Annotated in this window: 42 protein-coding genes, 1 other RNA gene and 1 pseudogene (2 of these 44 only partly in view); 32 read left to right on the top strand and 12 right to left on the bottom strand. The window is 35.3% G+C overall.

Translation table 11 applies throughout. The features are described from left to right. From aceF to acnB, 3 genes are all read left to right on the top strand, one after another. On the top strand, window positions 1-812 hold the 3' portion of the coding sequence (gene aceF / locus ArsFIN_RS14845) for a pyruvate dehydrogenase complex dihydrolipoyllysine-residue acetyltransferase (RefSeq protein ID WP_026821788.1). Its footprint begins 808 nt before the window's first position; only the last 812 of its 1,620 coding nucleotides appear in the window; its start codon lies beyond the left edge, outside the window; the stop codon is at window positions 810-812. Window positions 813-1,015: 203 nt separating this feature from the next. Next, the gene (gene lpdA, locus ArsFIN_RS14840) at window positions 1,016-2,440 is read left to right on the top strand and encodes a dihydrolipoyl dehydrogenase (protein WP_026821789.1); all 1,425 of its coding nucleotides are present in this window, start codon (window positions 1,016-1,018) and stop codon (window positions 2,438-2,440) included. Window positions 2,441-2,897: 457 nt separating this feature from the next. Continuing rightward, window positions 2,898-5,495: a bifunctional aconitate hydratase 2/2-methylisocitrate dehydratase gene (gene acnB / locus ArsFIN_RS14835; RefSeq protein WP_026821790.1), complete on the top strand. Its 2,598-nt coding sequence runs from the start codon at window positions 2,898-2,900 to the stop codon at window positions 5,493-5,495. 172 nt (window positions 5,496-5,667) lie between these two features. Here acnB and ArsFIN_RS14830 read toward each other — a convergent pair whose 3' ends face one another. Beyond that, the gene (locus tag ArsFIN_RS14830) at window positions 5,668-6,018 is read right to left on the bottom strand and encodes a hypothetical protein (protein ID WP_026821791.1); all 351 of its coding nucleotides are present in this window, start codon (window positions 6,016-6,018) and stop codon (window positions 5,668-5,670) included. Window positions 6,019-6,380: 362 nt separating this feature from the next. Here ArsFIN_RS14830 and ArsFIN_RS14825 point away from each other — a divergent pair, with 362 nt between their 5' ends. The 7 genes from ArsFIN_RS14825 to ArsFIN_RS14800 all read left to right on the top strand — a co-directional run bounded on the left by ArsFIN_RS14825 (window position 6,381) and on the right by ArsFIN_RS14800 (window position 17,827). Further along, window positions 6,381-6,758: a YacL family protein gene (locus tag ArsFIN_RS14825; protein ID WP_026821792.1), complete on the top strand. Its 378-nt coding sequence runs from the start codon at window positions 6,381-6,383 to the stop codon at window positions 6,756-6,758. A gap of 96 nt (window positions 6,759-6,854) precedes the next feature. Further along, window positions 6,855-7,706, top strand: coding sequence for a small-conductance mechanosensitive channel MscS (gene mscS, locus ArsFIN_RS14820; RefSeq protein ID WP_026821793.1), 852 nt, complete (start codon window positions 6,855-6,857; stop codon window positions 7,704-7,706). Between the two features lie 220 nt (window positions 7,707-7,926). Further along, entirely contained in the window at window positions 7,927-8,655 is a 729-nt protein-coding gene (locus ArsFIN_RS14815; protein WP_026821794.1) for an oxidative stress defense protein, read from the top strand. A 183-nt stretch (window positions 8,656-8,838) separates the two neighbouring features. Further along, window positions 8,839-8,982, top strand: a complete 144-nt coding sequence (locus ArsFIN_RS26485; protein ID WP_155846968.1) for a hypothetical protein — start codon at window positions 8,839-8,841, stop codon at window positions 8,980-8,982. Window positions 8,983-9,478: 496 nt separating this feature from the next. Further along, on the top strand, window positions 9,479-10,477 hold the full coding sequence (locus tag ArsFIN_RS14810; protein ID WP_135677940.1) for a hypothetical protein: 999 nt from the start codon (window positions 9,479-9,481) through the stop codon (window positions 10,475-10,477). Beyond that, the gene (locus ArsFIN_RS14805; RefSeq protein WP_135677939.1) at window positions 10,438-13,731 is read left to right on the top strand and encodes a C80 family cysteine peptidase; all 3,294 of its coding nucleotides are present in this window, start codon (window positions 10,438-10,440) and stop codon (window positions 13,729-13,731) included. Before ArsFIN_RS14810 ends, ArsFIN_RS14805 begins: the two co-directional genes overlap by 40 nt. Before the next feature lie 139 nt (window positions 13,732-13,870). Continuing rightward, window positions 13,871-17,827 (top strand): calcium-binding protein, encoded by a 3,957-nt coding sequence (locus tag ArsFIN_RS14800; RefSeq protein ID WP_135677937.1) that lies wholly within the window; start codon window positions 13,871-13,873, stop codon window positions 17,825-17,827. A 600-nt stretch (window positions 17,828-18,427) separates the two neighbouring features. Here the strand turns inward: ArsFIN_RS14800 and ArsFIN_RS14795 are convergent. Then, window positions 18,428-19,345 (bottom strand): LysR family transcriptional regulator ArgP, encoded by a 918-nt coding sequence (locus ArsFIN_RS14795; RefSeq protein WP_026821797.1) that lies wholly within the window; start codon window positions 19,343-19,345, stop codon window positions 18,428-18,430. Window positions 19,346-19,488: 143 nt separating this feature from the next. On the opposite strand from ArsFIN_RS14795, the gene rpiA reads away from it, so the two are divergent. The 3 genes from rpiA to ArsFIN_RS14780 all read left to right on the top strand — a co-directional run bounded on the left by rpiA (window position 19,489) and on the right by ArsFIN_RS14780 (window position 23,439). Further along, entirely contained in the window at window positions 19,489-20,157 is a 669-nt protein-coding gene (gene rpiA, locus ArsFIN_RS14790) for a ribose-5-phosphate isomerase RpiA (RefSeq protein WP_026821798.1), read from the top strand. 284 nt (window positions 20,158-20,441) lie between these two features. After that, complete coding sequence (gene serA / locus ArsFIN_RS14785; RefSeq protein ID WP_026821799.1) at window positions 20,442-21,683, top strand: phosphoglycerate dehydrogenase; 1,242 nt, start codon at window positions 20,442-20,444, stop codon at window positions 21,681-21,683. A gap of 274 nt (window positions 21,684-21,957) precedes the next feature. Further along, window positions 21,958-23,439, top strand: coding sequence for a hypothetical protein (locus ArsFIN_RS14780; RefSeq protein WP_026821800.1), 1,482 nt, complete (start codon window positions 21,958-21,960; stop codon window positions 23,437-23,439). A 47-nt stretch (window positions 23,440-23,486) separates the two neighbouring features. Here the strand turns inward: ArsFIN_RS14780 and ArsFIN_RS14775 are convergent, their stop codons facing one another. The 3 genes from ArsFIN_RS14775 to zapA all read right to left on the bottom strand — a co-directional run bounded on the left by ArsFIN_RS14775 (window position 23,487) and on the right by zapA (window position 24,837). Continuing rightward, window positions 23,487-24,080 carry a 5-formyltetrahydrofolate cyclo-ligase gene (locus ArsFIN_RS14775; RefSeq protein ID WP_026821801.1) on the bottom strand — a complete coding sequence of 198 codons (594 nt, stop codon included), beginning with the start codon at window positions 24,078-24,080 and terminating at the stop codon, window positions 23,487-23,489. Between the two features lie 130 nt (window positions 24,081-24,210). Then, window positions 24,211-24,412, bottom strand: a non-coding RNA gene (gene ssrS / locus ArsFIN_RS14770) — 6S RNA. A gap of 95 nt (window positions 24,413-24,507) precedes the next feature. Further along, a complete protein-coding gene (gene zapA / locus ArsFIN_RS14765) occupies window positions 24,508-24,837 on the bottom strand; it encodes a cell division protein ZapA (RefSeq protein WP_026821802.1) in 330 nt (109 codons plus the stop codon). Between the two features lie 183 nt (window positions 24,838-25,020). On the opposite strand from zapA, the gene ArsFIN_RS14760 reads away from it, so the two are divergent. The 8 genes from ArsFIN_RS14760 to ArsFIN_RS14725 all read left to right on the top strand — a co-directional run bounded on the left by ArsFIN_RS14760 (window position 25,021) and on the right by ArsFIN_RS14725 (window position 33,427). Beyond that, entirely contained in the window at window positions 25,021-25,596 is a 576-nt protein-coding gene (locus tag ArsFIN_RS14760; protein ID WP_026821803.1) for a YecA/YgfB family protein, read from the top strand. Window positions 25,597-25,648: 52 nt separating this feature from the next. Continuing rightward, window positions 25,649-26,959: a Xaa-Pro aminopeptidase gene (gene pepP / locus ArsFIN_RS14755; RefSeq protein ID WP_026821804.1), complete on the top strand. Its 1,311-nt coding sequence runs from the start codon at window positions 25,649-25,651 to the stop codon at window positions 26,957-26,959. A gap of 18 nt (window positions 26,960-26,977) precedes the next feature. Continuing rightward, entirely contained in the window at window positions 26,978-28,156 is a 1,179-nt protein-coding gene (gene ubiH / locus ArsFIN_RS14750) for a 2-octaprenyl-6-methoxyphenyl hydroxylase (protein WP_026821805.1), read from the top strand. A 25-nt stretch (window positions 28,157-28,181) separates the two neighbouring features. Beyond that, window positions 28,182-29,417, top strand: coding sequence for an FAD-dependent 2-octaprenylphenol hydroxylase (gene ubiI / locus ArsFIN_RS14745; RefSeq protein WP_026821806.1), 1,236 nt, complete (start codon window positions 28,182-28,184; stop codon window positions 29,415-29,417). A gap of 203 nt (window positions 29,418-29,620) precedes the next feature. Continuing rightward, window positions 29,621-30,721 (top strand): glycine cleavage system aminomethyltransferase GcvT, encoded by a 1,101-nt coding sequence (gcvT, locus tag ArsFIN_RS14740; protein WP_034249222.1) that lies wholly within the window; start codon window positions 29,621-29,623, stop codon window positions 30,719-30,721. A 353-nt stretch (window positions 30,722-31,074) separates the two neighbouring features. Further along, on the top strand, window positions 31,075-31,932 hold the full coding sequence (locus ArsFIN_RS14735; protein WP_026821808.1) for a hypothetical protein: 858 nt from the start codon (window positions 31,075-31,077) through the stop codon (window positions 31,930-31,932). A 91-nt stretch (window positions 31,933-32,023) separates the two neighbouring features. Then, a complete protein-coding gene (locus ArsFIN_RS14730) occupies window positions 32,024-32,860 on the top strand; it encodes a hypothetical protein (protein WP_026821809.1) in 837 nt (278 codons plus the stop codon). 327 nt (window positions 32,861-33,187) lie between these two features. Continuing rightward, a complete protein-coding gene (locus tag ArsFIN_RS14725) occupies window positions 33,188-33,427 on the top strand; it encodes a hypothetical protein (RefSeq protein WP_026821810.1) in 240 nt (79 codons plus the stop codon). Between the two features lie 854 nt (window positions 33,428-34,281). Here ArsFIN_RS14725 and ygfZ read toward each other — a convergent pair. Beyond that, entirely contained in the window at window positions 34,282-35,268 is a 987-nt protein-coding gene (gene ygfZ / locus ArsFIN_RS14720; protein ID WP_051296925.1) for a tRNA-modifying protein YgfZ, read from the bottom strand. 259 nt (window positions 35,269-35,527) lie between these two features. On the opposite strand from ygfZ, the gene sdhE reads away from it, so the two are divergent. Further along, window positions 35,528-35,794 carry an FAD assembly factor SdhE gene (gene sdhE, locus ArsFIN_RS14715; protein ID WP_026821812.1) on the top strand — a complete coding sequence of 89 codons (267 nt, stop codon included), beginning with the start codon at window positions 35,528-35,530 and terminating at the stop codon, window positions 35,792-35,794. Beyond that, window positions 35,775-36,182 (top strand): protein YgfX, encoded by a 408-nt coding sequence (locus ArsFIN_RS14710; protein ID WP_026821813.1) that lies wholly within the window; start codon window positions 35,775-35,777, stop codon window positions 36,180-36,182. The genes sdhE and ArsFIN_RS14710 overlap by 20 nt, the downstream gene beginning before the upstream one ends. A 15-nt stretch (window positions 36,183-36,197) precedes the next feature. On the opposite strand, the gene fldB is transcribed toward ArsFIN_RS14710, so the two are convergent. From fldB to ArsFIN_RS14690, 4 genes are all read right to left on the bottom strand, one after another. Then, window positions 36,198-36,716, bottom strand: coding sequence for a flavodoxin FldB (gene fldB / locus ArsFIN_RS14705; protein WP_026821814.1), 519 nt, complete (start codon window positions 36,714-36,716; stop codon window positions 36,198-36,200). A gap of 486 nt (window positions 36,717-37,202) precedes the next feature. Next, window positions 37,203-38,516, bottom strand: a complete 1,314-nt coding sequence (locus ArsFIN_RS14700; protein WP_051296926.1) for a S8 family serine peptidase — start codon at window positions 38,514-38,516, stop codon at window positions 37,203-37,205. 784 nt (window positions 38,517-39,300) lie between these two features. After that, complete coding sequence (locus tag ArsFIN_RS14695) at window positions 39,301-40,500, bottom strand: IS91 family transposase (protein ID WP_135677934.1); 1,200 nt, start codon at window positions 40,498-40,500, stop codon at window positions 39,301-39,303. Window positions 40,501-40,533: 33 nt separating this feature from the next. Beyond that, a complete protein-coding gene (locus ArsFIN_RS14690) occupies window positions 40,534-42,243 on the bottom strand; it encodes a GH39 family glycosyl hydrolase (RefSeq protein ID WP_026822898.1) in 1,710 nt (569 codons plus the stop codon). Between the two features lie 554 nt (window positions 42,244-42,797). Here ArsFIN_RS14690 and xerD point away from each other — a divergent pair. The 5 genes from xerD to lysS all read left to right on the top strand — a co-directional run bounded on the left by xerD (window position 42,798) and on the right by lysS (window position 49,092). After that, complete coding sequence (gene xerD / locus ArsFIN_RS14685) at window positions 42,798-43,709, top strand: site-specific tyrosine recombinase XerD (RefSeq protein WP_026822899.1); 912 nt, start codon at window positions 42,798-42,800, stop codon at window positions 43,707-43,709. Between the two features lie 22 nt (window positions 43,710-43,731). Then, the gene (gene dsbC / locus ArsFIN_RS14680) at window positions 43,732-44,451 is read left to right on the top strand and encodes a bifunctional protein-disulfide isomerase/oxidoreductase DsbC (RefSeq protein ID WP_026822900.1); all 720 of its coding nucleotides are present in this window, start codon (window positions 43,732-43,734) and stop codon (window positions 44,449-44,451) included. Between the two features lie 2 nt (window positions 44,452-44,453). Next, the gene (gene recJ / locus ArsFIN_RS14675) at window positions 44,454-46,190 is read left to right on the top strand and encodes a single-stranded-DNA-specific exonuclease RecJ (protein WP_026822901.1); all 1,737 of its coding nucleotides are present in this window, start codon (window positions 44,454-44,456) and stop codon (window positions 46,188-46,190) included. 279 nt (window positions 46,191-46,469) lie between these two features. Next, a protein-coding gene (gene prfB, locus ArsFIN_RS14670) for a peptide chain release factor 2 (RefSeq protein WP_135677932.1) occupies window positions 46,470-47,568 on the top strand; the annotation gives its coding sequence in 2 pieces (ribosomal slippage) (window positions 46,470-46,544 and window positions 46,546-47,568; 1,098 coding nt in all). A 9-nt stretch (window positions 47,569-47,577) separates the two neighbouring features. Next, window positions 47,578-49,092 carry a lysine--tRNA ligase gene (lysS, locus tag ArsFIN_RS14665; RefSeq protein ID WP_026822903.1) on the top strand — a complete coding sequence of 505 codons (1,515 nt, stop codon included), beginning with the start codon at window positions 47,578-47,580 and terminating at the stop codon, window positions 49,090-49,092. A gap of 62 nt (window positions 49,093-49,154) precedes the next feature. On the opposite strand, the gene ArsFIN_RS14660 is transcribed toward lysS, so the two are convergent. After that, a complete protein-coding gene (locus tag ArsFIN_RS14660) occupies window positions 49,155-49,808 on the bottom strand; it encodes an epoxyqueuosine reductase QueH (RefSeq protein ID WP_026822904.1) in 654 nt (217 codons plus the stop codon). Between the two features lie 723 nt (window positions 49,809-50,531). Between ArsFIN_RS14660 and ArsFIN_RS14655 the strand changes: the two genes are divergently transcribed. Further along, window positions 50,532-52,445, top strand: coding sequence for an enterotoxin (locus tag ArsFIN_RS14655; protein ID WP_081700648.1), 1,914 nt, complete (start codon window positions 50,532-50,534; stop codon window positions 52,443-52,445). 113 nt (window positions 52,446-52,558) lie between these two features. On the opposite strand, the gene ArsFIN_RS14650 is transcribed toward ArsFIN_RS14655, so the two are convergent. Further along, window positions 52,559-52,828, bottom strand: coding sequence for a hypothetical protein (locus ArsFIN_RS14650; protein WP_051297019.1), 270 nt, complete (start codon window positions 52,826-52,828; stop codon window positions 52,559-52,561). A gap of 675 nt (window positions 52,829-53,503) precedes the next feature. Here ArsFIN_RS14650 and ArsFIN_RS14645 point away from each other — a divergent pair. From ArsFIN_RS14645 to ArsFIN_RS27580, 3 genes and pseudogenes are all read left to right on the top strand, one after another. Further along, window positions 53,504-54,934 carry an SH3 domain-containing protein gene (locus tag ArsFIN_RS14645; RefSeq protein ID WP_026822906.1) on the top strand — a complete coding sequence of 477 codons (1,431 nt, stop codon included), beginning with the start codon at window positions 53,504-53,506 and terminating at the stop codon, window positions 54,932-54,934. A gap of 263 nt (window positions 54,935-55,197) precedes the next feature. Beyond that, complete coding sequence (locus ArsFIN_RS14640; RefSeq protein ID WP_051297020.1) at window positions 55,198-57,237, top strand: leucine-rich repeat domain-containing protein; 2,040 nt, start codon at window positions 55,198-55,200, stop codon at window positions 57,235-57,237. A gap of 303 nt (window positions 57,238-57,540) precedes the next feature. Then, a pseudogene (locus ArsFIN_RS27580) lies at window positions 57,541-57,671 on the top strand (TcdA/TcdB pore-forming domain-containing protein); it runs 4,993 nt beyond the window's last position.

The following is a 57,671-nucleotide window of genomic DNA, read 5'->3' as shown; positions in this document are numbered from 1 at the left end:
ACGTTCAGGCTTATGTGAAAGAAGCGATAAAACGTTCTGAAGCTGGAGCGGCAACAGCGGGTGGCTTGCCAGGCATGCTACCATGGCCAAAAGTTGATTTTAGTAAATTTGGTGAAGTTGAAGAAGTTGAACTCGGTCGCATTCAAAAGATATCTAGTGCTAATTTGAGTCGTAACTGGGTAATGATCCCGCATGTGACCGTAATGGAAGATGCTGATATTACCGAAGTAGAAGCTTTCCGTAAGCAGCAAAATAAAGAGATGGAAAAGTTGCAAACGGGGATAAAAATTACACCGTTAGTTTTTGTCATGAAAGCGGTGGCTCGAGCATTAGAGGAAATGCCTCGTTTCAATAGTTCGATTTCTGAGGATGCTCAGCGTTTAACATTAAAAAAATATGTTCATATTGGTATCGCCGTTGATACACCAAATGGTTTAGTGGTGCCTGTTATTCGTGATGTTAATAAGAAAGGCATTATCGAGCTTTCAAAAGAATTGATGGAAGTATCGAAAAAAGCGCGTGCCGGCAAGTTGACTGCGTCTGATATGCAAGGTGGCAGCTTTACCATTTCTAGCTTAGGTGGTATTGGTACAACGAGTTTTACACCCATTATTAATGCGCCAGAAGTGGCTATTATGGGGCTATCTCGCTCATCAATAAAACCAGTATGGAATGGTAGTGAATTTATTTCTCGTCTGATGTTACCTATGTCACTTTCCTTTGATCATCGTGTTATTGATGGAGCAGATGGAGCGCGTTTCGTCACTCGTATTGCACAGTTAATGAGTGATATTCGCCGTTTGGTTATGTGATTTATAGACCGGCAGAATGTCGGTCTATTTTATTATTAGTAGTTACAGAATTTTTTCTATTTCATCCTATAGGTTGAGAGTTCTATCACGTTCGAGTGCTTTCAAGAATGTTAACAATTCTGTAAACTGCCTGTAGTACACACGTCTCGGTGGTTATAAATTTTTTCGTCTGACCCGCCGGACAACAAAAGTAAGAGGTCATGATGAGTACTGAAATTAAAACCCAAGTAGTGGTTCTAGGTGCGGGCCCTGCGGGTTATTCAGCAGCTTTTCGCTGTGCAGATCTGGGTTTAGAAACAGTTTTAGTCGAGCGTTATGCAACATTAGGCGGTGTTTGTCTCAATGTTGGTTGTATTCCTTCCAAAGCATTATTACATGTTGCAAAAGTTATTGAGGAAGCCAAGGCCTTGGCGGCACATGGGATCGTATTTGGTGAACCGAAAACCGATATCGATAAAGTAAGGTTGTGGAAAGAAAAAGTGATTGGTCAATTGACAACGGGTCTAGCAGGAATGGCAAAAGCCCGTAAAGTTAAAGTTGTTAATGGCTTAGGTAAATTTACCGGCGCTAATACACTGGTCGTTGAAGGAGAAAAAGAAGTAACGACGATAAACTTTGACAATGCCATTATTGCAGCAGGTTCACGTCCGATCCAACTTCCATTTATTCCACATGATGATCCGCGTGTGTGGGATTCTACTGATGCTCTACAACTAAAAAAAGTTCCCAAACGTATGTTAGTTATGGGCGGAGGTATCATCGGTTTAGAAATGGGTACGGTTTATCATGCATTAGGATCGGAAATTGATGTTGTGGAAATGTTCGACCAGGTTATCCCGGCAGCCGATAAGGATATTGTTAAACTTTTTACTAAACAGATAAGTAAGAAGTTTAATTTAATGCTTGAGACTAAAGTGACTGCGGTTGAAGCTAAAAAAGATGGCATCTATGTCACAATGGAAGGCAAAAAGGCGCCGGCAAAACCACAGCGCTATGATGCAGTTTTAGTGGCAATTGGTCGTGTACCCAATGGTAAATTGATTGATGCGGGTAGAGCGGGAGTAGAAGTGGATGAGCGCGGTTTTATCCACACAGACAAACAAATGCGTACCAATGTGCCCCATATTTATGCGATTGGTGACATTGTTGGTCAACCCATGTTGGCCCATAAAGGTGTCCATGAAGGTCATGTGGCAGCTGAAGTGATTTCTGGTTTGAAACACTATTTTGATCCAAAAGTTATCCCTTCAATTGCTTATACTGAGCCTGAGGTTGCCTGGGTTGGTTTGACGGAAAAAGAAGCTAAAGAAAAAGGTATTAGTTATGAAGTGGCCACTTTCCCATGGGCTGCTTCTGGTCGTGCTATCGCATCTGATTGTTCAGAGGGTATGACTAAGCTTATTTTTGATAAAGAAACTCATCGTGTTATTGGTGGAGCGGTCGTTGGTGTTAATGGTGGTGAATTACTCGGTGAAATTGGTTTAGCGATTGAAATGGGCTGTGATGCAGAAGATATTGCATTGACCATTCATGCTCACCCTACATTATACGAGTCAATTGGTATGGCTGCTGAAGTATTTGAAGGAAGTATTACTGATTTACCTAATCCTAAGGCGAAGAAAAAATAATTTATTTTTATTTCAATAAAATAAATTTGTTGTGAAGATTATTTGATTTTTTACTAGCTCCTTTATTTGATTTAAATAAGGGAGCTATTTTTTTGATTGAAAAGTAAGATTAATCGTTTATTCAATTGAAAAGTTTGTGATTTAATAAAATTAACTAGTTATTACAAATTATTATAAAAAACAAACTATTTTTGCTATTAATAGATAAATTTTTTTACGTAAAATAGGAATAAGATAGGATAAAGAATGTATCAATATATATTGATCTTGATGAATGTTGGAGGTATGTAAATAAATTAACAGTATAATTAAATTCTGTTATTCTGGATGTTCCATACTGGGCATAATTGATAAATGTAAAATTATGTTAAGCCAATTCCTCTGACCAGGCACTTTATTTTCTATTTGAGATATTGATAGCCAGGTATATAAATTAAAATCAATTGAGGAGAACGTCGTGCTAAAAGAGTACCGTGAGCACGTAGCTGAACGTGCGGCACAAGGAATAATACCTAAGCCACTGAATGCTACCCAAGTTGCTAAGTTAGTTGAATTAATAAAAAACCCGCCTGAAACTGAAGAAAATTTTCTATTGGATCTGTTAAGTAATCGTATTCCTCCTGGTGTTGATGAAGCCGCTTATGTAAAAGCTGACTTCTTGGCTGCTATCGCAAAAGGAAAAACATATTCCCCCTTACTTACCCCAACAAAAGCGATAGAGTTATTAGGTACTATGCAGGGTGGTTATAATATCTATCCATTAATTGATGTGTTGGATGATGAACAATTGGCACCAATAGCAGCCAAAGCCTTATCCCATACTTTATTAATGTTTGATAACTTCTATGATGTAGAACAAAAAGCAAACATGGGCAACCCATATGCGCGTCAAGTGTTATGCTCATGGGCAAATGCCGAATGGTTTCTTGAGCGACCTGCATTAGCAGAAAAACTAACTATAACTGTCTTTAAGGTAACAGGGGAAACGAATACTGATGATTTATCACCAGCACCCGATGCTTGGTCACGACCCGATATTCCGCTACATGCACAAGCAATGCTTAAAAATGCCCGTGATGGCATTATACCCGATGAGCTTGGTGTTATTGGGCCCATCAAGCAGATTGAAACATTGAATAAAAAAAGTTTTCCCTTAGCTTATGTGGGTGATGTTGTCGGTACAGGCTCTTCACGAAAATCAGCAGCCAATTCAGTAATATGGTTTATGGGCAAAGACATTCCTTTTGTACCTAATAAACGTAATGGTGGCGTTGTGTTGGGCGGAAAAATTGCGCCAATATTTTTTAATACCATGCAAGATGCGGGCGCCCTGCCGATTGAAGTTGATGTGACTTCACTTAATATGGGAGATGTAATTGATATTTATCCCTATAAAGGAGAAATCCGCAGTCATGCCACTAATGCTTTATTAGCAACCTTTGCGTTAAAAACTGAAGTTTTACTTGATGAAGTTCGAGCAGGCGGGCGGATTGCGTTGATTATCGGTCGCGGACTGACAGCAAAAGCGCGAGAGTCTTTGGGCTTGCCTAACAGCGAAGTATTTCGTCAGGCAAAATCAGTTATACAAAGTGATCGAGGTTTTACCCTAGCACAAAAAATGGTTGGTCGTGCTTGTAATAAGCTTGGAATTCGCCCTGGCGAATATTGTGAACCTAAGATGACATCGGTTGGCTCGCAGGATACTACTGGGCCAATGACACGAGATGAACTTAAAGATTTAGCTTGTTTAGGTTTTTCAGCCGATTTGGTTATGCAGTCATTTTGTCATACCGCTGCTTATCCAAAGCCTATCGATGTGACAACTCATGATACTTTACCTGATTTTGTTATGGATCGAGGCGGAGTTTCTTTGCGTCCCGGTGATGGCATTATTCATTCTTGGTTAAATCGCATGTTGCTGCCAGATACAGTAGGAACGGGAGGGGATTCACACACGCGTTTTCCTATCGGTATTTCATTCCCGGCAGGCTCCGGTTTAGTTGCTTTTGCTGCGGCGACGGGAGTTATGCCTTTAGATATGCCTGAATCGGTATTAGTCCGCTTTAAAGGTCAGATGCAGCCGGGTATCACATTACGCGATTTAGTTCATGCGATCCCATACTATGCTATTGAGCAGGGATTATTAACAGTCGAAAAGCAAGGTAAAAAAAATATTTTTTCCGGTCGAATATTGGAAATTGAAGGTTTACCACAATTAAAAGTTGAACAAGCGTTTGAATTAGCAGATGCCTCGGCGGAACGATCAGCAGCGGGCTGTACTATCAAGTTAGATAAACAACCGATTATCGAATATTTACAATCTAATATTGTATTATTGAAATGGATGATTGCTGAGGGATATGGTGATCGCCGTACTCTCGAACGTCGCATTAATTCAATGAATAAATGGTTGGCTGATCCGCAATTATTAACGGCAGATACCGATGCAGATTATGCAGCTATCATTGAAATTAATTTAAATGAAATAATCGAACCCATTTTATGTGCGCCGAATGATCCTGATGATGCGCGTTTATTATCTTCAGTGGCACATGAAAAAATTGATGAAGTTTTCATTGGCTCTTGTATGACAAATATTGGCCATTTCCGTGCAGCAGGTGAGCTTTTAGAGCAATATAAAGGGCAAATTCCCACTCGCTTATGGATTGCTCCGCCGACGAAAATGGATGCGACCAAGTTAATCGAAGAAGGTTATTATAATATTTTTGGTAAAAGTGGTGCACGAATTGAAATTCCTGGTTGTTCACTCTGTATGGGTAATCAGGCACGTGTGATGGATGGCGCAACCGTGGTTTCGACCTCTACCCGTAATTTTCCTAATCGATTAGGAACAGGCGCCAAAGTTTTTCTTGCATCAGCAGAGCTTGCAGCGGTAGCTTCATTATTGGGCTATTTACCAACAGTGGAGGAGTATTTGCAATTTATAAATGGCATGGGTAATAATAGCCAAAATATTTATCAATACTTAAATTTTGACTTACTACCTCAATATACCGATAAAGCAGATACAATAATTTTTCAGTCTGCAGTTTAAAACAATGACTTTTCTTATACCCTATTTCTTACTATAAGTAATCAGAAATAAGGTATAAGATTTAGATTATTCTATTTTGCTATCTAAAGTTTTATGCCCGCTTTAACAGTTATATCTATTACTTATTACTTATGTAGTTGCTAATTTTCCAGGCAATGTCAGGTTAGATAGCTTAAAGTGAATTAAAAAAGCGATCAAAATTTGCTTTTATATAAGTAAGTTGTGCATTAAATGCAGTTTTAACCAGATCTTTTTGACAGCTATTAAGATTTTCTTTTTTCAATTTAAAAAAAGAATCTTGCATTAATTGAACTGTTACATCACATGATTTTTGGAATGCTGTTATAGCGTTATTTTTACCAGTGTTAGCCGCTTCAATGACGAGTTTTTCAAAAATAAGATCGGCTATGTCACGAATATTCTGAATCTCTTCATTATTAATTTTACCATCCTTATAGGCTTCGTTTATATATACTTCATTTATAACTTTATATAATCTATTATTAATTTCTTTTGTATCCATAATTTAGATCCTTTTATAAAATGATATATTCCATATAGTAAATAATAGTCATTTAGCCATTTCACGAAAAAATAGTTTTTCACACACTTAATTAAAGCTTACACATTAAGAAGTATAGCTACAACAAAACATGGTTATAAATTCTCTTAAATATGGCACTGTGGTATAGAATAAGCTAAGCTGGGCCCAGTTATTGGTAACAGGTCATTGCTTACTAATCTTCACTTTTCAGTGAATACTTCTATAAATAACTTCGCATTTATATTATTGCAAAAATAAAGTATTTTATTTTAATTATTAATATCTTGAGCTGTTAAATGACGAATAAAAGTTGCACAAGAGTAAAAGGATGAGGATGCGATATGGATTATGAATTTCAGCAGGATGTCACTGGCCATGTCATTGCTCGATTTTCAATGGATCATGAAGCAATTGGTTACTGGTTAAACGAGGAAATTAAAGGAGATTTATGTCAGTTAGAACAGATACAGGCAGGTTATCATTCTATTAAAGGTAGTGGTCGTCAATGGAAAAAAATTGGGCGTGAATACACATTGTTCATGGATGATGAGGAAATCATGATCCGAGCTAACCAGTTACATTTTCAGACGGAAGATTTAGAAGAAGGGATGTGTTATTACGATAGTGAGAGTATTGCATTTTGTGGTTTAGATGATTTTATTAACATGCTGGAAAACTATCGTAACTTTTTTTATCAAATAGCATCAAGTAAAGGGTGACAAAATGGCTATTTTATTTTGTCAATTTCATATCTAAGATTAGACAGTTTTTGATTTATGATTAGTTATTGATTAATTCCTAAAGGAGGGATTGAGATGGATGAAAATGGTGTAGTTGAAACAATTGATCAGGCAAAGAGTTGGTTTATTAATCATCAAGATCTATTAATTCAGTATGCAGTAAATATCGTTTCTGCATTAGTTATTTTATTTGCTGGTTTGATCGTTGCCAGATGGATCAGTCATATCACTAATCGATTAATGTCATTACGCGGTATTGACAAGACGGTCAGAGATTTTTTATCGGCAATTGTGCGTTATGGCATTATTGCATTTACCTTAATTGCAGTATTAAGTAAGTTAGGCGTGCAAACGGCCTCTGTCATCGCCGTTTTAGGTGCTGCCGGTTTGGCGATTGGTTTAGCCTTACAGGGATCTTTATCTAATTTTGCTGCTGGCGTGTTATTGGTTATTTTTAGACCATTACGGTCAGGGGAATATGTTATTTTAGGCTCGGTAGAAGGAACAGTTGAGCATGTCCAGATTTTCTCAACCTCATTACGCACTGCCGATGATCGCATCGTTGTCATCCCCAATAGTAAAGTCATCAATGACAATATTATTAACACCTCTCGTGAACCTAATAGGCGTACGCAAATTATGGTTGGTGTAGCTTATAATGCGGATATTGACAGTGTTAAAAAAGTGTTAGGCGATGTTATTGCGGCAGATGAACGTATTCAGCAGGATAAAGGGGTTACTATCCGTTTACATGAAATGGCGCCTTCTTCTCTTAATTTTGTCGTACGTGTTTGGACGACTAACGCTGATGCATGGAATGTTTATTGGGACTTAATGGAAAATTTTAAAAAACAGCTAGATGCACATAATATTGGCATACCTTTCCCACAAATGGATGTTCATTTATATCAAACCCAAAATGGCTAACCAATCACATTGGTGTGGATTAGGCTTCACACCAATATTTTTATTGGTTAGTAAACTATTTCTCAATTTATTGACTTGCATTAGTTAGCGTTAATTAAAATTATTCATTATGATTAATCTTTCCTATTATGTTTTTTAATATTCTATCATGTTAAGAATAAACAATTATTGGCTAGAAAATAGTCTATCTAGAGTTGATTAATTATGTGCAGGAGGTCTCGTGAAGCTTAGTTCGATTATATTTTTAGCGATGATGTCAGTGAGTTCATTCCCTTTACTTGCTCAAGCTAACTCCTTACCTAATGGGCCACATATTGTGACATCAGGCAATGCAACCATTAAAGCCACACCAGACATGGTAACTTTATTAATTAATGTTGCTGTGACTGAAAAAAATGCTGCATCAGCTAAAGCGGCAGTTGATAAACGTGTTAAAGAATATTTTGATTTTCTCAATAATAAAGGGATAGCGAGTAGCGATATTAATGCAGCAAATATCACCACTCAGCCAAAATATGAATATGATAAAGCAGCAGAGAAATCTAAAATAATTGGTTATACCGCAGAACGTTCAGTAGAAGTTAAAGTATATAAACTGGATCAGCTAAATACGTTATTGGATGGTGCGTTAGCGGCAGGTTTAAATGAAATCAATGCGGTGCAATTTGGCGTTAAGGATCCTAAACATTATCGTGATGAAGCACGCAATAGAGCAATTGATAATGCTAAAGCGCAAGCAGAGGCGCTAGCGGCAGGATTTAATGTTAAATTAGGTAAAGTTTATAGTGTTAATTATCGAGCACCTGATGCAACCCCTTACCCAATGCCAAGAATGAAGGCGATGACGCAAATGGTAGCTGCCGCTGCCAGTGATAGCAATCAAACTTATGTACAACAGAGTATTGATTTTACCGATCAAATTGACGTTGTTTTTGAGTTGAAACGTTAATTTTTGTTTTCTACATTATTATTTTCTTGTCTTAATATCTGGCGTCCGGTTTTTACTAGGGCGTCAGTCATTCGATTGAAATATGAATGATAAAGATAGTCGTATTTTATTTACCCAGACTATAATGAGTTCATCATCTCAGAGTGCCACACTGAGCTTATTGTCATAAGGATTAAATTTTTTATGGCAAGCAGACAGGGATATCGACTAGCAGAGAAATGGATTGTAAAAATTGAGGAGCAGGAATTAGTGCTTATATTTCTGATCTTAAAATTATTTGCTAATGAAATTAGTTTCATTATCGATATTGATTATACTTTTTTCTGATTGTTATAAAACAATATGTGAACCAAAAGCTAAATCAGTTATTATGTGTTGATTAAATATTAATAATATTATTAAAGAATTATAAGTAAATATTACAAATATAGTAGTGTATAAGATTAATGTAATTATATTTTATATCATTAATATGCTAATAATAATATAATTTATATTTATTTATATAACTCTTTTTTATCCTTTTATTTATTTACCATCCCTTAATTTATACGTTTGTTATGGCATGGAGTTTTATTTATCTATTAATTAATAAAATGAATATTCGCTGATATTAAAATAATTGGGTAATATTTATAATTATTATTTAAATTTTATTGAATACAGATAAAGAACCCTTTAATATTTTATATAATTTAAGATAAATTAATTGTTGTAAATAATAAAGCTTTTTTTACTAAAAAAATTAAAATATGATTTATATATTATTAATATCAAGTGTGAATCTATATTAAAAATAATTATTGATAACAGGTTGTTTATTATGCGGGTAAATGAAATAAAACGTATGGATATTGATTTCAACCAAAAAGGAATAATTTTTAAATTTGCGGAAAAATGGTTAGATTATAATAGTAATAAATTCTTTATTCGCAGTAGTGATGAAAGGAAAAAAATGATATACGGTGGTCTATGTTGGGGATTAACACGTTACTATATGACACATATCGCTCAAAATGGACAACAAAATTCAGCGGTGTTTTTTATTAAATTTAAACGTTTAATTGGATTGGCGAATAGAGAAATTCCTATTAATGCCAGCATTATTGAACGTTATCAAATAGAAGCGGAAAGGCGATATGCAAATACTATTTTAGATAAAGTGCTTTTTGATATACTTAATGAACATACTTATGCAAATAGCATAAATTTATTGCAGAGTTATCGTATTCCACAAGTAAAAAGCTACTTACGTACTAAAGAGGATCCTACTGCTGTCAATGCACATAAAATAATTAAGCGGATTTATAGAAATGAATTCATTAAAAATCATGATTTAGTTAAAGAGAGATGGTTTGTTGATATTTTCTTAATAGCAGAAAAAAATTTTACAGCCTTCGATAAAAAATCTATTATGGAAATACAATCAGCAATTGAAGCCGCTAAGATTAAAATTTATAAGATTTATGTAGATGATGAAATTAATTATCTGAAAAATCGAGGTGTTCTTTATCTAAAAAAAAGTGTATCTGATATCAATAATAATTATTATATAGATATTGATAATTTATTTTCACATATGACAAACAAACATCAGAATGCATTTTATGAAATTTATACTGGTAATCATGTTGTGGTATTAACGGTTACCGTAAATCCGAGTAATAATGAGAAAAATATAACATTCTTTGATTCTAATAAAGGGTTATATCTTTTTAATGATCTTGCTGAGGCAAAGAATTTTATTATTGAATTTAGTAAATATACTAGCGAAAAATATCAATGGAATTTAGAAAAATTGATAATCCAGAAATACATATAGGTTTTTTTGCTAAAGCTAGCGATTTTAGTGATAAATTAATTGATTTGACGCCACCAAAATATCAAATTAGCTCGATGGTTATTAATAAAATGATCACTCACGGTGATATTATTCAAACTAATGAGGATGTAGAAATAAAATTTTTGCAGTTGAATCAACATAATAATATCGTCACATTTTCGATAGAAGAAAAATCAAATATTGATCATGGAAATAAAAAAATTATTATGAGTACTGATCATATTGATATAAGAACAATAATCTACTTGGTTAATAAAGAACAAGATAATTTATTTGCACTGTCCCATCAGAATTTATTTACTCGTTTTGATAAAGGTAATATTCAGGTTTACCAATTACCGGATAACTTTGATCTTTCGGCTAATATAAAGGATATTTATGACAAACTGCCAACGCCTGCATATAAAGTAGTGCCAGATAGCACCACACAAAGCTATGAAATGGTTAGTCGAGCGCCAAGAATACATAGCAATAATAATCTCAATATTGATTTTGATAAGTGGAGGCTGCCAATAATTCAGTCGGAGTTGATAACTAATAATAGTCATCAGAACAACTTATCTTTAGCATATGAACGAACGATTATTATTCAAATTCAATCTAATACTATTCTTGACCAGATTGTCTCAGGTTTAATTGCTAAGCATCCGGAAAAAACCATTTTATTGCAATTTGATATTGCGACAAAGAAAAGGCGGCTTGCTTATGGTCGCCATGAAGATTTATTGTCAGCAGGTCAAACACGTTGGATAGTTGTTGGTCATGGAGATTATCAAGGCAATGGAAAAGTTTCTCAATTTGCTCAGCACTCACCAAAGGCTGTTGCTAATGGATTGCAATGGCTTAAAAATGATCTGGCAATAAAGCAAACGCCAAATAAAATTGTGCTAATGGGTTGTGAATTAGCTGAAGGAACAGCAAAAGAAGACTTTGCTTTTAATATGACCCAATTACTCAATAAAAATGCGTTTGATGCTGATATTATTGCTTATACTAATGATTTGTTTATTGATAGCCATGGTAAACGGATTGGTTATATCAATAATGAAAGTGATGAATCTCAGCCGGCCCGAATTTATAAAAAAACCTACCGATATCATCATGCAACAGACAGTATCACAATTAACGGTAAACCCGTCATTTTATCTTTATTAAATGATTTGCAGGCAGACAAAGTCTCCTTTGAACGGTTTATTACTGATAATCAGCAATTATTAATCCCATTATTTTCTGCTCCCAGCGGAGAATTAAATATTGATCTCATCAAAAAAATTGCCTATGACCAACGAGCTTATGATCTATTCAAAAATGCAATTAATGAGCCAGACTACAATAATTATGAGGCTTTCTATAATAAGATAATTGATGAAATGGTTAATAACGGCATTAATGAAGCGCCTATATGGAAGACCGTAAATAAAAACTATATTAATGAAAATAAATTAAATTTTTCCCATAATCGTAATGATAAATTGAATGTCATTATGCGTCTAACTAGTGATAAAGAGAATCTGACTAAAGCGCAATTGTATGCCATATTTAAACCTGAAAATACCCTTATTATTCAGTGTGATGTTAAAAATAACCAATCATTTATAGAATATGGCGATTTGCCAAGTTTAACATTAATCAGCAATCATAGTTGGACGATTTTAGATGGCAATGAGTTATCGTTATTGGATCCTGACACTTTATCACAATCATTACTGGCTTTACGCCAAAAATACCCGCTTAAAGTGCCTATGGAGATAAAACTATTTAATGATAATGGCAAAATAGAAAATACTGCTATTTATGATCCTCAGCATTTAGCCGCACGTTTATGCCAAAAATTGGCGGAAAAAGGGCTGAATTCTTCGGTTTCAATTTCCCAGCCAAAATCAGAATTTATGTCGCCAGATTACGAACTCGGTATTTTTCTGGATGATTATCATGAACAACAAAAAAACACTTTTCAGTTTGATATTACAACGCAGAAATTGATGATTAATGGTGAACCACCCATTAAGGCTTTGCTACTCGATATTGTAACAGGGAAAATAACGCTAGCAGAAATTACTGCTAAAAATCCTGCAATATTGTTGCCTAGTTTTGCTGATCAGCAGGGTAAACTTGATATTAAGAAACTTAAGCAAACAATTTATGATCCGCTATTAAGTATCAAGGTTAACCAGTATTTTGCCCATGGTGATTATCTTGCTCATGATGCTCGGTTACGCTGGAATGCCCTTTTTATTGCGCAGAAAAGCTTACCCTTAAGCCAGCAATCGGCAGAATTATCTTTTCTGGTTGGTGAATTACAGGCAAATCCCTATGCTGTTCGCTATTTAAGCGATCATAGTCGCTATCTATTAGGACAATATTTTTCATTAAATAATGGTGAACTTGATACAATTTATTTAATGCAGGCATTAGCACATCCAGAATATGTTGAATTTATTCAGACTCAATTACAGGAGTTTTCTGGTTTAAAAATTAGCAAGGAGTTTGATGGACTTTCATTAAAACAAGCTTTGATGAAGAGTTCTACTTGGCGCCAACGAGTTTTGGATAATATAGTCAGTTTAACTAAATCAGCACAATGTTCGCAGAGTGAGGCAACCATATCTGCCGTTAGCCATGGATATTATTTGCATAAGATAAATACCAATAGTCTGCGTATTGAACAAGCATTGGGTGCTCTTTATGTCATAGCGTGTCAGCAAGGGAAGCAAGCACAATTTATTAAAATATTAGCATATCATCAGGCTTTGCTTGAGCTTAGTAGCAAAAGTGATCTTAGCATCCAGGATCAGCAATTTTTAACCGAGTTTGACGCAGCTCTTAGCCAGCTGCAAGATATTAATTATGCTCCACGCATTGAAAATCAATCACTAAAAAGCTGGTTAATGCAAGCATCGGATGGTGCTTACTATTTGCAATCAGGTAAGCATGCTTTTACTGTCGTGATTAAGCGGCAAGCTGATATTTTTCAATATCAGCTTTATGATCCGAAAGCCGGTGAGCTTGTTATTAGTAATAGTAAGCAAAAACAAGCACAAAAGGATTTTTTCCGTGTATTTCAAACGTATTTAGATAGGGAGACCCGATACCGCAAAGAGAATACAGCGCGGAAAGTTGATTTGATGATCGAAAACATGAATGGTGATTATCGCTTTGACATCTATGAATTAACACTTACTCATCAGGCAGTTGAAAAAACACACCTTTTTTGGCAATTTACTCCCCCCTAAGTTAGATACTAACACTTATTTGGTTAAAATAAATAATATTGAGATCAGTTTGCCATTATTAATACGGGCTGGAGCACAAATTGATGGTCAATCGCTATCAGTCAGACATCTTCAATCATTGCCAGACTGGCGTGAGCGATTGACGTTTGATGCCGCTATGTTAAGCCATCATTTGATGCTACTTGATACTAGTCATGATGATGCGCAATTTATTAAATTAATTAAATCACTAATTGATCAAAGAGGGCAAGATAACCTGATTGCCACGCGAGCGGAATTGGCTGATGTTGGAATGATAAAACAGCAATTAGGCTATGTTGATCGCTATGTTAAAGGTGAGGTAATTGATGCTGCAATGTGGCATGAAATGAAAAATACCACCTTTAAGTTGCCCCGTTATGCACGAATAATGAGTAAAGTAGGCTATGGTTCACAAGCTATAGGGATTGCTCAGCTTTGGATTTTAACAAACCGGGCGGCAGATCAATTACAGGATCCGCGTTTATCCGATGAACAAAAAGCTGAAATTAGGCGGCAACTTGCGTTGGCGTATGGCGCCGCTGCGGCCAATTTTGGTACCGATATCCTGCAACCTATCATATTTAAATCAGTAACTAAAATAACTGATTCAACAGAGATTGCGGCCAAATTTGCCGGGCGTGCAACCGCAGTATTAAATGCTTTGTCGGCTGGATTTGATATTTACAATGCTTATCAGTCATTTCACCAATTATCGACCGAAACTGATCCTGAGGTGCGACAAGATTTGATCGTGAATGGAACACTTGCGGTCGTGAGTGCGGCGGTCAGTATCGCAGTTTCGGTTGCTCTTTTGGCCGGTTTTTCTGCTGCCGGGCCAATAGGCATTGCTGTAGGGGCTGGATTAATGGTTGGTGGCATAATTTATAATGGCATTAGAGCCGTTGAACGTATTGAGGAAAAGGTCAAGCTTACGGGATGGGAAGAGTTTGCGACAGGAATTAGCGCCGCTTTTGGTGAACAGCCACCCACCAGTGTTCTTAACAAGTTGCAAGCATATAATGAAGAAGAAGGTTACGAGAAGTCACTATTACAACGCATTAAGAACCAAATTAGCATTTTTCGCACAGAAGGCTATGGCCGAGCTCTCTATGTAAAAGAGAGTTATCAAATGGCAGAAGTACCGCTATTTAATATACGGGATATTAGTTCAGGTTTGTGTTTGACAACTAAGGAGCAAGCAAAAGCATTAACCCTTGAAAAATTAAATGGTTCTAAAATACAAGTTTCTGCCCATGAACAAGCAACAGAAAATTACAATTACCTTGATATGTCCCTTTTGGAAGGTACTGTCGGCTATAAATCTTTGGGCAATTCTTTCTTCACTTTTCCTAAATACCGATTTACTGAAGATCAACTCAGTAGAATTACCACAGCATATCCTGATAAATATGCAGCCGAATCTGTTGTAATAAAAAATTACGCCCCAGTAATGAGTTCTACAAGCAATGAAATTTTTATATTTGATCCAGAGAGAAAGGATTTAGATTTTTATCTGGCAGGAAAAAAAATAGAATCGATTTATTCTTATATTGAAAAAAATACGCAATTTATTTATTTAACTGACAAGGGAGAGGTTAAAACCATTCCGTTTGATAGAAATCAGCTACTACATCAGTTGTCGGTAGCAGGAGAGAATGCGGGTATTATTTTTAACACGGCTAATGGTAATGATACCATTGTTGGTTTTAAACAGTATAAAAATAGATTTGAGATCTATAACGGTAATAAAATCTTTGTCGGTGGTGAAAAAAATGACACTTTCGTTTTAAAGTTTGATGCACATTATCCGAATGAGAGTCGATATTTAGATGGATATGCAGGTAGTAATTCTATAATTATTCATCAATTACCAGTAATTAAATCTAATTCTGCTGTCAATACAGAAAAAAATAGTACCAATCTACTGGGGATTGATAAGGATAACTTTACCAGACAGGTTGGTGTATTGGTTAATTTAAAGCAAGAAAAGATTTGGATGATTGATGATCATCAGTATGTTGTTAATAATTATGATAATGAAAAATTCTCTTCATTTATGCGATCACAGCGGCTTGCTACTATTAAAAACATGGAAAATGTCACCGTAGTAGCGAATAGTGCAGATATTATTGTTGGTGATGCGCGAGATAATGTTTTAGATGGTAACCTGGGTAATGATAGATTGTATGGTGGTAAAGGTAATGATACTTTAATTTTAACTCAAGGCATTGCTGATGGTGGTGAAGGTCATGATGTTTATCGCATTAAGCGCTATAACTGGCAAGATCATATTGAGATATTTGCCGATGATAATTTGAAATATCAGCGTTGGGATCCAATAAAAGGCGCTTTTATTTTTGCTGATAACAGCAATAGTGAAGAAATTGCATCTTCAACCAATCCCAAGTTTCGCTTTAACAACGGCTATTCTTATAATGCACTAATTGTCATTGATGACAGTCATCAAAATATTAATCAACAGAGTATGGTTTACCTGAATTATGATATTAATGAAATAAAATCTGTTTTCAAATCAGGCAATGATATTGTTATTGAAGTTGAAATTATCAATAACGCCAAATTTTTTAAAAATAATATAATAAGTAATATCTCAATAAGATTAAAAAACGTTTATGCGCAGGATGAAAAAGGCAACTATTTTACTAATCATGAATATAATGTGAAATGCCAAAATAGCTTTTTACTATCACCTATATTACTTGCAAAAGCAGATAAAAATAAAAATCCAACTGAATATTTTAAAGCGGCATATGTCAGACCAAAATATCGTAATGAAGGAAATGTCTATACCAATGATGTTGAGGTTAATTTTGCTCAAAATAGTTTTAAGGTTTTTAGCAAAGATATCTATGAAATGCCTGCTGGCATTAAAGTGATGGCAAAATTTTTAGCATCAGATGGAATGACTATTATTGGTGATAACGATGATCAAATTATTGCTCTGGCCGCACAGTATTATATTTATATTTCAAAAGGTAATGATTTCTATCTTATTAAGAGCATGGCATTAAAAAATTTACCTGACGTTGATACTACTTTTAATCTTAATGAAGATATTATTTTTGACTTTAGTAAAGTAAAAAACAGTTTTGATAGTAATGATAAGATTATTATCGCAATACAAGAATATAGTGGCTATGATTTTGAATTTGATGGTGATCGTCTTATTCATAAAGATAAAGTTGGCAAAATTGTTAATATTGTTTTTAAAAATTTACCTAAAAAAGAAATAAAAAATGTCATTGTACAGGATAAATATCAGCAACTTTTTATGATGGCATTAAAAAAGGGCGAAAATAAAATTGTTCCAATGATTGCAATTAAAGAACCTACGTCAGGTCATGATATAATTGAGTTGCCAGTAGGTTATCGCTTGAATGAAAATCGATTAGATGCTATGGCAGGTAATGATATTATTACTGATTTAAGTGGAAGAGATAATATAGATAATATAATTAATGCTGGCTCTGGAGATGATATGGTGACAGTAATAAAGGGCAATAATATTATTGATGCTGGACCAGGGGATGATATTGTTGCTACCGCAAAGGGCAATAATATTATTTTACCAGGTGAAGGGAATGATATTGTTAATAGTGGTATAGGTGATGATACTATTATTACTACCAATGGAAATGATGAAATTAATTGCGGTAAAGGTAATAATGCGATATTTATTAATCATCAAGTTGGGCATATAACTATTAATTGTGCTGGTGGTTCTGATACGATTTATATTCAAAATTTTGATCACTATTTTTCTGATGGAAATATAAGATATTATATAGCAGATAATCAACAAGATTATTTTATTAAATCAAAAGATAAGAAATCCAGTATTACTATTAAAAATGCAGTAGCGAATGATGATAAAGTAAAAATTTATAGAGGAATAAATAATGGTAATTATCTGGATAGTGATAACATAAATATCTTAATAGATAAGCTATCAGATTTTAATAAAAGAAAAGATAGAGCATCATTAAATTTGATTGAGTTTATTAACAATGGAGTTGAGCAAAATATTTTTGGGGCATCGCAGTATAGTTATTAAATAAAATTAACTATTTTTTAATATGATTAAAGCAAAGAGAACATTTCTTTGCTTTTTACTATTTTGATTTAATTATAATAAAATATAAATTAATTTTTTATAGGGTATGAGAATATTTTCACTGATATTAAAAATAAGAATTTATTCTTTCAATTAAGTATATTTATTATTTTGCAATAATTTTTTAATTACTTGTCATTTTTATTTTTTATTGAAATAATTTACTAGCTAATTTAACAATAAATAAAAATAGCTCATATAATAAATTAATAAACTATTAGAATTTAAGTTTTTCATTGTAATAAAATTTAACTGATGCTCTATCTCTGCAATATTCAACCCAGAGTAGGTATTCAAATGAGTATAAAGTAGTAATTAGGCATTGACAACACGCATGCGAAGTCGTAGTAGTAGAATTTAATGTTAAATTAGGTACAGTTTATAGTATTTATTCGGCTACCTAATGTAACCCCTTACCTAATGCTAATAATGAAGGCGATGACATAATGGGTTGCTACCGCTGCCAGTGATAGCAATCAAACTGAAGAACAACAGCGTATTGATTTTCCGACCAAATTGACGTTGTTTTGCATGGTAACGTTACTTGTTGTTTTCTAAACGATTATCTTCTTGTTTTAATAGCTGGCGTCCGGTTTTTACAAGCGCGTCAGTCACCTTTTTCATTGTCCTGCTTTCAGGGGAAAAGCGGTGCCAATATAGCATTCTACGCTGATATAGTCCGGGAGTAAGATCGACTAGTTGACCTGAATTTAATTCATCGATAATTTGTAAATGTGGGATCATACAACAAGTTGAGCCCTGCTTAGCAAGTTGAACAAATGCCTCTGATGAGTTCACAATATGACAAGGAACACTACCTGGAGATAGATTAAAATTCTGTTGCACAAAAGCTTGATGCATATCATCCAGATGATCAAAAGCAACAGCCGGCGCTCTTAATAGTGAGGTTTTTGTCACCCCGGTAGGAAAATAGCGCTCAGCAAAGGTGGGTGACGAAACGAATAGATAATCTAGCGCACCTAGTTTATCTACCAGGCAGCCAGGCAAGGGTTCCGATTGAATACTAATCGCGCCAACGACTTCTCCTCTACGTAAAAGCTCTTGTGTCCGGGTTTCATCCTCGACTTGAATATTAAGGCGAATAGGCGTGTCATGAAGTACTGGATTAAGGGCAGGCAGAAACCAGGTTGCTAAACTATCAGCATTGACTGCCATTGATAGCAGCAACGGGGTTGCACCACTGCTTTCGTCACCAAGCCATTGCTCTTCTAATAATTCAACTTGATGTAACAGAGCAAGTAGTTTTTGTCCTTGCTCAGTCGGTTGAGGAGGGATCGTTCTTACTAACAATGGCTGACCAAAGAGGTTTTCAAGCTGCTTAATTCTTTGAGAAACGGCAGATTGAGTGATACATAACTTTTGCGCTGCGCGCTCAAAGCCACGTTCACGAATCACGGTATCCAATGCTTGTAGTGCTCGATAGTCAGGGCGTTTAATCACGAAAAAATCTCTTTAAAATTCAATTCAGATGTTATTCTATATCTTACTATGCAATATTTTTCCAATCGATAGCTGCGGAAATTTCGTTATACTAATTAATTAGTAGGTTTTAGCAATAAAAAATAATAAGGCAACTAATTATGACACAGGATGAATTAAAAAAAATGGTTGGCTGGGCCGCTGTGGAATATATCAAACCCGATATGGTGGTTGGTGTTGGAACAGGCTCTACCGTTGCGCATTTTATTGATAGTTTAGCGACACAAAAGCATTTAATCAAAGGTGCAGTCTCGAGTTCAGTTGCTTCTACCGACAAATTAACCGCGTTAGCCATTCCCATTCTTGATAGTAATGAGGTGGATGGCGTGGATATTTATATTGATGGTGCCGATGAATTTAATCCAGACTTAATGATGATCAAAGGTGGTGGAGCGGCTTTGACGCGTGAAAAAGTTATTGCTGCAATGGCTAAGCAATTTATCGCTATTGCTGATAAATCTAAGCAAGTTGATATTTTAGGCGCATTTCCATTACCCGTTGAAGTAATTCCGATGGCACGCGCTTACGTCGCTCGTGAATTAGTAAAGTTAGGTGGCCTGCCAGAATATCGGCAAAATGTGGTTACGGATAATGGTAATGTTATTCTTGATGTTCACAATCTAAAGATTCTCGATCCGATAGAGTTAGAAAATAAAATTAATGCAATTGCTGGTGTGGTTACGGTAGGCTTATTTGCTATTCGCGCGGCGGATATTGTTTTGCTGGCAACGCCGACTGGAGTAGAAAAATTGACGGCTAAAAAACCATAGTTTGCTAGTTTTTAAAGCGTTGAGCGGTTAGAGAGGCGGTATATATTGCCTCGATTAAATTTAAATTTTTTTCTATCAAATTTAGCCAGTTATATCATAATCATTGATTTAGTATGATAAAAATCCTATTTTTGCCTATTTAGTTTCCTTTTGTTCGTTATAGCGTTTTTTGTTGCGATGAATTTTATTGTTTGCATAAATGATAATGTTACTAGTGAGAAAATTTTTGTTATGGTGGTATAAAAAATCGGTGATAGCCGCAATCTTAATGACAGGATGGGTAAATGGTTAATGTATCTTTACAAAAACAGAAAATTAAATTTTTGCTTTTAGAGGGGGTGCATCAAAGTGCAATTAATAATCTGCGGGCAGCAGGTTATGAAAATATTGAATATCATGAAGGTGCATTATCAACAGAAGAATTAATCGCAGTGATCCCTGATGTCCATTTTATCGGTATTCGCTCCCGCACTTATCTTAGCGAACAAGTTTTGGCCGCGGCGGAAAAATTGATTGCTGTCGGTTGTTTTTGCATCGGCACCAATCAAGTTGATATTGAAGCTGCGGCTAAGCGTGGTATTCCGGTTTTTAATGCTCCTTTTTCCAATACCCGCTCAGTGGCAGAAATGGTTCTTGGCGAATTATTATTACTTTTGCGTCGTATTCCTGAAGCGAGTATGAAAGCGCATCGTGGAATATGGAATAAACAAGCCAAAGGAAGCTATGAAGCACGAAGTAAGAAATTAGGTATTATTGGTTATGGCCATATTGGTACCCAATTAGGTATCTTAGCGGAAAACATTGGAATGAACGTTTATTTCTATGATATTGAAAATAAGTTACCGTTAGGTAACGCTTGCCAAGTTCCGACTATGATCGAATTACTCAATATGAGTGATGTAATTAGCTTACATGTTCCTGAAACAGCAAGTACTAAGAATATGTTTGCCAAAGAACAACTGACCTTGATGAAACCTGGCGCGATTTTGATCAATGCTTCACGTGGTAGCGTAGTTGATATTCCGGCATTAAGTGAGGCATTGAAAAGTCAGCATATCTCTGGTGCGGCAATTGATGTCTTTCCTAAAGAACCGGCCAGTAATGGTGATCCTTTTAGCTCGCCGTTAATTGGATTTGATAATGTTATTTTAACTCCTCATATTGGCGGTTCTACCCAAGAAGCACAGGAGAATATTGGTTACGAAGTGGCTAGTAAGTTAGTAAAATATTCTGATAATGGTTCTACTTTATCGGCGGTCAATTTTCCTGAGGTTTCATTACCTATCCACACAGAAGAGACTAATCGTTTATTACATATTCATGAAAATCGCCCAGGGATGTTAAATCGTATTAATCAGCTCTTTATGGAAGACGAAATTAATATAGCGGCACAATATTTGCAAACTAAGGGAAATATTGGTTATGTTGTGATTGATATTACAAGTCAACCGGAAAAGACAGCAAAAAGTTTATTACAAAAATTAAAATCTTTACCTGGTACTATTCGTACACGCTTGCTGTACTGATAAATTTTACTGATTTATTTTTCTAATAAATAGCCCGTTAAAGCGGGCTGATTTTTATTGTCTATTAATATATTTATTTTACAAAAGAGGGGTATTTCTATAATTGATGATATTATTTATCAATTAATATATTTAATGTATTTTTTCTCAATATAAAATACTATCAATTAGTAATATTTTATAAAAAAGTGCTTATTATTAGTTTCATCCTAACATTAATTTATTTAAAATATTATCTAATTAACTTGGCAAGATATATTTTAAGGAAGCTATTATGGCAATTAATGGAATTAAAAATCCAGATGTTATTTTTTCTCAAAATAAACATATTTTTGAAGATTTTAATCAAAAAATAGCACTATTAAAAAAGAAGTATTTTAGATTGGACTTAACTGATAAGCGCTTTCAAATTGATGAAGGAATATGTTATGGCCTGTCTTTAATGTATATGTGCCAGTTTGCACAGGGTGGTTATGCGCAAGGTGATAAATTCTTAGAATCAATTAAAGAATTAAATCAGTTAAGTAATTTAACAATTACGCATAATATGGATGATTATGACAAAATCATTATTGAATCTAAAAAACTACATGCTAATGCCAAAATCCATGATTTACTTAATGAAGCCATTTATTTGCATAATTTTATTAATAAATATACTTTACTTTATACAACAAAATTGGTTAATTTAAGGCAAGTTATTAATCAAAATAATAAAGATATTATGGAGGTATGCAGAGGTAATAAACATTTTATCAATATAAACGATGTTAATTGTTTTATTGATAAATTTTATGCAGAAAGTATTAATCAAAATAATGAGTTGGTCCAATTTAAATGGCATAGGGACATTTATGTAGAATGGCAGCGTATTTGTAAAGTAGAAAATATTTTATCTATACAAGATATCCTTTTCAAATTTAAACAGGCAAAATCAAATGTTATTAATTCATATTCTAAGGATATTGAATTTTTTCTGTCTAACTATAATATCGGATACGATAATATAACTGGAACAGAACGCTATTGTTTGTTAGAGACTTCTTCACAATTTTTTGCTGATATATTGGATAGATTCCAAGTTAATTCTGATGGTATTTATTTGAATATTGGTTTAAAAGCGCATTCAGTGATGCTAACAATTGAAAATGATGAGAATCATAAACCAATTTTTACTGTATTTGATTCAAATATAGGGGTTTATCATTTTACTGATAAGCAAAAATTAACCGAGTTTTTTAATCAGCTGGCTTCTATCTATGCAGTGGAAAAACAAGCTGATGGAAATTTCACTTTTGCCATGGGAAGTTTTGTTAAAAAGAGTCACATAACGCAACAACAAGATCAACAGAAAGAGAGGCAGTTAAATCGTTTTTTGGTTAACAATAAAGAAATATCGATTATTGCATTAGCTAAACTTATCGATAATCAAAACATAATAAAAATTGATGAAAAAATATCATTAAAATTTATTGCGATAGATGAAAAAACACAAACAACCCAGTTGGAAATTATTAATCATAAAAAACACTTTAATAAAAAAATAAAATTAACTATTGATTGCCAGTCTGTGGATGAAATAAAGCATTTTATCCAACAGCATAAACAAAATTTGCATAAATATCAGGGTAAACGAATATATTTAAATAAAAGTAACGGTCATTACGATGTTTATCGTAATTCTTATGAGCATAATATTGCTGTTTTGCAACAAAATATTATCAAGGGAAAAAAACAGCCGCTAAAAACAATTTAATCATAAAAACATATGGTGATCTTGATATAACATTGGGTTAATTACTGTTAAATTATTCGCCATCTTTTTGATGGAGTGATAATTTCTGGTAATGGGATATCCCATGGTGCAGTGGGGATTTTATCAACCAATTGGCAATCATGGGCTAATCCAATCGGATAAAAATGTTTTTTGTGCCAATCGGACAGCAATCTATCGTAAAATCCGCCTCCCATACCTAATCGCTGACCTTGTTTATCAAATGCCACTAATGGCACAAACAGAACATCTAATTGTGTTATTGGTATAACATCCATAACATTAAGTGTTGGCTCTGCAATATTAAAGCGATTTTTTATCAGTAAAGTGTCAGGGCGATAGTTTAGAAATAGTAGCTGATAGCGACTAAAGGGATGTAAAACCGGCAGATAAACTTTCTTGTTTTGTGCCCAGAGATTTTTAATTAATGGATTAGTATTTATTTCGCCATCAAATGAAAGAAATAATCCCAGATGGGAAGCAGATCGTATAATTTCGTGAGCTAACGCAAGGTGAGTTATTTTATCTGCTGCGCTATTTTGTTGTTCACATGTTAATTGTCGACGGTATTGTCGTACTGTTTGTCGGATAATTTTCTGTCGTTTTTGTACGTTATTAGACATAAAATTTAGAATTATCAATCTAGCAGGATAAAATAATGCGATGACTTATTATCGTATCATTCAGCTTTTATTTACTAAAGCGCGGTATATTTGGATGGTAACATTATGAGTATAGTAGTGTAACCAATTAAGGAACTCCAAGATGCCGTTGCGGGCTGTAACCCTTGAACCCGGGGTTCAAGGTGAACGCAGCATCGTTAACTTTAGGCTTCCTGGTGGCTAGGTTCTCCCTAGCTGACCCGGCATGCACACCATAAACAGATAACCACATTCTAAATGTTTTGAAATATCGGCTCAGGGGACTCACCCACTGACGAGCATCTCAGAGAATTCTAAACTATATCTTAGTATCTATTGTATGAAAGTAAATACAGAAAGCAACCTATTCTTACTCTATTTTGGTACTAATGTTGTTTTGTTCACCTTTTTATTCTAATGGAGTAATTGTTCGTCCCGTAATACGCGCTTGCTCTTGCAATGCCTGTTCAATTGTATGTTGCAATACGCGGATTTTTTGTTCCATATTATCAGTGTAGTCCTGTGTTTTGATTTTTTCTTGCGCCAGTTCATGGCAAATGTTTAATGCGACGATAAAAATAAGTTGTTCGGTATTTGTGACGCCAGTTCGATTTTTGAGATCTTTTAGCCGTTGCTCAAGCTCAGCCGCAGACGATTTTAAGGCATCTTGTTGTTCTTTTGGGCAATTAACCCTTAATGTTCGTCCTAAAATTTGAATATCAACAGGTTGTGCAGACATTATACCTTCCTGATTATGTGGGGAGACGAAATATGGTACTAACATTTCGCTGCCCATAATTCTATTGATGCTATCAAAATAATTATGAGTAATACGTGTGCAATTTGTGCACTTATCTAGTATAGCGACCGTCCTTGATGGTAGCATATTACATATCAATATTATTAACGCAACTGAGCAGACATGCCAATACAGAAATCTTTACCTAATTATCAAACTCTTGAGCTACTATTGCAACAACAGAATGTTGCTTTAACGGCCGCAGAAATGCATGGCTTAATTACGGGCTTAATTTGTGGAGGTAATCACGATTATAACTGGAAAAAGTCGGTTTATGAACTAACCAATGATGGATTAGCTTTTTCACAAATATTGACTAACCCACTACGTGAGCTTTATGACTTTACACTTGCATCGTTAGATAATAATGATTTCATTTTTAATTTGTTGTTACCTGAAGATGGTAAAGTGTTTGAGCGGGCTGATGCCTTAGCCGGTTGGGTTAACCATTTTTTATTAGGCTTGGGTGTTACACAACCAAAGTTAATGGAAAAAAAAGAATTAAAAGAACTTGTTACGGATTTACGTAATATTGGTATGCTGGGTTATGACAAAAATGATGATCAAAATGAGTTAGAACAGGCTTTGGAAGAGATCATTGAGTATGTAAAGGTCGCAGTTCAGCTCTGTTTTATTGCCTTTATGGAGGTAAAAGATCGGCGAATGAAAGCAAAAAATAATAAACCAACATTACATTGATAGGAATAATACTCTAACTTATTTTATTGCTTAATTGCTTGCAGGAGAAGGCATGACTCAACAACCATTTATATCTCGTCGTCATCGATTATTAAAAAAAATGGCACCTGCCAGTGCAGCAATTTTTTTTGCCGCTCCGTCTGTTTTGCGCAATGCAGATTGTGAATATCCTTATCGGCAACACAGTGATTTTCTCTATTTAACGGGCTTTAGTGAACCAGAAGCTGTGTTGGTTATTATTAAATATAATGAAACCTCCAGTGAGAGCATACTTTTTAATCGTGTGCGTGATCAAGCGATGGAAACCTGGTTTGGTCGTCGTTTAGGCCAGCAAGCCGCGCTGGCAAAACTGGGCGTCGATCAAGCATTACCTTTTGCTGAAATTGATCAACAGCTTTATCAATTATTGAATGGTTTATCTGTTGTTTATCATGCTCAAGGTGAATTTGCGTATGCTGATCAAATCGTTTTTGCAGCACTTAATCGATTAAGACAAGGTCGCCGGCAAAAATTAAAAGCCCCATCTACGCAAATTGACTGGCGGCCAATGCTGCACGAAATGCGATTATTTAAATCATCGGAAGAACTTGCTCTAATGCGTGAAGCTAGCAAGATTTCTGCTGATGCACATCTTAGAGCGATGCAAACCTGCCAGCCTGATATGTATGAATATCAGTTGGCGGCAGAAATTGAACATTGTTTTGCCAGTCGAGGCGCAAAATCGCCGGCTTATACTACCATTGTAGGCAGTGGAGAAAATGCCTGTATTCTGCATTACACAGAAAATGATGCTGTGATGAAAGCGGGCAATTTAGTCTTAGTCGATGCTGGGGCAGAATATCAAGGTTATGCCAGTGATATTACTCGTACCTATCCTGTAAATGGTAAATTTAGTCAACCCCAACGTGAAATTTATGACATTGTATTAATGGCCTTGAATACTGCTTTAGCCTTATATCGACCTGGGACGACAATTCACCAAGTGATGGCGGCGGTGATAAAAATTAAGATCGAAGGTTTAATTAAGTTGGGTATTTTACAAGGTGAGATAGATAAACTCATTGAAAGTAAAGCGCATTTGCCTTTTTTTATGCATGGTTTAAGTCATTGGTTAGGGCTTGATGTCCATGATGTTGGTGATTATGGTAGTAATCGCGATCGCCTGTTAGAGCCGGGTATGGTATTGACCGTCGAACCCGGGCTTTATATTGCACCTGATGCTAATGTGCCTGAAGCTTATCGAGGAATTGGTATCCGTATTGAAGATGATATTGTGATCACCGAAGAGGGTAATGAAAACCTGACAGCGGCTGTTATTAAAGATCCTGATGAGATAGAGGCACTGATGGCAGCAGCGAAGTAGGCTGGGAGATGTGAAATAATGAAAGTGATTATTGTTGGCGGTGGTATGACCGGTGCGTCATTAGCACTTGCTATTTCGGTCTTCAGTCAGGGAAAGGTTCAGGTTTCATTAATTGAAGCGCGGTTACCTAATAAGGCACATGCTGGTTTTGATGCCAGAACAATTGCATTGGCTTATGGCACTTGTCAACAGTTTAATCAAATGGGTATATGGAACGGATTAAAAAAGTATGTAACGCCAATTACCGATGTTCATGTTTCTGAATATGGCCATGCTGGCGCAGTGAATATACACGCTAAAGACTATTGCCTGCCTGCACTCGGTTATGTGGTTGAATTACATGATGCGGGAAATTACTTATTTGAACAGCTTAAAAAAGCGCCAAATATTGAGTTATATTGTCCAGATGAAGTCATCTCTGTTGAGCGCACGATTGAGCAGGTATCAGTCAAATTAACGACGGGTAAAGTTCTAACTGGACAGTTATTAGTTGCTGCTGATGGCAGCGATTCAATGATAGGTAAGGCCAGTCAAATTGAATGGCAGCGAGATTCATCCCAACAGTGTGCAATTATTGCTAATGTTTTGACCAGTATTGCGCCACATGGTCGAGCTTTTGAGCGTTTTACTCAATATGGCCCGCTGGCAATGTTACCTATGACTAAAGGGCGTAGTTCATTGGTTTGGTGTCATCCGTTGGAAAACCAGCAGCATATTATGCAATGGAATAATGACCAATTTATGGCAGAACTACAAAAATGGTTTGGCTGGCGGTTAGGTGAAATTAAGGCTGTTAGCGAGCGTTACTGTTTTCCATTGACACTTTCTCAAGCAAAAAGAGTTATAAGCCATCGATTAGTCTTGGTTGGCAATGCGGCACAAACTTTACATCCTATTGCCGGTCAGGGGTTTAATCTGGCGATGCGTGATGTCATGCTTCTTGCCACGATAATTAGTGAAGTAGGCAATTATGGTGGTGATATGGGGGCTTATTCAGTTCTTAGTCAGTATCAAATGCAGCGTTGTGATGATAGACATTGCACCATAAAGTTAACCGATAATCTGGTTCATTTATTTTCAAATAATCATTTGTTTTTTGCTATCTGCCGTAATGTTGGATTAATGGCAATGGAAACACTACCACTTATGCGTGACATTTTAGCCCACCAAGCAATGGGGCGATCGTTTCATCTCTAGCTATTTAAGAAGGAATATTTTAACTATGCAATCGTTTGATGTGGTTATTGTGGGTGGTGGTATGGTTGGCCTTGCTCTAGCTTGTGGATTGAGCGGCAGTGGTATGAGGATTGCCATTATTGAAAATTCACCCCCGCATCATCAATTTGATCCGCAACAGACTCCTTCGCTTAGAGTGTCCGCTATTAATGCAGCGAGTCAGAAATTACTCGATCATTTAGGCGTTTGGCAAACAATCGTGCAAAAAAGAGTTGGTAGTTATCAGCACATGGAGGTTTGGCAGCAGGATAGCTTTGGTCATATTGAATTTGATGCCCAGGATCATTATTTACCCGGTCTCGGACATATCATTGAAAATTCGATTATGCGCGGATCTTTATGGCAACAGGCTCAATCAAGCACAGATATTACCTTATTCACAGAGAGTAGATTGAAAAAAGTTGCTTGGGGTGAGAATGAAGTATTTATGACTTTTGATAATGAGCAGATGTTGACGGCAAGGTTAGTTGTTGGTGCGGATGGGGCAAAATCATGGCTAAGGGAAAAAGCGGATATTCCACTTAGCTTTTGGGATTATGAACATACGGCATTAATCGCCACCATTCGAACTGAGCTGCCCCATATACATACTGCTCGTCAATCTTTTCATAGCGATAGCATTTTAGCTTTTTTACCGTTACACGATCCTTATCTTTGCTCAATTGTTTGGTCAATGCCGGCAATGCAAGCGCATAGACGCTTGGATTTAGAAGTTTCTGCCTTTGAAAAAGAGTTAAGCGTAGCTTTAGATATGCGCCTCGGTTTTTGTCAGTTAATTAGTGAGCGGCAGATTTTTCCACTGATTGGCCAGTATGCACGAAATTTCGCCGGTCAACGTATCGCCTTAATAGGTGATGCAGCCCACACGATACATCCTTTAGCAGGGCAAGGGGTAAATTTAGGCTTTATGGATGTTGCAGAGTTGATTGGGCAATTACGACGTTTAAATAGCGCAGGTAAAGATATTGGGCAGTATCTTTATCTACAAAGTTATGAACGTAAACGTAAATATAGCGCTGTAATGATGTTGGCTGGTATGCAGGGGTTGCGCCAATTATTTGAAGGCCATAATCCAATCAAAAAAATGATTCGTGATGTTGGATTACTGTTGACGAATAAAGTACCAGGCATAAAACCAAAGTTGCTAAGTTATGCGTTAGGATCACATGATATGCCTGAATGGTTAGCAAAGGTGACGACAAACTCCTCAGAGATAGTGTAAATTATCGCTGCATTCTTCCTAATCTATCGTTTTATAGGAAATAATTCTGCCGGCTTGAATAGTTATTTCAATTAATTCAGTAAGTTTGTCTATTATTTTGCCATGTCGCGGCTCTTTTTAGGGTTAATGTGTTACCTCCATCCATAGGTATTTTGATTTAACAACTTAATTTGTCTATACCTATTAATGAGGAATACAAAGCAATGACGGTAAAACAGACTGCATTATATGATCAGCACTTGGCGTGCAATGCAACGATGATTGATTTTCATGGTTGGATGATGCCATTGCATTATGGCTCTCAAATTGATGAACACCATGCTGTTCGTACGGCCGCTGGCATGTTTGATATTTCTTATCAGACAATTATTGATCTACATGGTGAATTGTGTCGAGATTTTTTACGTTATTTATTAGCCAATGATGTAGCAAAACTGAAAGAGCCCGGTGAAGCGCTCTACACTGGTATGTTAAATGCTTCTGGCGGCGTGATCGATGATTTAGTTGTCTACTATTTTGATGATGACTACTATCGTTTAATTGCTAATTCCGCCACGCGGCAAAAAGATTTAGCTTGGATCAATGAACATATTAAAAATTATCTAATTGATGTGCAGGTACGTGATGATTTGGCATTCATTGCGATACAGGGGCCAGATGCGCAACAAAAAGTGCAATCTCTGCTTGATGAACAACAGAAAATCGCGGTTATTAATATGCCACTTTTTCATGGTAAACAGATCAATGACTGGTTTATTACTACTGTAGGTTATACCGGCGAATTAGGTTATGAGATAGCACTACCGAAAGAGCAAGCTGTCAATTTTTGGCAAAAATTACTTGATTTAAATATTAAGCCGGCAGGATTGGCGGCGCGTGATACTCTTCGTCTGGAAGCGGGGATGAATTTTTATGGACAAGAAATGAATGAATTGGTATCACCACTGGCTGCTAATATGGAATGGACAATTGCTTGGCAGCCGGAAGAGCGCGATTTTATCGGACGAGAGGCGTTAGAAAGGCAACGTCAGGTAGGTACAGAAAAATTGGTTGGTTTAGTGATGCGTGATAGAGGGACATTGCAGGCTGATTTACCGGTTCGTTTTATTGATACGGCAGGTAAGTTGTGTCAAGGGATCATCACCAGTGGCACATTTTCGCCAACCCTAGGGTTGAGTATTGCGTTAGCACGAGTACCATTGAATATTGGCATGCAAGCAGTTGTGCAAATAAAAAAACATGAGATGCCAGTCCAGGTTGTAAAACCTAGCTTTGTTCGTTATGGCAAAGCATTAATTAACTAAAGTTATTTTATTTTTTACGTTTTTTTATTAAAAATTAGTAGATAAACAATAATAAAATGGCAACGAACATAATTAGATAAATACTACTTTAATCAATTATTTCAATTTAATAAAATCAGATATAATTAATGACAGTTGTTATTGATTACATTGTAATTATTCGTGATAAAATGCAAATTAAAATAAACAGCAGAATAAAATATGATGTTGGTGATCAGCGGATTGAGTTTTTATAGCAATTGTAGGGTAATTGTCTTATTTATTTAAATTTAAATGTTTTTATTAGATTATTTTTGCTAGCTTAAAATGAATATTATTTATATAAATTTATCATTAATAAATATGGAGTGTTTATGAGTGAAATAAATATGGAAGAGCAATATAAAAAACTAATTGATTGGATTAAATCGTTAAAACCAGTATCTGCATCATTAAACGAAGACTATGTTAATGACTCAAAACTTACAGTATCGACAGGGGATATTATTGGCGCTCATCAAGATAAAGATTTGATTATTGCTCAACAACTTAATGAAATGACTAGAGATGGAAAATCAACGGATATTACAGCCGAAAAATTAGCGGAATCGCCAGCCAATGGTCTTGCTATTATAAGTACCATAGCAATGGGTGGTATTGGTTATGATCCACAAAAAGCTAGCATGCCAGGTAATTCCGAAGCATATATAACTTATGCCGAAGAAATGAAAAAAAATGTGCTAATGATGGTGGAAGAAGATAAGTTACTTGATCTTAATTATCGAGAAGAGAATTATGATGATCTCATTGATAAGATTGTGGATATATATGATAGTATTACTGGTGCTGATAAGCAGAAAATTAAAAATTCTGTTACTCAGTTAGCTAAAGCTGCATTATCTTATTCTGAACAAAAAAATGACAGTGTATTATTTACCCAAGGTGTTATCGCATCGGCAAATAAAGATGATGTCAAATTTTATATAAATTCTTCGCATATTCTATTTGAAAGACAGACAGGCAAAACTAAAAGTGAGCCTACGGATAAATATGTTTCTCGCATACAAATAAAAAGTATTGTGCTAAAAATGCATACTTTTATTTATGACAAGAAAATTGCTGAAATTCTACTTGATACGACCAGAAGTGATTTAGAAGAATGGATAAGAAAAATGAAAACAAAAGCAAAAGATAATAAAGAAGTAATGAACTACTGTTTTGGTAATAAATAATAAATCTCATCTTTTCTTATTTTTACTTACTGTTAAGCGTAAAAATTAATTATTCTTGACCATATTACATCCTAATAAAAAAGGATATTTTATGAAAATATTTAAAGATAAAAAATTATATTCAATTCTTAGTGGTGCATATAATTCTATTCTTAATAACTATATAATTAAAAATGAACATTCAAAATCAGATTTAGTGACTAGTGGAGCAATTGCCGTTGGTAATGATATAGAAAAGGTATTAGCAGAAGAATATTTATTAAAAGAGATGCATAGTAATAATGAAATAGAAAAATTATTATCAACATTAACTGATTATCCACAACACTTTGTAACATCTTATCTCTCTTTTATTAAGGAAATTTGTGATTGGGATCCGCTTGATCCAAATAAAAAAAATAATGATGAAAATTACCATAAATATCTTTCAATACTCTTATCTAGTAGTATGTTTCTAGTCGAAACTTCATCTAATCATAAAATTTATTATGATAATAATAATTATAAAGATATATTAGAAAAAGTATTACAGCAATATCAAAATATATCAGAGCAAGTAAAACAATATATCAATTCATCATTAAAGACACTGGTAAATCATTCTATTTCGAATATTACTGACAAAAATAATGGTATTTTGTTTACTCATACTGTATTAAGCTCAGAATCTAATGTTATAAGATTATATTTATATTCAGCTGAAATAAAAATATCTTATGATGAAGAGAACAAAAAATATAAGCCTGTTGAGGAATCAGAGCAGAAAATTGAGATATCAAAAATAGAACTTAAATTTTTAAATTCGACGTTATCTCATGATGATATAAAGCTAATTATTGGTCTTCGATTTGTTGTTCTTTCTGATTGGTTGACACAGCATAATATGCTACCTAAAAAAACAAATCATAAATCATGTATAGATTGGTAGTATATAAAAAATAGTAATCAGTGTATTTGTAATATAAAAAATAATTATTAATAAATTTTATAAATGCTATAAAGTAACTAATAGAAATAATATCGAATTTAAATTTAAAGTTATCTAAGCAGTAATTGATTGTTACTTATATAGTTAGGTAATGTATCATTAGAGCAAGATTTATTGTTATGTTTTGTAACACTATTTTGTATGTAAGATTTATACTGTTATTTAATCAAGGAAAGTATAATTACTTCTCAAACTAACAATTATGGTAAAACATCAGATGAATCTCTAGACGAATTGTTTCAATCATATTCACATTCTAAACCATTAATGACAGATTGTGTTTTTGGTGATGAACTTGATAAATTGTTCGTAAAGGAGATAACCGAATCAGCACTACAAATGGTAGATAATATTGACAAAATAGCTAATATTTTGACTGATGCTACAGTTACTTTTACTGCTAGTAATGAAAGCGTAGTAGCAATAATGAGTAATATTATTCAGACAGAATCAGAAGCTATTATTTCCCTTGCAACTGTAATTACTCCAATATTAAAAATGAATTAACAGCAATAACCGATATTTTTTCTCATACCAGTAATAATAGCGCTAGAGCTATATCTTAGCGCTATTGTTATTGGTTTCTTGCCTATTTTAGTCCAATTTAATCAAAGTGAGAATGATGTGAAAGAGATGTAGGGATGAATATTATTCTGTTATGTCGCGAATTATTATTTTATGATTTAGCGTTATTTTCCGATAAGCATTCATGACTTTATGCAAGTATCAGGTTGTTATGATCTAAAATATATATCTTTGTAATTATTAAAATTATTAAACAAAATAATTTATATAGCATATATGTGTTTAATATTAATAATAACGTTGCCTCAGGTTTGATAGTAAATAGCCAGACTAAATAACATTAGTGCAATTTGCAGTAGTTGCGAATAAATTTCGCGTTGCTTATGGTCATGAAAATAGATAACAACAGGAAAAACACATTAGATCGTAGTTTGCATGCTAAATAGCACAAGGAGGGTGAAATTACTGCTATATTGACGGCTCCTTATTATCAAGCAACAGAAATTGGCAAGTCATACCCAAAACTTTTTATAGAGTTATTAAAGGTTTTACATTGAAAAGAAATTGAAGTAAAACAGATACGTCTCTTCAAACTATCTAATATTAACCAGCTGACTGAAGTAATGGTGAAATCAACGCGTTAATGAAAGTCATTTTGGATCATTAAACTGTAATGCTATAGTCAGCAATTGTGATGCTGCTTTGGTTTTTACCGATGAAATGAATAAAATAACTTAATTAAGCACCAATTTTATAATAGCGTTGTTTTCAAAACACCCGTTTTGCTATATGAAAAGTGCTCAACTGAATAAATTTATTAGCAACCAACGGATATGCTATTCCTCTTCCGTCAATAAATAAGGCAAGGGTTGAATAGTCAGTTGGCTTTGTTCTTCTCCGGCCACACGGAAAACACTCTCTTTAGCCATATCATTATTCATAACGACTTGAACACTAATAAAACCCTTTGCTAAATTAACAGCAGCCAATACTGTTCCAGTGCGCCGCCAGTTATCACCGATTTTCCATTCAATAGCTTCTCCGGTTTTTGGCAACGTATTTGCTGTCCCTGCTAACCAAAACATGGCGCGCTTATTGGCACCGCGATATTTTGCTCGAGCGACCGTTTCCTGCCCGCTGTAGCAGCCTTTGTGAAAACTGATGCTGGCGGGTAATGCTTGTAGATTAACGGCTTGTGGAATAAATTGTTCACTATTCTCAACATCAATATTAGCAATACCGGCGGCAATATCGAAAGCTAGCCATTGCTGACTATCACCATGCTGGGGGAAATGCTTTGTCAATTCAGTAGCAGTCGCGCTATCGGTAACAATTAAAAAACGTTCGGATGGTACACTAAAGTGTAGTAAAGTCGTTTGCTCAAGATGTATAACTGCTTTTTCCTGATCGGGTAATTGAGAAAAGTGGTTGTTTAATCTGTCGCGAGCCCCTTGGCCGGCAACACCTAACAACATAATATTAGGCTGTTGGCTGAGTGTTATTTGCGAGAAAACTGCGTATTTTTTCAGTTCACTCAGTTGTTTTGCTGCCACGCTGGTACGTAAAATATAACCAAAGCCTTCGTTATAATGAAATAAACGTAGTGTGCTCCACATTTTTCCTTTGGCATCACAGTGGGCGGTGAGTATATGTTGTTGTGGCGTTAACGTGGTAATATCGGCGGTTAATTGACCCTGTAAATATTTTTCGGCATCGACTCCTGTTGCTGTGATGAAACTCCAGTCGTTAAGTGTCATTAAGGTTAGTGGTAATTGATGCTCTGTTTTGCCAATCGTGGGTGTAAATTTATTTAGGCTTATCATGTGTTCATCCGTTAGTAACCTGGATAAGAGTAGTCATAATGGTAAAATAGCTAGCTGACAAAGCAAGTAATATTATCAAAATTAACTAACAAAGTTTATGTCGAATAATTTTTCTATATAAAGTTTTTAGTTAGTGATTAGTTGTGGTTTTTACAAAAATGTTACTTAAATCATTTCGATATTGATTAGAATTTGCTACGCTAAATTCTGATATGGAAACAAAAATTATTCACAAAAGTATTTAAGGTTATTTTATCTTATGGATATCAATCATAAACCCAGGATCCACTGGGCATGTCGCAGAGGAATGCGTGAGTTGGACATCGCCATTATGCCTTTTTTTGAGTATGAATATGATTCACTCACAGAGGATGAGAAATGTCTGTTTGTTCGTTTACTAGAGTGTGCAGATCCTGATTTGTTCAACTGGTTGATGAATCATGGGCGTCCTGATGATGATGGTCTTTATCATATGATTCAATTGATACAGAGTAGAAATAAACAACGTGGTTCTTTGGAAATTTAATATCAATGTTTCGTGGCTGACGCAGCTTTTTTCAACGGGTGTTCATGTGGGAATTGGCTTGTTAGTTTTCTTTTCATCTTGGCCACCAAATAATCTGGTCACTTGGTTGATAGCGACCTTATTGATTGTGGCAAGTTGGGTAAGGAGTCAAAAAAATATTAGTCGTTGTAAAGGTAGCATAGTTTTACTTAATGGTAATAAGATACAGTGGAAAAAAAGCGAATGGCTGATTGTTAAAAAACCTTGGTTTTGTTTTTTTGGTGTAAAACTTACTCTTCGTTCATGGCAATGTAATAAGCGGATTCGGTTATGGATTGCTTCAGATAGTATGCCAGAAGAGGAATGGCGGAATTTAAATCAATTGCTGTTGCAGTACCCTGATATTTGATATGAAATAGAAGCCTTATAATAAGGCTTCTATTTCATTTAATATTTGCATACACCACTGTTCTATTCGTTCGTCTGTTTGCTCGAATTGGTTGGTTTCATCAAGCGCTAACCCGACAAACTGGTTACCATCAGTGGTTAATGGTTTAAGGCTGCTAAAGTTATAGCCTGTTGTTGGCCAAAAACCGACAAATTTAACTTGCATTCTGGATAATTGTTGATAAAGCATACCTAGTGCATCAAGAAACCAATCGCCATAATCAATTTGATCACCTAAACCATATAGGGATACAATTTTGCCGGCGAGATTTAACGAACAGAGTTCATCCCAAATTGTTTGCCAATCTTCTTGTAGTTCGCCAAAATCCCAAGTAGGAATACCTAAAATTAAGATTTGATAATTTTCCATTAATTGCGGCGAAATATCTTTAATATTATATAAATCAACTAACTCTTCACCTAGATTATATTGGATTTTCTCTGCAACCATTTCGGTGTAGCAGGTACTGGAGCCATAAAAAAGACCTATTTTCATTTTGCAACGGGTTGTCATCTTGCGAGTAATAATAAAGCATTATAGCAAAAAATTTTAAAAAAATATTGTAATTCAGTTAATTAAGGTTAATTTATAGATATAACTATTAGTTATATTATTTCATTAACGTTAATAGATATGGCTGTTTTTTTGATATGCCTCATATTATCATCAATAAAGATAGAAAATAATTATTTTTAACCTATTCTCTAATTAGTCCTTGCAATTTCTACGCCTTATTTGTTCATTTTATTCTTGTTAGATAGAGACTTTCCCTGGTGTTGTGTTTGATATGTTTGCCAGTTTAAACTGGCTTTTTTTTTATGTTATTTGCCATTTTATATAGTATTTAATATTGCTATTTTTAGATAATGCGATAAAAAACCAGATCTTGATCAGTTAAAAAGAAAGTTTGCGATCTGGTTTTAAGTTAATTTGCTAAATGGCAATCTATTTCGTTATTAATAACGCATGGTTAACGCTTATTTATTGTAAACGCCTCTTTAGCGTATTAATTGCTCGGCGTACATTAGGTAATGGGCCAATATTTAACCATCTATTGCTAGTTTGATGAAACCCTTGTGGTGTGCCTGTTTCGATTAAAAGTGCACGCATGTCTTTTGGTTTAATGACATCACCAATATGCTGTTTATACCATGACTGGATCGCCACGACAGCGGATGCAACAATCGGTGTAGCAGATGATGTACCCGAGAAAGTATGGGTATAATTATGATGCTCACCGCTATCGTATAGATCGTTATAGCCGGTTGTGACGACATTTAGACCCCATCCTTGTACATGTATCATGCTGCCATAAGTGGTGAAATCTGTTGGTATCAGGTATTTTTTATCCCCCGCACCAACACGAATTGCACCGTTATCGCCATCGTCATTACGGTTTCTATATTCATTGTATAATTTATGATCTAAATCTTCAGCGCCATTGCCGGCTGCCATAATGACAATAATACCTGCATCTGTGGCTGCTTTTGTGATATCCCAAACTGCTTTTTGGTAATCGGCGGGAACATATTTATTACGTGGGCCCATAGATTGTAATTCGTAGATAAATATATCTCCGGGCCTTAAATATTTTAATGCTTTAGCAATTCCATTAACGCGCCCGGCTGGCGCTTCCGAAACGCCATAAAAAATATCTGCGCCATGTACTAATCCTTTTATCCCCAATCCCATATCTTTGGCGTACATTATTCCAGCAACTGCAGTACCATGTTCATTTTTAAACGGATATTCAGGTGAAAGATTAATAAAACTTTTTCTTTGTAAATTAACATGGTTAAAATCAAATCCTCCTTCTATATCTGCACAGCGGATCCCTTGTCCTGTGATACCAAGTGACCAGGCATACTCGATATCAATACCTATATGATCTGTAGTTGTTCCACCTTGATAGCCCTGGAGGGGATTAAAATTAGGCGTATTGTAAATTTGTCCTGGCTTATGATCTGATAATGGCCTAAATGGCGGTGGTGTATCGGTATGTTCAATATAGGCATATTCAACACAATCATGACTATTTATTTTATCCACTAAACGTTGTAGTTCTTCCAATGGCATATTGTCCGCTTCTTCAATATAGCAAATACCAGTAAGGTTTTGGCAATTGATTAGCTGGTTTTTCATTGTGATTAAATCATCATCAACAATCGAATAATAATTAAAGTTATTTAGAAAGCTATCTTTTAACACAGCAGGTTTTAAAATTAATTTATTATTATCTTTTCTTTCTTGGATAACAGATTTATTAAATTTTATAATAAATTTATGTTCTTTCATTGTTAAGCTCCATATTGTAAAAGATGATTTATCATTATTATTTCGCTTATTTAGCGAATAAAAAATTTAACATAATAAATTTTATTTAAGATAATTAAAATTAATGAATATTTTTTTTGCTAGTTAAGTAATGAGAATTAAGTTATTTTCATTCTGATAATTGTTTTGCAAAATTAATGGAAGAAGTTTTTTTATAACTAAAATATGTTATAAAAGGAATTTAATAATTAAATAAATTAATGTTAATGAAGCAGGGAAAAATAATTTTTTAATTTATCATTTTGATATGCTAAAAGGGCATAAGAAAAGTTTTCTTGTTATAAGCATAAATTTTTATCTTATTACAAATTAAATAATTGTTTATCATTATTTGAATAATAAAATTTATTAAAAATAAAACTATTATTTAAATAAATAGTAATATCTAATCAGTAAAAAGGTTATTGAATTCAGGATTAGTAAAAACCTATTATTTATAATAGGTTTAAAATTTTTTCTAATAACGGAAACTCATATTAAGCTAGTATAATTCGATTGTTATTAAAGCTAATGTGTTATTTCCTGCTGTGTCAGGATCATTATCTTTAATAACTATCTGTCGGGATTGTGGAATAATGCCATCGGGTTCATGGTTAGGAATCTCAATCAATACAGTAAGGCATTAATGGAGGTGTTTTGAACTTAATATTTCTATTAAATTCTGACAGTTTTCTCGTTGATTAACCATGAGAACAGTAATTCGGTTAAATTATCATCTAAAAGCCTAATAATAGGCACACTGCTCCTAGGCTGCGGTTTGTAACCATCGTTTTTTGACCATTTTATCCCGCCTTTCTGACAGTAAAGTGACGGCGTGTATTCCTTTTTCCGCACTCATAAACCGCAATCGGTTTCCACATAAAATACATTGGTACGGGTCAGTATTTAAAAAACCTTTGATAAGGGCCCCAAACCCAGGTTTTTCAGGCACATTAGGAGATATCATGTCTAACGCCTCATACACCTTCGGTAATAAGCACCCGCGTTTGCGATTGGCTAAAAAACCGTAATAACGGATCATCTTAAAATGTCGCGCAGGGATATGACTGACATAACGCTGTATCATTTCTTCTTGGGATAAGGTCTGTCGTCTGTATTGTTGGCTGTGGTGGTCATAGTAATGATGAACCACGGTGCCGCCGCTGTAGTGTTTCAATTGAGAAGCGGAGATAGGGGGACGTTTAAGATAACGGCCCAGATATTTCACATTATGCCAGGCCCCGCGTGTCTTTTTGGCAAAATGTACTTTCCAATAACGTTGAAACTGGGCATTGAGGTAACGGCACCAGGTCTGATAATTGCGAATGTGCCCGAAGCCAGGCAATTTATTGGGTTGTAACTGAAAATAGTTATCCCTAAGGAGTCGAATGACCGCACTGCGCCAGACCTTTTCAACGTCTTTCTTTTTAAAGAAAATCGGTTTCCAGGTGTCATATTGAGTGAGTCCCCCACGCGTGACGGATAAATGAATATGCGGATGTTGATTGAGTTGGCGACCGTAAGTATGCAGCGCACAAAAAATGCCAATTTCGAGGCCTTGGCGCTTGGCGTTTTTGAGCATGGCGCGGGTTGCACAGCGAAAGAGTTGGTTGAGCAAGCACCAGTTATTGTTAAAAAAAGGCCAAAGCAGGTGAGGCATAGTGAGGGTAATATGTTGCCATTCGCAATCCGGCAAAATATGGCGCTGCTGGGCAATCCACTGTTCGGTGCCTTTGAGGCCACACGCACTGCAGGCTTTGGATTTACAGGTTTGACAAAAGAAGCGTGAATGAGAGCATTCAGGTGAAGAACAGCAATAACGGCGAACGCCCATAGCGCAGGTGCTGCAGGCGAGCATCTTTTCGACAGAGAGTAGTTGCCATTCATCTACGTGATTATTTTCGATGAAAAGGTTCCATCCGTCATCGTATTGAAATAGCAGTTTTGCAGGTCTGGGGATGTACATAGAGCAGAGTATAAAAGACGAGAAGGGAATTGCCTAGAAATAGAGCGCCTTTGCCGCGATGCTCACGCCAAAGGCGTGCTTATGTTCATAAATAAAGGTTTCTCCATTAAGTGATTGACGTTGCCCGCCATTAAAAACTTTATGTAAAATAATCTTATAGTGATTAAAATTAGCGGGGATATCTGTTACGGTAACAATATATCCTGTACTCGATTGCTGATAGTTGGCATCGTCGTATTTTAATTGGTCATTTTTATTTGGCCAATTTGGGCCATTTGGCACCGGCTTACCATTATATAGCACTTTATTTCTATTACGTGGTGGTACAATATTGCTGCCATACCAACGCTCACTATCGAGTAGGTTAGCAGGGATCGCGGTATCAATATAATATTGTGATTGCAGTTTGACGCCTGTGGGTAGTTTTGTTTGACCACTTTCGCCAACAATAGTGGGATCGGCTGTATAATTGGCAATAAGTATGTTTATTTGATTGTTGGCATTAATTGCGCCAGTTGTCGTTATGCCAGTTTTAGAAGTATCTGTTAATTTAATAATCGATGAATCACGATGGGATGCAAATTGATTATATAACCAAAATGCTTGGGCGGCATAGCTAGCGTAACTGTTGCTATTAAATAAACCAAATTCTGCGCCATCAGCTCGATATAGATAGGCTTTATCTACGCCAGCTTGTTCTGCGTGAATCAAAAAAGAGAGTAAATAGGCAGCAGCAACATGACTTTGGTTCTTAGTATTGTTAATTTTACTGGCATAAGCGGTTAATGCCCATTCAGTGATATAGCATTTTACCTGCTGAAAGCCATGTTTATCGAGTCTACTACGCACATAATCTTGGATTTCATAAATATTTTTCGGGTTGGCAGTATGAATTGCGTAATAATGATATGAGTAAAAATCAAAAGGAACATGTTTGTTTTTTATATAGGCAATAAAGTTATCGACAAAATTTTCATTTTTAAAAACAAAAGTAGTTCCACAACTACCAATTTTTACCCAAGGTGCGGTTGCTCGAATTGTATTGGCAACGGCACGATAAAAATCATAAAACTCGACAACTGCGAGCTGATTATCTTCGGGAGTTGTCCAGAAGAAACCAAGATCGGGTTCATTCCAAATTTCGTATTCAGAAATCGGATAAGCAAGACCTATCAAATGATAATTAATACTATATCTTTCTACTAATTTTTTTACTAATTGACAATATTTTTCAATATTGGTTGGTTTATGTTTCCCGCCATTAAGCATTCTGCCTATTCTAAATAATATATTCGGTTTTTGTTTACCTTGATAATATTTATTTGATAAAGAGTTTTTAAGATAGGCATCGGTTGGTTGCCAATTGAATTGTGGCTCTTCTTTAGCAGAAAAATATTGTGGAGCATTTAAGCAAATAGTTCTTCGATTAAAAAAATCATCAGCATAATGGTTTATTTGTTCTTTAACATCACTAGGGGCATTGTTTGTTATCTGATCCAGGTAATTCGTAGCGGTTGTATCAAAGTAACTATCAATATAGCATACGCCATACCAATCATGAGTACGAAGATCAACAATTCCCATTTCAGCAAATTGTTGTTCTAGATTTGGTAAGCCAGGCGCTAAAGAAATAGGTGTACCATTAGCTTGATTTAGAAAAATTGATTTGCCAATTGCTCTTTTTTCAACACCATGTGAATTTTTAGTTGTTGGAATGGCAGAATAGATAATATTTACTGGCATATTTATTATCCTTTTTAATTATATATTTAATTGTTATTAAAAATTTATATTCATTATTAAATAAACAACTTAATCATTTGTAATGTAACTCATCTGTTTATAACATTAAATTATTTTTTGTTTTATTTTGTATAGTGTTTTTTTAGCTAATATGTTATTGAAATAACAACTTATCAAAATATCAATTGGTTATAGTAAAATTAATTGAATAATAGCGTAGTTGTTTTTTTATATTTTTTGAAACAGGATGATTATAATAACATCATCATGATTTTTATTTTTTAGCAAATTTAATAACGATTAATGTAGATAATAGTTATTAATTGATAAAAAACTAAGATGAATTGAGCATTACTGATTCCTAATTCACAATATTAAATACTATAATTAATCAGTGGATATTGATTTAACTTATTAATTTTAATTAGTTATATAAATTATTATTCTAATTTAATTAATAAAGAAACAACCTGCATAAATGTTAGTATGCCATTGTGGCAGAAAGTATTTTTTGAGGCATAATAGGGTGCAATTAATTTACTAGGAGTGCTGTTGTGTCAACTGAAAAAAATAGAGACAGTCATCCGTTGATAGAACAATTTCTCGATACTATTTGGCTTGAGCATGATTTAGCGGCTAATACACTTTCTTCTTATCGTACTGATTTACAAACATTAGTTGGTTGGTTGTCACGCCAAGGTTATGATCTGCTTACGGTTGGCGTCATGGATTTACAATCTTTTTTGGCAGAACGCGTAGAGGGCGGTTATAAAGCAACGAGTTCTGCTCGTTTACTTAGTGCCATGCGGCGCTTATTCCAGTATTTCTATCGTGAAAAATTACGCACCGATGATCCAACGGCACAATTGTCGGCACCTAAGTTGCCAAAACGGCTACCTAAAGATCTTAATGAGAAACAAGTTGAAGATTTACTGCATGCGCCTACTACGCAGGATCCGATTGAATTAAGAGATAAAACAATGCTTGAGGTGTTGTATGCTTGTGGGTTGCGTGTTTCTGAACTGGTTGGGCTAACATTAACAGATATTAGTTTGCGTCAGGGTGTTATTCGGGTAGTGGGAAAAGGTAATAAAGAACGGTTGGTACCCTTGGGTGAAGAGGCTATTTATTGGTTGGAAACTTATTTAACGGAGAGCCGTCCAATCTTACTTAATGGATTGACCAATGATGTGTTATTTCCGAGTAAAAGAGGTACTCAAATGACGCGTCAGACTTTTTGGCATCGAATTAAATATTATGCAGCAATTGCTGGAATTGATAGTGCAAAACTTTCTCCTCACGTATTAAGACATGCATTTGCAACCCATTTGCTAAATCATGGCGCCGATCTACGGGTAGTACAAATGTTGCTTGGACATAGTGATCTTTCTACCACACAGATCTATACCCATGTTGCTACAGAGCGGTTAAGGCAATTGCATCAACAACATCATCCTCGAGGTTGATTGAGGTTCAAGGAAATTTTAAATGAAAAAAAATATTGTATGGTTAATTAGTCTGCTGGTCGCAGTGTCACATTCTGTTTTGGCTGATGATGTGGCTATTAAAAGAACATTGAATAAAATGGGCATAGAAACTGAGAATATCCATCCGTCACCTATTGTTGGTCTGAGTACAGTGATCACTAACCAAGGGTTGGTTTATGTCACCGAAGACGGTAAGTATTTATTAGAAGGACCTATTTATGATTTAAGTGGACAAATGCCGGTTAATGTCACAAATCAGATCTTGGCAAAAAAAATAGAAGCGATGAGTGACCAAATGATCATATTTAAGGCACCAGAGGAAAAATATGCTATTACCGTGTTTACCGATGTTACCTGTGGTTATTGCAAGAAATTTCATCAAGATATAGCAGAATATAATAAAAAGGGTATCACAGTACGTTATTTGGCATTCCCTCGCAATGGTCTTCACCATGAGTCAGCTAAAACAATGACATCTATCTGGTGTAGCGCTGATCGACAAAAAGCATTAACAGACGCTTTTAAAGGTGAAACGATTTCTCCAATTGAAAAATGCCAAACGGTTGATATTGCTGCTCAATTTAATATCGGTCATATGCTTGGTATCAATGGAACACCCGCTTTGGTATTGGAAGATGGCACAGTAATACCGGGTTATATGACAGCCGATGATTTAGTTAAAGGGTTAGAAAAACTTAAGAAAAAAATAATAATGAGTTAACAATAAATATGAAAATACAGCTTCGTCGCCGACCAAAAGCAGATGATAGCCACCTCCCTACTCATTTGTCTCCGATATTACGCCGTTTGTATGCCATGAGAGGTGTGTTGTCAGAAAATGAGTTAGAAACAGGAGCTAAAGGATTACTTAATTACCAATCACTTAATGGTATTGAAACTGCGGTTCAATTGTTAATCACTGCCCTGAATGAACATTGGCAGATTATTGTGGTCGGTGATTTCGATGCCGATGGTGCAACGAGTACCGCATTGACACTGCGAGCGCTGAGCGCGATGGGATATCGTCATTTTGATTATTTGGTTCCTAACCGATTTGAAGATGGTTATGGGCTTAGCCCGCAGGTTGTTGATGAAGTTATTAAAAGAAAAGCGCAACTTATTATTACTGTTGATAATGGCATATCCTCCCATGAAGGCGTTGCTGTTGCGCATCGACATGGTATAAAAGTGATTATTACCGACCACCATTTGCCAGGAGAAAACTTGCCTTGCGCAGAAGCAATTATTAATCCTAATTTAGCTGATTGTCACTTTCCATCAAAAGCATTAGCGGGTGTTGGTGTCAGTTTTTATTTGATGTCAGCCTTACGCGCCGCGTTGCGTCAGACGGGTTGGTTTGAGCAACAGTCGCGTAAGATGCCTAATCTGGCTGAATTATTAGATTTGGTGGCATTAGGGACGGTGGCAGATGTTGTTCCCTTGGATAGTAATAATCGTATTTTAGTCTATCAAGGTTTAAATCGTATTCGGGCAGGTCGCAGCTGTGTTGGGATCAAAGCTTTGATTGAAGTTTCCAAGCGTGATGTTAGTCGTCTGGTTGCTAATGATTTAGGTTTCTCAATTGGGCCACGGCTAAATGCTGCAGGAAGATTAGATGATATGTCAATTGGTGTGGAGCTGCTATTGACTGATGATATCGTTCACGCCAGAAAATTGGCTAATGAATTAGACAGCTTAAATCGTACCCGGCGCGAAATTGAACAAGATATGCAGCAAGAGGCTTGGCATATTTTTTCACAAATAGAAAAAAAACGTCATCAAATACCTAATGGTCTAGCACTCTATCATCCAGAATGGCATCAGGGAGTAGTAGGAATATTGGCTTCTCGCATCAAAGAACGTTTTCATCGTCCGGTTATCGCCTTTGCGCCAGCAGGCGAAGGGATTTTAAAGGGTTCAGGGCGTTCCATTAATGGTTTACATTTACGAGATGCACTTGAGCGCTTAGATACGCTTAATCCGGGATTAATTTTAAAGTTTGGTGGCCATGCTATGGCAGCAGGATTAACGTTGGAGGAACAAAAATTTACTCAGTTTCAAGAGAACTTTTCTAATCTAATGGCAGAACTGCTGGATAACGATATGCTTGAAGGGGTTATTTGGAGTGATGGTGAGCTTAATAATGAAGAGTTGTCGCTGGATATTGCTGAACTAATTAGAAATGGCGGACCATGGGGACAGGCTTTTCCCGAGCCTATCTTTGATGGCAAATTTAGGTTACTGCAACAACGTCTTGTTGGTGATTGTCATCTAAAAGTGATGTTAGAACCACTGGCTGGTGGCCCGATGATAGATGGCATCGCCTTTAATATTGATACTGCTTATTGGCCTGACAATAGTATTAAAATGGTTCAATTAGCTTATAAACTTGATGTCAATGAGTATCGCGGTAATCGTAACATCCAGTTACTCATTCAGCATTTGTGGCCTTGTGAATAGTATTTAACTTATTCTAACCATTATTTTTCACTGAAAGTGGTAGGTATGCCTTACTTATAGCCAACATTTTTCTATCACTTACTTGCTAATATTTGGATTTAAAGCATGATTCTCATAGAGGCATTTACTGACTAAAAGCGGCTAATTGATTGGTAAAAAGGGATTATTATCGAGCATATTGACTGAAAAACTATAATCCAGCAATCAGATCCGCTACAATAGGCGGTTTATATTTTTATGACTTTTTTAATGAAAATAACATAAATAAGATACAAGGTTATGTTTGAAATTAATCCAATAAAAAATCAAATTCAGGATCTGTCTGAGCGGACGAAGATCTTGAGGGGGTATCTTTGACTATGATGCCAAGAAAGAGCGTTTGGAAGAAGTAAACGCCGAACTTGAGCAGCCTGATGTATGGAATGAACCCGAGCGAGCCCAAGCGTTGGGTAAGGAACGTTCTTCTCTTGAAGCAATAGTCGAAACTATTGATGCGTTAATACAAGGTTTAGATGATGTATCTGGTTTGCTCGATCTGGCAATTGAAGCCGATGATGAAGACACTTTTCATGAGGCGGTAGCAGAGTTAGCGCAGTTAGAAGGAAAACTGGGTCAATTGGAATTTCGTCGTATGTTTTCAGGCCAGTATGACAGTGCTAATTGTTATCTTGATTTACAGGCAGGTTCAGGGGGAACGGAGGCGCAAGATTGGGCTAGCATGTTAATGCGTATGTATCTGCGTTGGGCTGAGTCAAAAGGTTTTAAAACAGAGATTATTGAAGCGTCAGATGGTGATGTTGCTGGCTTAAAATCTGCCACGATAAAAATTATTGGTGAATATGCTTATGGTTGGTTACGTACTGAAACGGGTGTTCATCGATTAGTGCGTAAAAGCCCTTTTGATTCAGGCGGTCGTCGCCATACCTCTTTTAGCTCAGCTTTTATTTATCCTGAAGTGGATGATGATATTGATATTGAAATCAATCCGGCAGATTTGCGTATTGATGTTTATCGAGCATCAGGGGCTGGTGGTCAACATGTTAATAAAACAGAATCAGCGGTACGTATAACCCATATTCCAACTGGCATTGTGACTCAATGTCAGAATGACCGTTCACAACATAAAAATAAAGATCAGGCTTTTAAGCAACTTAAAGCAAAATTATATGAGCTAGAGATGCAAAAGAAAAATGCCGATAAACAAGCATTAGAAGAAAATAAATCTGATATTGGCTGGGGTAGCCAAATTCGTTCTTATGTGCTGGATGATTCTCGAATTAAAGATCTACGTACAGGGGTTGAAAATCGCAACACCCAAGCGGTACTGGATGGTGATCTGGACAAATTCATTGAAGCAAGCTTAAAAGCTGGCCTATGAGGAAAAAAGATGTCTCAACAACAACAGGGTACTGAGCAGTCCCTTGATTTAAATAATGAATTAAAAACTCGTCGAGAAAAACTGGCGGGATTGCGAGGTAATGGCATTGCTTTTCCTAATGATTTCCGCCGCGAGTATTTATCTAGTGATTTACATGGTAAGTATGCGGATCAGGAGGCGGAGCAGCTTATTGATCTGGATATTGATGTCTCTGTTGCCGGGCGAATGATCACACGCCGTATCATGGGTAAAGCCTCTTTTGCTACCTTACAAGATATGGGCGGTCGTATTCAGATTTATATTTCTCGTGATGATTTACCGGAAGGGATTTATAACGAACAGTTTAAGAAATGGGATCTGGGCGATATCCTCGGTGTTAAAGGTAAATTATTTAAGACCAAAACCGGTGAGTTAACCATTCATGGTTATGAAGTTTATTTGTTAACCAAAGCATTGCGTCCTTTGCCGGATAAATTCCATGGACTGGCAGATCAAGAAACGCGTTATCGCCAACGTTATCTCGATCTTATTGCCAATGATCGTTCACGGCAAACTTTTATTACGCGTTCACGTGTGCTGTCTGCCTTACGTAACTTCATGGTTAGTAAAGATTTCATGGAAGTTGAAACACCCATGATGCAGGTTATACCAGGTGGTGCAGCAGCTCGTCCATTTATTACTCATCATAATGCGTTAGATATTGATATGTATCTGCGTATTGCGCCAGAACTTTATTTGAAACGTTTAGTTGTAGGTGGATTTGAGCGAGTTTTTGAAATTAATCGTAATTTTCGTAATGAAGGTATTTCACCGCGGCATAATCCAGAGTTTACCATGATGGAACTTTATATGGCCTATGCTGATTATAAAGATCTTATTGTGTTAACTGAAGAGTTATTCCGAACGGTAACACAAGAAGTATTAGGCACAACTCAGGTAAAATATGGTGAGCATTTATTTGATTTCGGGCAGCCTTTTAGCAAAATGACCATGAAAGAAGCGATAGTTAAATATCGTGCTGAAACGGTTCTGGCTGATTTAGATGATATGACTAAAGCGACAGCGATCGCAAAATCACTGAATATTGAGCCAGAAAAAGGTTGGGGATTAGGTCGCTTACAATGTGAGATTTTTGAGGCAGTGGCGGAAAGCCATTTGATCCAACCGACATTTATTACTGAATACCCAGCAGAAGTTTCTCCGTTGGCTCGTCGGAATGATAATAATCCATTTATTACCGATCGATTTGAATTCTTCATTGGTGGTCGTGAAATTGGTAATGGTTTTTCTGAGCTTAATGATGCAGAAGATCAAGCTGAGCGCTTCGCACAGCAGGTTCGTCAGAAAGATGAAGGTGATGATGAAGCCATGTTTTATGATGAGGATTATATCACTGCACTGGAGCATGGATTGCCACCAACGGCCGGTTTAGGTATTGGTATTGATCGGATGATCATGTTATTAACCGATAGCCATACAATTCGTGATGTTATTCTGTTTCCAGCCTTGCGGCCTGGTAAATAGCTTATCAAATTGCATAAAAAATGCCTGGCTAAAGCCAGGCATTGCTATTTTTGTTCGAGCTATTATTTGTCGGCAGTGTAATATTTAACCCCGATGCGGATAATCTCGCGTCCTTGTGAGCGCCTATGTTTATTAGTATCACGCAGAGAATAGATACAACCGCAATATTCTTGTTGATAAAATTGTTCGCGCTTACTAATTTCCACCATTCGGGCTGAACCGCCTTGTTTACGCCAGTTATAGTCCCAATAAGTAAGGCCATCGTAGTGGCTGGCGGCTCGCTTACCGCAGTCATTGATCTGTTGCATATTCTTCCAGCGGGAAATACCTAATGAACTGGAGATAATGCTAAAACCATGCTCAGCAGCGTAGAGCGCGGTACGCTCAAATCGCATATCAAAACACATAGTGCAACGAATTCCACGCTCAGGTTCTTGCTCCATTCCTTTAGCGCGGCTAAACCAGTTATCACTATCATAATCAGCATCAACAAACGGTACATTATGTTGCTCAGCGAAACGAATATTTTCGTTTTTACGGATCTCATATTCTCGTTGTGGATGAATATTTGGATTATAGAAAAAAATAGTATAATCAATACCTGAAGCACTTAGTGCTTCCATTACTTCACCTGAGCAGGGAGCGCAACAAGAGTGCAGTAATAATTTATTAGCGCCATTAGGCAGCGTTAGTGTAGGACGGGTAAATTTATCCATGGTTGCAAATTTTTATAGTAATCGATAATAGGGCTAATAATAACAGCTAGCAAGACATATATAATAGTCTTTTTATTTTTTGGGTCAAATTTGTTTGCTAAGAGGCAGAGGATATTTATATTTACCACTGATGATTAACGGTAAAAGCATCCACTACATTTGACTTAAGCTGATTTTAAATCGACCAGAATTGCGATAAAAATTTATTTTATCAGATATTAATACAATATTAGATAATTTTTTATTATGGTATTAACTAATATAACTGTCTAATTAAATTAAAATGTTTTTTATTTGTAATATTGCAATAAGATAGTATGTCAACAAATGAAAAAAATAGAATAAAGGATCGTAAATAAAATTTAATAATCAATATTTAGTATAAAAATTTTTGCTAAAAATAGGGTAAGTTAATCATAAATAAATTGTAAAAATTTATGCTGATATTGAATGTAATAAATTAAAATAGCAAGCTGTAAAAAATATTAAATAAGTTGTTAAATGTTTTTAATGACAGGATTTTTTGTTAAAAAATCCGCCTATTATCTATTTTTGCATCGATAAATATTACTTTATAGGATTGATTTTAGTTAAATAAACCAACAATTGCTAAACTGTTCACAATTTCTTGATAAAGTTTTTGCTGTAATAACGCGTATTACATGCTTTTGGACTTGATTTTTGCAAAATAAAATAATTAAGCAGTCAATAGGAGTTTATTGCATGAGAGCATTGAGGGTTATTATATTAAGTGTGTTTATAACTTTATGTTTAGTAAAATCTTTACAGGCAAAAGAGTATCAACTATCGGGTAAAAATATTAATATTCTATTATCCAATAATACTAAAGGTTTATTATTGTGCTTTAAAAATAATAAAGATAATGATGTCATTAAAACTAATAATTTATTTGAAATTAGTTTTAATTCAGGAATAAAATTAACTGAAAAAGATTTTAACTTGCAAGCTATAAAGCAGGATAAAGAGACCATTACAATCAATTATATTAGGAATAATATTAAAGTAACAACGATACTTACTTTATATGACCAAGCAGATTTTGCTCGTTATGAAATCCGCATCACAGCTGCAAATGAACCCTTAAACATGAGTCTGGTGTCATTAATGCCTTTTAAGACCCAAGCGCCTTTTGTTTATGGTTCGGTTGTCAGTTCTCCAATTATTAGTGATTCATTTTTTATTATTCCAGAAAATCCGTTAACCAATACGACGGCTTATGAGGGCGGAGTGACACAAAAAATAGTGCAGGCCATTCCTCTACAACCCGCTCATACACTCAGTTATAAAACTTATATTGGCACTTATGAAAGCGGTCAATTGCGTCGTCATGTCAATCAGTTTTTAAATGTTGTCCGTGCTCGTCCTTATCATCCATATTTGCACTATAACTCTTGGCTTGATATTGGTTTTTTTAATCCTTATACCGAAAAGCAAGCATTATTACGTATTGAACAGTATGGCGAAGAGCTGGTCAATAAACGCGGTGTAAAATTAAATGGCTATTTATTTGATGATGGTTGGGATAATTTAAAAGGTAATTGGGGATTCAGTGCCAATTTTCCTAATGAGTTTAATAAATTAAAATTAGCGGCTGAAAAATATCATGCCGCCTTAGGCATTTGGTTATCACCTTGGGGCGGATATAACAAACCACGCGATATTCGCGTTTCACATGCTGCTGAATTTGGTTATGAGATCATGGATGGTAAATTGGCTTTATCCGGTGCTAATTATTATGCCAACTTTCATAAACGTATTTTAGAGTTAATTAAACAACAAAATATTACTATGTTTAAACTGGATGGTACCGGCAATGCGGATAAGGTAATTCCAGGTAGTCCATTTACCAGTGATTTTGCTGCGGCAATCCATATGATTAGTGATATGCGAAAAGCCAATAATAAACTTTATATTAACTTGACCACAGGCACTCAAGCGACACCTTCCTGGCTTTTTTACGCTGATTCGATTTGGCGTGGGGGTGATGATGTTAATTTTTATGGCCCGGGTACTAAAGTACAACAATGGCTGACTTATCGTGATGCTGAAACCTATCGTTCAGTTGTGATGAAAGGGCCATTATTTCCCCTTAATTCCTTGATGTTACATGGTATTATTTATGCTAAGCAAGCCAAATATCTTGCTCGACAATCAGAGCAGGACTTTGCTGATCAAGTTTGGAGTTATTTCGCTAGCGGTACTCAGTTACAAGAATTGTATATTACGCCTGAGCTGTTGAGCGATAATAATTGGCATGTATTAGCTACTGCAGCAAATTGGGCACGTGAAAATCAAGCTATTTTATTTGACAGCCATTGGATAGGTAGTGATCCGACCAAATTAGCGATCTATGGTTGGGCTGCCTGGAGTAACAATAAATCGATTATTAGTTTAAGAAACCCATCGGATAAACTCCAAGTTTATTATTTGGATTTACAGCATGATTTAGAATTACCGGCTGGCGCGCCACAAAGTTATCAAGTTAGCCTGAATTATATTAGTAAAAATGGTAGTAAAAAACCGGCTAAGATTAATAAATCGGCATTAGTGACCTTAGCACCTTTTGAAACAGTTGTTATGTTATTAGCGCCTGATAATGGTAAAAAGGGGCGATAAAATATTGGTTAGAATTTTAGCTTAAATAGCATGATCCAGTTAATTAATATCGACATATAAGAGCCTCCTTGCCATTGTTGGCATGGAGGATATTACAGGTTCATTGCGTAAATTTACTTTTCAAGTGTACATTCTCTGATACTAACAAAAGAATTGGGGCCATCAACTTTATATTGCTCCTTGGCTTGTTCTCTAGCCTCTTGTTCGCTAGAGGCAGTGAAAATCCAATCCCATACTCCTTGATCATCTTTATTACCGTAGTTTCCTTTGCAGTAATATTGTTGTTTTCCTGCAGGTTCTGCAAATACACTCGATGAAAAGGTTGCTGCTATTGCAGAAGTTACTGATAATATTAATAACCCACGTTTTATAACAATATTCATATTAAGTTCCTTATGTTAATTGAGTATTTACTCATTCACTTATGCATCGATAGTACAAACAATAACCATGAAAAGGTAATCCATTTGTTAATATTTTGTCTAATTATATTTATTTATTAAATAAAGGTAAGTAAATGGTAAAAAATAAACTTGCATTAATGGTGATAAATGTTGAAATTTAATATTCAGCTACTATTTTATTTAATAATTTTTTATTTTATCCATTATATCAACTTTCTAGATATAAAATAACAGAATTAAAGCCTGTCTTAACATGGCAATAATTTAGTATGAAATTAATAAATTATTTATAAGTTAAATATTAAATTACAAAATATATGAATATTTATTTTTTTATCATTACTAATGATAGGGTATTAAAGATCAGTTAATTTTACAAATATTTATGATTAATAATATTGTTAATATTAATTTTAAATCATTAAAAATATATATAAGAACTATCGTTGTTAACAAATTAACGATAATTACTATAAATGAATTATTATTAAGCGGCTGAATGTTAAAAATTTACACTTTATTTTTTTATTATTAATAATAAATGATGTAATATAATTTAAGTAGTCATTTTAATTACGCTTAATATTAAAAATCAAATAAGTTAGCATGACATGGATATAATAAAAAGTAATAAATCTCGAGGAGCTGGCATTAATGAAAAAGATTATTAGCTTTAGCATTCTATTATTATTGATTGGCTGTGGCAGTAAAACGCCGCCTACATCGTCATCATTTAGCAATAAGCAAGATATTATCTTTATTGATCAAACGAAAAAACTTTTTCCGATAGCTAATTATCCCCAAAATAGCGCTCGCTGGATCCCGCCTAATGAACCGAGCTATCGACAACCATTTTTAACTAAAGTACAACAAAAAGAAGCGCTTGATAACCTGTTGGCACACTATTTTGGGGAACACTCTCCCTGGAATGAGAATTACATTCAGTCAGTTTTACAGGATGCAAAAGGTGCGAAAAGAAATTTATCCCATTTTGCGGAAGAGTTTACTGCGCCTAATGTGAGTCACTATGGTGAAAATTTTCGCTTATTAGATGCTAACTGGAAAGCAAAAATGCAACATCGGGTATCCGTACCGATAGCTGATCAATATACTCCTGCTGCCCGAGCGATCACTTTGCGTGAAACCGCGGTAAGATTCCTACCAACTGCCTATCCTGCTTTTGAAGATCCGCGTGGGGCAGGTCAAGGTTATCCTTTCGATATGCTGCAAAATTCAGCCCTTCATCCAGCTGAACCGATTTACATTGCGGCAGTAACAGCAGATAAATCCTGGAGTTTCATTGTTTCATCAACGGTCATGGGATGGGTGGATAGTTCACATATTGCTAAAGTAAATGATCATTTTATCCAGCAGTGGACAGCCATGGCAAACAAAAAGTTGGCTGCAGTCATTAATGATAATGCCAGTTTCACTGATGAACAGGGCATATTTAGATTTACCGCCCGTACAGGCACATTATTGCCAATAAAATCGATTAATGGTAAGGCAAAAATTGCATTACCAGCATCCGGTGACGATGGTTATGCCAGTATTCGTTATACAGCACAGTCTGAGCAACAAGTGCGTCAGATACCTATCTTACCAACCGCAGAAAATATGGCTCATATCATCCAATATATGCAAGGCAAGAATTATGGCTGGGGAAATCTTTATGGTTTTAATGACTGTTCTGCTGAAGTGAGAAATCTTATGTTGCCTTTTGGTATTTTTCTGCCAAGAGATTCACTGCCCCAATCGTTAAGTGGCAAGCGAATTGACCTGAGTCATCATTCAACCAATGAACGGATTAATTATTTGATGAAATATGGCCAGCCATTTAAAACATTAGTTTATATAAAAGGTCATATTATGCTGTATGTTGGTAACTCCGATTGGCAAGGACAGACAGTACCGATAATCTACCATAATGTATGGGCATTAAGACCCGCAGCGCCACCGAGTCGCAGCATCATTGGCCAATCCGTTTTTCTGCCGCTCTTATCACAATATCCTGAGGAGCCGGAGCTTGAATCACTGGCAAGCAAACCACTCTTTATTATTAGCTATCTCGATCAAAAGGAGTAATGATGATTCGATAAATTTTGACCCTTATCTTTTATTAACGCAATGCAACTGCCAGTGGCAAATTAACAATCTTGCGGCTGGCAGCAATTCTCCTTTTGTTCATTCAGATGTTTGCTAACGCTTACTATTTTCTAGCAATCATTTTCTATCAATCATTTTATGTAATATTTGATGTAGTTAACATTCTTGAATAGCTGAATTGTTAAATTTTGCTAAATTAATAAGTCATTTTTAACAATTTGCTTAGATTAGGATGGTGCATAATGGATCTATCACCTGCTTTATGGAGTTTAATCACTGAATGGCGTGATTGGGCATCAGAACCAAATATTAATCCATCGGAACAGAGAGAGACCGCATTAAACAGAGTTTTTGCCTGTATTATTAAAAAAGATCCACATCTTGATTTATCCCACTTGTCTTTAACTTCGTTGCCTACTTTACCAGAATGGTTAATAACATTAGATATTCATGATAATCAGTTAACCACATTGCCTGATAATCTACCTAAAACATTAACTCATTTGGATGCAGGTAAAAATCAATTAACTAGCTTACCTGAGCGTCTACCTGAAACATTAATAGAAATAAGGGTTGATCATAATAAGTTGACTAGGCTACCTGATAATCTGCCAAAAAACTTATCTATGTTGAATGCTGATCATAATCGATTAAGTAGCTTGCCAGAGCATCTGCCTGACAGATTATCAGTATTTGATGTTAGTGATAACCAATTGACGGCTATACCTCATAATTTACCCCCATCATTAACCATTTTATATATTAATAAAAATAACCTCGAAAGTTTGTCTGATAATCTACCGAATGAGCTATTTTATCTTGATGCCAGCGACAATCCATTGACTGCTTTACCTAATAAATTACCCTTCAAGCTAGAAAAATTAATGGTCAATAACGCATTTTTGACCGCATTACCAAATACACTGCCTGACGAGTTATACCATCTAAGTGTCAGCAACAATCAAATAACCGCGCTGCCTGCTAAACTTCCGCCTAAGTTACAAGCGCTGACAATCGATATCAATCAGTTAAGCGTATTACCCAATCAACTGCCAGCACTACTAAGAATGCTGAATGTAGCATCTAATAAATTAACATGCTTACCGGAAGTATTGCCCGAAGATTTAATTTTGTTGGATGTTAGTCATAATCAATTAAAAGCACTACCTAAAAATTTACCAAACAACTTACTTACCTTACTCGCTAATGACAATCAACTGGCCTCACTACCATTTTTACCAACAGAATTAAATATTGTTAAAATTTATGGTAATCAGTTAAAAAATATACCCGATGAACTACCACCTTGGTTAACAGTATTAGATATTGGTGATAACCAATTAACGGCAATTGAAGGCAGTTTACCGGTTGAATTAGAAGTGTTAAATGTTAGTCGAAATCAACTAAAAAAATTGCCTGACCATTTATCAGATTCTTTAGTAGAAATTGATGCGAGTTATAATGAACTAGTTTCACTACCTGATAAATTGCCTGTTGCGTTAAACCGCTTACTGATTGCCGGCAATCAATTAACTTGGCTAGGCTGGAATTTGCCGCGTGGGATCACCCAATTAGATGTTAAACGCAATCAATTAAAAGCGTTACCCGAGGACTTACCGGATGGGATCACTGAATTAGATGTTAGCCACAATCAATTGAGGGAATTTCCTAATCATATACCCGAGTCACTTGAAATTTTGGATGTCAGCTATAACAAATTTATTAGCTTGCCTGCTCATTTACCGCTAAGCTTACAATATATTGTTGCTCACCATAACCAACTCAATTTGTTGCCCAATCCATTACCTCTTTACCTCAAGATTCTGATTGTTAATAATAATGAATTAACTCAATTGCCTGAAGTTATGCCTGTTTTTTTACAGCAGATCGTGGTACATAATAATCAATTAACTGAATTGCCACATTTTTTTGAAGATTTATCCTATCTTGATGCCAGTTATAACCAATTAACTGAGTTTCCTGCCCACTTTCCTAGTGATGTGGTGACTCTTATTCTGCATAATAATCAGTTGCGGGCTTTACCGACTCATTTATTCGAAGAACTGATCTTTTTAGATGTACATAATAATCAGATAGCCACCTTACCTGAATATCTGCCTTTAATGTTAGAGTACAGTGATTTTAGTGCTAATCCATTGGACGCCATTCCGACTCGCTTTCCATTACAATTCCCTCAATGGCACGCTGCTGAGCATAGCATCGACATTTCAGAGGAGGCGTTAGGTAATTGGGCGGCTGATAGCAATATTACTGTTGACTAGGCTAACGGCAGGGCGATTGCCGTAGAAAGAATAACAGCTTGCATTGATAATAATAGTAATTCACTTGATTTATCCGGTTTACATTTAACCCGTTTACCCGCTCATTTACCCGCGACTATTAGCGAACTTAGAATAAATAACAATCAACTGTCAATTTTACCTAGCCATTTGCCAGCTAAGCTAAAATATTTATATGCGGCCGATAATCAGTTAAATGCTTTACCGGGCAATCTGCCTAATTCATTAGTTTATCTTGATATTAGTAACAATCAATTGACGGCTTTACCGAATAGTTTGCCTATTATGTTAAAACATTTAGATGGACATAATAATTTATTAACCTCTTTGCCAACTAATCTACCCAATATTTTAATTACGTTGAATGTAAGTCATAATCAACTGATATCCCTACCAAATAATTTATCCAATAAATT

This window comes from Arsenophonus nasoniae (genome assembly GCF_004768525.1).
Taxonomy (GTDB): domain Bacteria; phylum Pseudomonadota; class Gammaproteobacteria; order Enterobacterales; family Enterobacteriaceae; genus Arsenophonus; species Arsenophonus nasoniae.
This window is presented reverse-complemented; position numbering and strand designations above follow the sequence as displayed.

Bases quoted from the DNA above. Each gene is read 5' to 3' on its own strand.
- lpdA (WP_026821789.1), top strand. From the start codon at position 1,016: ATGAGTACTGAAATTAAAACCCAAGTAGTGGTTCTAGGTGCGGGCCCT.
- ArsFIN_RS14830 (WP_026821791.1), bottom strand. From the start codon at position 6,018: ATGGATACAAAAGAAATTAATAATAGATTATATAAAGTTATAAATGAA.
- ArsFIN_RS14825 (WP_026821792.1), top strand. From the start codon at position 6,381: ATGGATTATGAATTTCAGCAGGATGTCACTGGCCATGTCATTGCTCGA.
- mscS (WP_026821793.1), top strand. From the start codon at position 6,855: ATGGATGAAAATGGTGTAGTTGAAACAATTGATCAGGCAAAGAGTTGG.
- ArsFIN_RS26485 (WP_155846968.1), top strand. From the start codon at position 8,839: ATGGCAAGCAGACAGGGATATCGACTAGCAGAGAAATGGATTGTAAAA.
- ArsFIN_RS14810 (WP_135677940.1), top strand. From the start codon at position 9,479: ATGCGGGTAAATGAAATAAAACGTATGGATATTGATTTCAACCAAAAA.
- ArsFIN_RS14805 (WP_135677939.1), top strand. From the start codon at position 10,438: ATGGAATTTAGAAAAATTGATAATCCAGAAATACATATAGGTTTTTTT.
- rpiA (WP_026821798.1), top strand. From the start codon at position 19,489: ATGACACAGGATGAATTAAAAAAAATGGTTGGCTGGGCCGCTGTGGAA.
- serA (WP_026821799.1), top strand. From the start codon at position 20,442: ATGGTTAATGTATCTTTACAAAAACAGAAAATTAAATTTTTGCTTTTA.
- ArsFIN_RS14780 (WP_026821800.1), top strand. From the start codon at position 21,958: ATGGCAATTAATGGAATTAAAAATCCAGATGTTATTTTTTCTCAAAAT.
- ArsFIN_RS14775 (WP_026821801.1), bottom strand. From the start codon at position 24,080: ATGTCTAATAACGTACAAAAACGACAGAAAATTATCCGACAAACAGTA.
- zapA (WP_026821802.1), bottom strand. From the start codon at position 24,837: ATGTCTGCACAACCTGTTGATATTCAAATTTTAGGACGAACATTAAGG.
- ArsFIN_RS14760 (WP_026821803.1), top strand. From the start codon at position 25,021: ATGCCAATACAGAAATCTTTACCTAATTATCAAACTCTTGAGCTACTA.
- pepP (WP_026821804.1), top strand. From the start codon at position 25,649: ATGACTCAACAACCATTTATATCTCGTCGTCATCGATTATTAAAAAAA.
- ubiH (WP_026821805.1), top strand. From the start codon at position 26,978: ATGAAAGTGATTATTGTTGGCGGTGGTATGACCGGTGCGTCATTAGCA.
- ubiI (WP_026821806.1), top strand. From the start codon at position 28,182: ATGCAATCGTTTGATGTGGTTATTGTGGGTGGTGGTATGGTTGGCCTT.
- gcvT (WP_034249222.1), top strand. From the start codon at position 29,621: ATGACGGTAAAACAGACTGCATTATATGATCAGCACTTGGCGTGCAAT.
- ArsFIN_RS14735 (WP_026821808.1), top strand. From the start codon at position 31,075: ATGAGTGAAATAAATATGGAAGAGCAATATAAAAAACTAATTGATTGG.
- ArsFIN_RS14730 (WP_026821809.1), top strand. From the start codon at position 32,024: ATGAAAATATTTAAAGATAAAAAATTATATTCAATTCTTAGTGGTGCA.
- ArsFIN_RS14725 (WP_026821810.1), top strand. From the start codon at position 33,188: ATGACAGATTGTGTTTTTGGTGATGAACTTGATAAATTGTTCGTAAAG.
- ygfZ (WP_051296925.1), bottom strand. From the start codon at position 35,268: ATGATAAGCCTAAATAAATTTACACCCACGATTGGCAAAACAGAGCAT.
- sdhE (WP_026821812.1), top strand. From the start codon at position 35,528: ATGGATATCAATCATAAACCCAGGATCCACTGGGCATGTCGCAGAGGA.
- fldB (WP_026821814.1), bottom strand. From the start codon at position 36,716: ATGAAAATAGGTCTTTTTTATGGCTCCAGTACCTGCTACACCGAAATG.
- ArsFIN_RS14700 (WP_051296926.1), bottom strand. From the start codon at position 38,516: ATGAAAGAACATAAATTTATTATAAAATTTAATAAATCTGTTATCCAA.
- ArsFIN_RS14695 (WP_135677934.1), bottom strand. From the start codon at position 40,500: ATGTACATCCCCAGACCTGCAAAACTGCTATTTCAATACGATGACGGA.
- ArsFIN_RS14690 (WP_026822898.1), bottom strand. From the start codon at position 42,243: ATGCCAGTAAATATTATCTATTCTGCCATTCCAACAACTAAAAATTCA.
- dsbC (WP_026822900.1), top strand. From the start codon at position 43,732: ATGAAAAAAAATATTGTATGGTTAATTAGTCTGCTGGTCGCAGTGTCA.
- lysS (WP_026822903.1), top strand. From the start codon at position 47,578: ATGTCTCAACAACAACAGGGTACTGAGCAGTCCCTTGATTTAAATAAT.
- ArsFIN_RS14660 (WP_026822904.1), bottom strand. From the start codon at position 49,808: ATGGATAAATTTACCCGTCCTACACTAACGCTGCCTAATGGCGCTAAT.
- ArsFIN_RS14655 (WP_081700648.1), top strand. From the start codon at position 50,532: ATGAGAGCATTGAGGGTTATTATATTAAGTGTGTTTATAACTTTATGT.
- ArsFIN_RS14650 (WP_051297019.1), bottom strand. From the start codon at position 52,828: ATGAATATTGTTATAAAACGTGGGTTATTAATATTATCAGTAACTTCT.
- ArsFIN_RS14645 (WP_026822906.1), top strand. From the start codon at position 53,504: ATGAAAAAGATTATTAGCTTTAGCATTCTATTATTATTGATTGGCTGT.
- ArsFIN_RS14640 (WP_051297020.1), top strand. From the start codon at position 55,198: ATGGATCTATCACCTGCTTTATGGAGTTTAATCACTGAATGGCGTGAT.